General features: G+C 68.6%; 56 protein-coding genes and 3 tRNA genes (2 of these 59 only partly in view). 38 read left to right on the forward strand and 21 right to left on the reverse strand.

The window, feature by feature from the left end; translation table 11 throughout:
* The 3 genes from ABC304_RS07440 to ABC304_RS07450 all read left to right on the forward strand — a co-directional run.
* Positions 1 to 281 carry the 3' portion of an LLM class F420-dependent oxidoreductase gene (locus ABC304_RS07440; protein ID WP_412929906.1) on the forward strand. The gene continues 523 nt to the left of window position 1, outside the view, so 281 of the gene's 804 nt are visible here — the last part of the coding sequence; its start codon lies beyond the left edge, outside the window; the stop codon is at positions 279 to 281.
* Positions 278 to 1225, forward strand: a complete 948-nt coding sequence (locus ABC304_RS07445; RefSeq protein WP_412929908.1) for a 1,4-dihydroxy-2-naphthoyl-CoA synthase — start codon at positions 278 to 280, stop codon at positions 1223 to 1225. Before ABC304_RS07440 ends, ABC304_RS07445 begins: the two co-directional genes overlap by 4 nt.
* Positions 1226 to 1336: 111 nt before the next feature.
* Positions 1337 to 2482 (forward strand): AMP-binding protein, encoded by a 1146-nt coding sequence (locus ABC304_RS07450; RefSeq protein WP_412929910.1) that lies wholly within the window; start codon positions 1337 to 1339, stop codon positions 2480 to 2482.
* A gap of 13 nt (positions 2483 to 2495) precedes the next feature.
* Here the strand turns inward: ABC304_RS07450 and ABC304_RS07455 are convergent, their stop codons facing one another.
* Together ABC304_RS07455 and ABC304_RS07460 are read right to left on the reverse strand one after the other, a co-directional pair.
* The gene (locus ABC304_RS07455; protein ID WP_412929912.1) at positions 2496 to 2891 is read right to left on the reverse strand and encodes a VOC family protein; all 396 of its coding nucleotides are present in this window, start codon (positions 2889 to 2891) and stop codon (positions 2496 to 2498) included.
* A gap of 80 nt (positions 2892 to 2971) precedes the next feature.
* Complete coding sequence (locus ABC304_RS07460) at positions 2972 to 4237, reverse strand: MFS transporter (protein ID WP_412929914.1); 1266 nt, start codon at positions 4235 to 4237, stop codon at positions 2972 to 2974.
* Positions 4238 to 4306: 69 nt separating this feature from the next.
* On the opposite strand from ABC304_RS07460, the gene ABC304_RS07465 reads away from it, so the two are divergent.
* Positions 4307 to 4915, forward strand: coding sequence for a TetR/AcrR family transcriptional regulator (locus ABC304_RS07465; protein WP_412929916.1), 609 nt, complete (start codon positions 4307 to 4309; stop codon positions 4913 to 4915).
* 73 nt (positions 4916 to 4988) lie between these two features.
* The gene (locus ABC304_RS07470) at positions 4989 to 5969 is read left to right on the forward strand and encodes a 1,4-dihydroxy-2-naphthoate polyprenyltransferase (protein WP_412929918.1); all 981 of its coding nucleotides are present in this window, start codon (positions 4989 to 4991) and stop codon (positions 5967 to 5969) included.
* 14 nt (positions 5970 to 5983) lie between these two features.
* Here ABC304_RS07470 and ABC304_RS07475 read toward each other — a convergent pair whose 3' ends face one another.
* Positions 5984 to 6262, reverse strand: a complete 279-nt coding sequence (locus ABC304_RS07475; protein ID WP_412929920.1) for a DUF4229 domain-containing protein — start codon at positions 6260 to 6262, stop codon at positions 5984 to 5986.
* Positions 6263 to 6404: 142 nt separating this feature from the next.
* Between ABC304_RS07475 and ABC304_RS07480 the strand changes: the two genes are divergently transcribed.
* The 3 genes from ABC304_RS07480 (at position 6405) to ABC304_RS07490 (ending at position 9627) form a co-directional block, all read left to right on the forward strand.
* On the forward strand, positions 6405 to 6830 hold the full coding sequence (locus tag ABC304_RS07480) for a PLD nuclease N-terminal domain-containing protein (protein ID WP_412929922.1): 426 nt from the start codon (positions 6405 to 6407) through the stop codon (positions 6828 to 6830).
* A 3-nt stretch (positions 6831 to 6833) separates the two neighbouring features.
* Positions 6834 to 8675, forward strand: coding sequence for a 2-succinyl-5-enolpyruvyl-6-hydroxy-3-cyclohexene-1-carboxylic-acid synthase (gene menD, locus ABC304_RS07485; protein ID WP_412929924.1), 1842 nt, complete (start codon positions 6834 to 6836; stop codon positions 8673 to 8675).
* Between the two features lie 88 nt (positions 8676 to 8763).
* Positions 8764 to 9627 (forward strand): polyphosphate kinase 2 family protein, encoded by an 864-nt coding sequence (locus tag ABC304_RS07490; protein ID WP_412929925.1) that lies wholly within the window; start codon positions 8764 to 8766, stop codon positions 9625 to 9627.
* 18 nt (positions 9628 to 9645) lie between these two features.
* Here ABC304_RS07490 and ABC304_RS07495 read toward each other — a convergent pair whose 3' ends face one another.
* Positions 9646 to 10920 carry an isochorismate synthase gene (locus tag ABC304_RS07495; protein ID WP_412929926.1) on the reverse strand — a complete coding sequence of 425 codons (1275 nt, stop codon included), beginning with the start codon at positions 10918 to 10920 and terminating at the stop codon, positions 9646 to 9648.
* A gap of 23 nt (positions 10921 to 10943) precedes the next feature.
* Between ABC304_RS07495 and ABC304_RS07500 the strand changes: the two genes are divergently transcribed.
* The 7 genes from ABC304_RS07500 (at position 10944) to ABC304_RS07530 (ending at position 18537) form a co-directional block, all read left to right on the forward strand.
* Positions 10944 to 11543, forward strand: coding sequence for a DUF402 domain-containing protein (locus ABC304_RS07500; protein ID WP_412929927.1), 600 nt, complete (start codon positions 10944 to 10946; stop codon positions 11541 to 11543).
* Between the two features lie 9 nt (positions 11544 to 11552).
* The gene (locus ABC304_RS07505; protein WP_412929928.1) at positions 11553 to 12287 is read left to right on the forward strand and encodes a class I SAM-dependent methyltransferase; all 735 of its coding nucleotides are present in this window, start codon (positions 11553 to 11555) and stop codon (positions 12285 to 12287) included.
* Between the two features lie 50 nt (positions 12288 to 12337).
* Complete coding sequence (locus ABC304_RS07510; protein WP_412929929.1) at positions 12338 to 13393, forward strand: polyprenyl synthetase family protein; 1056 nt, start codon at positions 12338 to 12340, stop codon at positions 13391 to 13393.
* A 60-nt stretch (positions 13394 to 13453) separates the two neighbouring features.
* The gene (locus tag ABC304_RS07515; protein WP_412929930.1) at positions 13454 to 14827 is read left to right on the forward strand and encodes an FAD-dependent oxidoreductase; all 1374 of its coding nucleotides are present in this window, start codon (positions 13454 to 13456) and stop codon (positions 14825 to 14827) included.
* Between the two features lie 392 nt (positions 14828 to 15219).
* Positions 15220 to 16536, forward strand: a complete 1317-nt coding sequence (locus ABC304_RS07520; RefSeq protein ID WP_412929931.1) for an FAD-dependent oxidoreductase — start codon at positions 15220 to 15222, stop codon at positions 16534 to 16536.
* Positions 16533 to 17573: an alpha/beta hydrolase gene (locus ABC304_RS07525; RefSeq protein WP_412929932.1), complete on the forward strand. Its 1041-nt coding sequence runs from the start codon at positions 16533 to 16535 to the stop codon at positions 17571 to 17573. The genes ABC304_RS07520 and ABC304_RS07525 overlap by 4 nt, the downstream gene beginning before the upstream one ends.
* Before the next feature lie 88 nt (positions 17574 to 17661).
* Entirely contained in the window at positions 17662 to 18537 is an 876-nt protein-coding gene (locus ABC304_RS07530) for an alpha/beta hydrolase fold domain-containing protein (protein ID WP_412929933.1), read from the forward strand.
* A 9-nt stretch (positions 18538 to 18546) separates the two neighbouring features.
* Here the strand turns inward: ABC304_RS07530 and ABC304_RS07535 are convergent, their stop codons facing one another.
* Positions 18547 to 19035, reverse strand: a complete 489-nt coding sequence (locus tag ABC304_RS07535; RefSeq protein WP_412929934.1) for a YajQ family cyclic di-GMP-binding protein — start codon at positions 19033 to 19035, stop codon at positions 18547 to 18549.
* 132 nt (positions 19036 to 19167) lie between these two features.
* On the opposite strand from ABC304_RS07535, the gene ABC304_RS07540 reads away from it, so the two are divergent.
* The 4 genes from ABC304_RS07540 (at position 19168) to ABC304_RS07555 (ending at position 22027) form a co-directional block, all read left to right on the forward strand.
* Positions 19168 to 19668: an FBP domain-containing protein gene (locus ABC304_RS07540; protein ID WP_412929935.1), complete on the forward strand. Its 501-nt coding sequence runs from the start codon at positions 19168 to 19170 to the stop codon at positions 19666 to 19668.
* The gene (locus ABC304_RS07545) at positions 19665 to 20579 is read left to right on the forward strand and encodes a PfkB family carbohydrate kinase (RefSeq protein WP_412929936.1); all 915 of its coding nucleotides are present in this window, start codon (positions 19665 to 19667) and stop codon (positions 20577 to 20579) included. The genes ABC304_RS07540 and ABC304_RS07545 overlap by 4 nt, the downstream gene beginning before the upstream one ends.
* Before the next feature lie 77 nt (positions 20580 to 20656).
* Positions 20657 to 20738: transfer RNA gene (locus ABC304_RS07550), tRNA-Tyr, on the forward strand.
* Positions 20739 to 20899: 161 nt separating this feature from the next.
* Positions 20900 to 22027 carry an RND transporter family protein gene (locus ABC304_RS07555; RefSeq protein WP_412929937.1) on the forward strand — a complete coding sequence of 376 codons (1128 nt, stop codon included), beginning with the start codon at positions 20900 to 20902 and terminating at the stop codon, positions 22025 to 22027.
* A 123-nt stretch (positions 22028 to 22150) separates the two neighbouring features.
* On the opposite strand, the gene ABC304_RS07560 is transcribed toward ABC304_RS07555, so the two are convergent.
* On the reverse strand, positions 22151 to 23755 hold the full coding sequence (locus ABC304_RS07560) for a phytoene desaturase family protein (protein WP_412929938.1): 1605 nt from the start codon (positions 23753 to 23755) through the stop codon (positions 22151 to 22153).
* 89 nt (positions 23756 to 23844) lie between these two features.
* On the opposite strand from ABC304_RS07560, the gene ABC304_RS07565 reads away from it, so the two are divergent.
* The 4 genes from ABC304_RS07565 to ABC304_RS07580 all read left to right on the forward strand — a co-directional run bounded on the left by ABC304_RS07565 (position 23845) and on the right by ABC304_RS07580 (position 26256).
* Positions 23845 to 24657: an inositol monophosphatase family protein gene (locus tag ABC304_RS07565; RefSeq protein WP_412929940.1), complete on the forward strand. Its 813-nt coding sequence runs from the start codon at positions 23845 to 23847 to the stop codon at positions 24655 to 24657.
* Positions 24658 to 24924: 267 nt separating this feature from the next.
* Complete coding sequence (locus ABC304_RS07570) at positions 24925 to 26016, forward strand: M23 family metallopeptidase (protein WP_412929942.1); 1092 nt, start codon at positions 24925 to 24927, stop codon at positions 26014 to 26016.
* 64 nt (positions 26017 to 26080) lie between these two features.
* Positions 26081 to 26152: transfer RNA gene (locus tag ABC304_RS07575), tRNA-Thr, on the forward strand.
* A gap of 30 nt (positions 26153 to 26182) precedes the next feature.
* Positions 26183 to 26256: transfer RNA gene (locus ABC304_RS07580), tRNA-Met, on the forward strand.
* Between the two features lie 95 nt (positions 26257 to 26351).
* Here the strand turns inward: ABC304_RS07580 and ABC304_RS07585 are convergent.
* Together ABC304_RS07585 and ABC304_RS07590 are read right to left on the reverse strand one after the other, a co-directional pair.
* A complete protein-coding gene (locus ABC304_RS07585; RefSeq protein ID WP_412929944.1) occupies positions 26352 to 27512 on the reverse strand; it encodes a site-specific integrase in 1161 nt (386 codons plus the stop codon).
* A 195-nt stretch (positions 27513 to 27707) separates the two neighbouring features.
* Positions 27708 to 28304, reverse strand: coding sequence for a hypothetical protein (locus ABC304_RS07590; RefSeq protein WP_412929946.1), 597 nt, complete (start codon positions 28302 to 28304; stop codon positions 27708 to 27710).
* Positions 28305 to 28415: 111 nt separating this feature from the next.
* Between ABC304_RS07590 and ABC304_RS07595 the strand changes: the two genes are divergently transcribed.
* Genes ABC304_RS07595 through ABC304_RS07625 form a run of 7 tightly spaced genes read left to right on the forward strand, consistent with a single transcriptional unit; the run spans position 28416 to position 31570 of the window.
* Positions 28416 to 28646, forward strand: a complete 231-nt coding sequence (locus ABC304_RS07595; protein WP_412929949.1) for a DNA-binding protein — start codon at positions 28416 to 28418, stop codon at positions 28644 to 28646.
* A 39-nt stretch (positions 28647 to 28685) separates the two neighbouring features.
* Positions 28686 to 29339: an AAA family ATPase gene (locus tag ABC304_RS07600; protein WP_412929951.1), complete on the forward strand. Its 654-nt coding sequence runs from the start codon at positions 28686 to 28688 to the stop codon at positions 29337 to 29339.
* A gap of 5 nt (positions 29340 to 29344) precedes the next feature.
* Positions 29345 to 29827: a hypothetical protein gene (locus ABC304_RS07605; RefSeq protein WP_412929953.1), complete on the forward strand. Its 483-nt coding sequence runs from the start codon at positions 29345 to 29347 to the stop codon at positions 29825 to 29827.
* Positions 29820 to 30695 (forward strand): hypothetical protein, encoded by an 876-nt coding sequence (locus ABC304_RS07610; protein WP_412929954.1) that lies wholly within the window; start codon positions 29820 to 29822, stop codon positions 30693 to 30695. The genes ABC304_RS07605 and ABC304_RS07610 overlap by 8 nt, the downstream gene beginning before the upstream one ends.
* Positions 30692 to 31009: a hypothetical protein gene (locus ABC304_RS07615; protein ID WP_412929955.1), complete on the forward strand. Its 318-nt coding sequence runs from the start codon at positions 30692 to 30694 to the stop codon at positions 31007 to 31009. Before ABC304_RS07610 ends, ABC304_RS07615 begins: the two co-directional genes overlap by 4 nt.
* A 4-nt stretch (positions 31010 to 31013) precedes the next feature.
* The gene (locus tag ABC304_RS07620; protein WP_412929956.1) at positions 31014 to 31241 is read left to right on the forward strand and encodes a hypothetical protein; all 228 of its coding nucleotides are present in this window, start codon (positions 31014 to 31016) and stop codon (positions 31239 to 31241) included.
* Complete coding sequence (locus tag ABC304_RS07625) at positions 31238 to 31570, forward strand: glutaredoxin family protein (protein ID WP_412929957.1); 333 nt, start codon at positions 31238 to 31240, stop codon at positions 31568 to 31570. The genes ABC304_RS07620 and ABC304_RS07625 overlap by 4 nt, the downstream gene beginning before the upstream one ends.
* A 610-nt stretch (positions 31571 to 32180) precedes the next feature.
* Here ABC304_RS07625 and ABC304_RS07630 read toward each other — a convergent pair.
* Positions 32181 to 33188, reverse strand: a complete 1008-nt coding sequence (locus tag ABC304_RS07630; protein WP_412929958.1) for a zeta toxin family protein — start codon at positions 33186 to 33188, stop codon at positions 32181 to 32183.
* Positions 33185 to 33427 (reverse strand): hypothetical protein, encoded by a 243-nt coding sequence (locus ABC304_RS07635; RefSeq protein WP_412929960.1) that lies wholly within the window; start codon positions 33425 to 33427, stop codon positions 33185 to 33187. Before ABC304_RS07635 ends, ABC304_RS07630 begins: the two co-directional genes overlap by 4 nt.
* A gap of 440 nt (positions 33428 to 33867) precedes the next feature.
* Between ABC304_RS07635 and ABC304_RS07640 the strand changes: the two genes are divergently transcribed.
* The 4 genes from ABC304_RS07640 (at position 33868) to ABC304_RS07655 (ending at position 41636) form a co-directional block, all read left to right on the forward strand.
* Positions 33868 to 34863: a DUF4192 family protein gene (locus tag ABC304_RS07640; RefSeq protein WP_412929962.1), complete on the forward strand. Its 996-nt coding sequence runs from the start codon at positions 33868 to 33870 to the stop codon at positions 34861 to 34863.
* A gap of 460 nt (positions 34864 to 35323) precedes the next feature.
* Complete coding sequence (locus ABC304_RS07645) at positions 35324 to 35776, forward strand: hypothetical protein (RefSeq protein WP_412929964.1); 453 nt, start codon at positions 35324 to 35326, stop codon at positions 35774 to 35776.
* A gap of 1375 nt (positions 35777 to 37151) precedes the next feature.
* Entirely contained in the window at positions 37152 to 39890 is a 2739-nt protein-coding gene (locus ABC304_RS07650; protein WP_412929966.1) for an AAA family ATPase, read from the forward strand.
* A gap of 453 nt (positions 39891 to 40343) precedes the next feature.
* The gene (locus ABC304_RS07655) at positions 40344 to 41636 is read left to right on the forward strand and encodes a hypothetical protein (protein WP_412929968.1); all 1293 of its coding nucleotides are present in this window, start codon (positions 40344 to 40346) and stop codon (positions 41634 to 41636) included.
* Between the two features lie 740 nt (positions 41637 to 42376).
* On the opposite strand, the gene ABC304_RS07660 is transcribed toward ABC304_RS07655, so the two are convergent.
* From ABC304_RS07660 to ABC304_RS07710, 11 genes are all read right to left on the reverse strand, one after another.
* The gene (locus ABC304_RS07660; RefSeq protein ID WP_412929970.1) at positions 42377 to 42823 is read right to left on the reverse strand and encodes a single-stranded DNA-binding protein; all 447 of its coding nucleotides are present in this window, start codon (positions 42821 to 42823) and stop codon (positions 42377 to 42379) included.
* Positions 42820 to 43344: a hypothetical protein gene (locus tag ABC304_RS07665; protein WP_412929972.1), complete on the reverse strand. Its 525-nt coding sequence runs from the start codon at positions 43342 to 43344 to the stop codon at positions 42820 to 42822. The genes ABC304_RS07660 and ABC304_RS07665 overlap by 4 nt, the downstream gene beginning before the upstream one ends.
* Positions 43341 to 43730, reverse strand: a complete 390-nt coding sequence (locus ABC304_RS07670; RefSeq protein ID WP_412929973.1) for a hypothetical protein — start codon at positions 43728 to 43730, stop codon at positions 43341 to 43343. Before ABC304_RS07670 ends, ABC304_RS07665 begins: the two co-directional genes overlap by 4 nt.
* The gene (locus ABC304_RS07675; RefSeq protein ID WP_412929974.1) at positions 43727 to 45538 is read right to left on the reverse strand and encodes a type IV secretory system conjugative DNA transfer family protein; all 1812 of its coding nucleotides are present in this window, start codon (positions 45536 to 45538) and stop codon (positions 43727 to 43729) included. Before ABC304_RS07675 ends, ABC304_RS07670 begins: the two co-directional genes overlap by 4 nt.
* A 23-nt stretch (positions 45539 to 45561) precedes the next feature.
* Positions 45562 to 46842 carry a MinD/ParA family ATP-binding protein gene (locus ABC304_RS07680; RefSeq protein WP_412929976.1) on the reverse strand — a complete coding sequence of 427 codons (1281 nt, stop codon included), beginning with the start codon at positions 46840 to 46842 and terminating at the stop codon, positions 45562 to 45564.
* On the reverse strand, positions 46839 to 48419 hold the full coding sequence (locus tag ABC304_RS07685) for a hypothetical protein (RefSeq protein ID WP_412929978.1): 1581 nt from the start codon (positions 48417 to 48419) through the stop codon (positions 46839 to 46841). The genes ABC304_RS07680 and ABC304_RS07685 overlap by 4 nt, the downstream gene beginning before the upstream one ends.
* On the reverse strand, positions 48416 to 49909 hold the full coding sequence (locus ABC304_RS07690) for an SCO6880 family protein (RefSeq protein ID WP_412929980.1): 1494 nt from the start codon (positions 49907 to 49909) through the stop codon (positions 48416 to 48418). The genes ABC304_RS07685 and ABC304_RS07690 overlap by 4 nt, the downstream gene beginning before the upstream one ends.
* Positions 49906 to 51159: a hypothetical protein gene (locus ABC304_RS07695; protein WP_412929982.1), complete on the reverse strand. Its 1254-nt coding sequence runs from the start codon at positions 51157 to 51159 to the stop codon at positions 49906 to 49908. Before ABC304_RS07695 ends, ABC304_RS07690 begins: the two co-directional genes overlap by 4 nt.
* Before the next feature lie 254 nt (positions 51160 to 51413).
* Positions 51414 to 51713, reverse strand: a complete 300-nt coding sequence (locus ABC304_RS07700; RefSeq protein ID WP_412929984.1) for a hypothetical protein — start codon at positions 51711 to 51713, stop codon at positions 51414 to 51416.
* 15 nt (positions 51714 to 51728) lie between these two features.
* A complete protein-coding gene (locus ABC304_RS07705; protein ID WP_412929986.1) occupies positions 51729 to 52352 on the reverse strand; it encodes a M23 family metallopeptidase in 624 nt (207 codons plus the stop codon).
* A gap of 1 nt (position 52353) precedes the next feature.
* Positions 52354 to 53103: a hypothetical protein gene (locus ABC304_RS07710; RefSeq protein ID WP_412929988.1), complete on the reverse strand. Its 750-nt coding sequence runs from the start codon at positions 53101 to 53103 to the stop codon at positions 52354 to 52356.
* A gap of 372 nt (positions 53104 to 53475) precedes the next feature.
* Here ABC304_RS07710 and ABC304_RS07715 point away from each other — a divergent pair, with 372 nt between their 5' ends.
* From ABC304_RS07715 to ABC304_RS07730, 4 genes are all read left to right on the forward strand, one after another.
* The gene (locus ABC304_RS07715; protein WP_412929990.1) at positions 53476 to 53799 is read left to right on the forward strand and encodes a hypothetical protein; all 324 of its coding nucleotides are present in this window, start codon (positions 53476 to 53478) and stop codon (positions 53797 to 53799) included.
* Positions 53800 to 54122: 323 nt separating this feature from the next.
* Complete coding sequence (locus ABC304_RS07720; protein WP_412929992.1) at positions 54123 to 54599, forward strand: hypothetical protein; 477 nt, start codon at positions 54123 to 54125, stop codon at positions 54597 to 54599.
* A gap of 75 nt (positions 54600 to 54674) precedes the next feature.
* The gene (locus ABC304_RS07725; protein WP_412929994.1) at positions 54675 to 55253 is read left to right on the forward strand and encodes a VanZ family protein; all 579 of its coding nucleotides are present in this window, start codon (positions 54675 to 54677) and stop codon (positions 55251 to 55253) included.
* A 655-nt stretch (positions 55254 to 55908) separates the two neighbouring features.
* A protein-coding gene (locus ABC304_RS07730) for a hypothetical protein (protein ID WP_412929996.1) crosses the window boundary here: on the forward strand, positions 55909 to 56633 show its 5' portion. Its footprint extends 361 nt past the window's final position; only the first 725 of its 1086 coding nucleotides appear in the window; the start codon lies at positions 55909 to 55911; the stop codon falls past the right edge of the window.

The raw sequence follows: 56633 nt of genomic DNA on the forward strand, positions 1-56633 counted from the left end.
TGGTGGCCCGCCACGCCGACATCTGGCACAGCTTCGTGCCGGCCGCCGGACTCGCGCACAAGCTGTCGGTCATCGACCGCTGGGCCGAGCAGGAGCAGCGCGACGTCTCGGGCCTCATCGTCTCCAACGAGCTGAAGAACCGGGATGCCGCGGACGCGGACGCCCTCTACGACGCGGGTGTGCGCCTCTACACGCTCGGCTGGGCGCCCGGCACGCCCGACTTCGATCAGGTGCAGCGCTGGCTCGACTGGCGGGACGCCCGGAACGGCGCCCGCGCGTGACGGTCTCCGACCTGTTCGATCCGGCGGAGTGGGAGCTCGCCCCCGGCGCCGAGGCGTACACCGACATCACCGCGCACGTCTCGCTCGACGGCCGGATCGCCCGCATCGCGTTCGACCGCCCCGAGGTGCGCAACGCCTTCCGCCCGCACACCGTCGACGAGCTCTACCGCGCGCTCGACGACGCGCGGCAGAACCCGCGTATCGGGGTCGTGCTCCTCACCGGCAACGGCCCGAGTCCCAAGGACGGCGGCTGGGCGTTCTGCTCCGGCGGCGACCAGCGCATCCGCGGACGCGACGGCTACACCTACGCCGCCGACGACGCGTCGGCGCCCGACCCGGCTGTGCCTGCTGGGGCTCCGCCCCAGACCCCTGGTTCGCTGGCGCGCCCCACCGGACGCCTCCACATCCTCGAGGTGCAGCGCCTGATCCGCTTCATGCCGAAGGTCGTCATCGCTGTGATCCCCGGGTGGGCTGCCGGCGGCGGGCACTCGCTGCACGTGGTGTGCGACCTGTCGATCGCCTCCGCCGAGCACGGTCGCTTCAAGCAGACCGATGCCGATGTCGGCTCCTTCGACGCCGGCTACGGCTCGGCGTACTTCGCCCGCCAGATCGGCCAGAAGTTCGCCCGCGAGGTCTTCTTCCTCGCCGAGGAGTACTCCGCACAGCGCGCCCACGAGATGGGTGCCGTGAACCGCGTCGTTCCGCACGTCGACCTGGAGCGCGAGGCGCTGGGCATGGCCCGCGGCATCCTCACGAAGTCCCCGACCGCCATCCGCATGCTCAAGTTCGCCTTCAACGCCGTCGACGACGGCCTCGTCGGACAGCAGGTGTTCGCCGGCGAGGCGACGCGCCTCGCCTACGGCACCGACGAGGCGGTCGAGGGGCGCGACGCGTTCCTGGAGAAGCGCGACCCCGACTGGGGTCCCTACCCCTGGCAGTACTGACGTGTTCGTGCGCGCAACTCCACGGAGGCGCGTCCGCGACCAGGGGCGACCCGCGAGACGACCGGATGCTGCGGCTCCCTCTCTCTCGGATGCGTGGAGCTGCGAGCGGCGATGAGGCTCGCAGCGCCGGCGGGTGACGATCCCCGCGACATCCTCGCGGCCGTGAAGTCCGCACTGCACGGTGCCGGTCCGGCCCTCGCGCTCGGGGCCACCGCCGGCAGCTCGCCCGCGGAGGTGCCGGCGGGCACGGCGGTGGTCGTGACGACGTCCGGCTCGACCGGCGTCCCCAAGAGCGTCATCCTGAGCCGGAGCGCCCTGACCGCCTCAGCGATGTCGACGGCGGAGCGCATCGGCAGCGGCGCCTGGCTCCTCGCCCTGCCGCCGACGTACGTCGCGGGTCTGCAGGTGCTCGTCCGCGCCACCGTCGCCGGCCGCGAGCCCGCCGTGCTCAGCGGACGCTTCACCCCTCAGACCTTCTCCTCCGCCGCGCTCATGATGGCCTCGGCGCGCGGGGGAGAGCGCGTGCCGACCTACACCTCCCTCGTGCCGGCGCAGCTGCAGGCGATCCTGGATGCCGCCGCCGACGACGACACGGTGCTGCGGGCGGCGCGCTCCTTCGAGGCCGTGCTCATCGGCGGGCAGGCGCTGCCGGCCTCGGTGCGCGAGCGCGCCGAGGCCGCCGGTGTGCGCATCGTGCGCACCTACGGCTCGACCGAGACGAGCGGCGGCTGCGTGTACGACGGTGTCCCGCTGGACGGCACGCGCATGCGCGTCGTCGACGGCGAGCTGCAGCTGTCGGGCCCGACCCTGGCCGACGGCTACCTCGGCGACCCCGAGCGCACCGCGGCCGCCTTCCCGGTCGACGCCGACGGCACCCGCTGGTACCGCACGGGGGATGAGGCCGAGATCGACGACGGCGTGCTGCGGGTGCAGGGGCGGATCGACAACGTCATCGTCTCCGGGGGCATCAACGTCTCCCTCGACCGCGTCGAACGGGTCGTGCGGGGCATCGCGGGTCTTCACGCCGCCGTGGTGATCGGCGTCGCCGACGATCGGTGGGGCGAGGCATCCGTCATCGTGTCCGACGCACCCGACGCCCACGAGCGGGCCGAGGAGCTGCTGCGCATCGCCCGCGACGCCGTCGGCCGCGAGATCGGCTTGCACGCGCGCCCCTCGCGACTGGTGCCCGTGGAGGCTCTGCCTCAGCTCACGTCCGGCAAGCCCGACCGGGAGCGCCTGCGCCGCAACCTCGCCTGACCCCGGCCGAGCGTCAGGTGCGGCGCTCGCGGCCGCCCGGCTCGAACCAGTCGGGCGCGTCGACCACGCAGAAGCGGTTGCCCTCGGTGTCCTCCATCACGACGAAGTCGGCGTCCGGCGGATAGCCGTCCCACTCGACTCTCGCGGCGCCCAGCCCGCGCAGCCGCTCGACCTCGGCCGCCTGGTCGTCCGCGTAGATGTCGAGGTGCAGGCGCGGCGGGTAGTGCTGGGGGTACCCGGTCTTCGACAGCGCGATGGACGGAGCGGCCCCCTTCCCGGCGGCCGGGTCCAGGATCACCCAGTCGTCGGTCGGCTCCCGCCGGTTGACGTACCCGAGCGCCGCGCGCCAGAAGTCGCCCGCGCGGCCCACATCTTCGACGGTCAGCACCGTCGTGGCGATCTCGATCATGCGGGCCAGTGTGACCCCTGCGCGGCGGCGATCAAGGGAGGAGCGGATGCCGCGGCATCCGCTCCTCCGGTGGAACCACGTCAGCGCAGGACGGGCGTGGGCTCCGGAGCGACCGGCTCCATCGGGCGCTTGGCGGCATCGGCGATGTGCGCGCGGCCGACGACGATCGCCGCGACCACCATGAGTGCGACCCCCAGCGCGTACGGCGCCGCGTGGCCGACACCGACGTAGAGCGCGCCGGCGATCAGCGGGGCGACCGTGCCCATCGCGGCGTTGAGCGACTGCGTGGCTCCGCCGAGCCAGCCCTGCTCGTCGGCTCCGACGGCGTTGGACATCGCACCGTCCATCGCCGCCTGCGACGCCCCCTGTCCGGCGGCCAGCATCAGCGCACCGGCGATGAACAGCCACGGCTGCGCGAACACCGATGCGACGACGGCGAGGCCCGCGAGCCCGACGATCTGCGTCACGATGCCGCTCACGATGACGGCCCGCTCTCCGATGCGGGGGAGGAGGATGCCCAGCAGCACGCCCTGGATGAGGATGTCGATGATGCCCACGGCGGCGGTCGTGAGCCCGATCTGCGTCGGTCCCCACGAGATCGCGTCGAGCGCCAGGACGCTGAAGTTGTTGACGAAGAAGCCGAACGGCAGCGCCAGCAGTGCGAAGCCGATCATCAGTCCGCGCAGCTCGGGGCGGCGGAAGGCGCTGCGGAAGACCGCGAACGGCTGTACGTCGCCCATCCGGATCGCGGCGATGCGGTTCTCCGCGCGGTGGCTCTCGGGAAGGAGGAAGAGACTGAGCACGGCGATCACGAGCGCCAGTCCCGCCGTCACGAAGACCGGCAGTTCGACGCTGATCGCCCCCAGCACGCCGCCCAGGGCGGGGCCGATCATGGTGCCGATGCCCGCCAGTGCGCCCAGCAGTCCGAAGCGCCGCGCGCGCTGGGCGGGCGGGGTGATGTCGGCGAGGTAGGCGAAGAGTGCGGGGAGGTCGCCGGCGGTGAGGCCCTGGATGACGCGGGCCAGCAGGAGCACCCAGATCGAGCCCCCGACACCGAAGAGCGTCATCGACAGCGCGGCGCCGAAGGCGGCGGCGATGATCACCGGGCGCCGCCCGAAGCGGTCGGACAGCCGCCCCAGGAAGGGGGCGACGAGGAAGGCGCAGAGTCCGTTGACGGCCTCGAGCGTGCCGACCCAGAGCGCCAGGTCGTTCTCCTGCGGCACATAGCGCAGCACGACGAACGGGAGCACGGGGAGCACCACGGTCATGCCCGCCGTCGTGAGCATGGTGAGGACGATGAGCATCGTCCAGGCGCGCTTCGGCGCAGGCGAAGAAACTGAAGTCATACCGAAACTGTATCGGTACCAGTATTGGTGTCAAGTCAGTTTCGGTTCGATTCCGGATACAATGCCGTCATGTCCCCACCCAGCCCGGTCGGCCGACGAGAGCGGAAGAAGGCCGCGACGCGGAAGGCCATCTCCGACGTCGCGACGATGATGTTCCTCGAGCGCGGCTTCGACAACGTGAGCATCCGCGAGGTGGCCGACGCGGCCGACGTCTCGCCCACCACCGTGTTCGCGCACTTCCCGCAGAAGGAGGCGCTCGTCTTCGACGAGGACACCGAGCAGCGCGACCGCCTCGTCGCGGCGGTGCACGAGCGTCCGGCGGGCGTGCCGATCCATCGCGCCATCCACGACTTCTACGTGCAGGAGGTCCGCCTCAGCGCGGAGGAGCACGGGCCCGACGTCGCCCGGGTGTTCATCGACTTCATGAATCAGACGCCGGCATTGCGGGAGTACGGCGCCAAGATGTGGCTGCGGCACGAGGACGCCCTCGCCCAGGCGATCGCGGAGGACGTCGGACTCGAGGAGCCGACGGCCGAGATCCGCGTGTACGCCCGCTTCGTCCTGCAGACGCAGATGATGGTGATCGAGAGCGACGACCAGCTCGGCCTCCTGGAGGCCGGTTTCGCGCTGCTGGAGAACGGCTGGGCGCCGATCGAGTCCCGCCTGTCGGGCCGCTGACCGTCCGTCGTCACCGACGGGAGGCGGATGCCGCGGCATCTGCTCCTCGGGCGCCCGTCTAGGATGACCACTCGTGGCAGGAACCCCCAGCAAGAAGCGCAAGCACCCCGGTCCGAAGAGGCAGCCGCCGCGCGGCAATCCCCAGCGCGCGCACGCGTCGCGTGACCCGCGCCGGGTGGAGAAGGCGACGGCCCGCGACTGGATCGGCGCCGCGCGCCTGCGCACCCTCCCGCTCGCCGTCGCACCCGTCGTCGTCGGAACGGGCGCCGCGACCCTCGTCGACGGGCTCTTCCACTGGGCGCTCGCCCTGGCCTGCCTCGTCGTCGCGGTCGCCCTGCAGATCGGCGTGAACTACGCCAACGACTACAGCGACGGCATCCGCGGCACCGATGACGTCCGCGTCGGTCCCGCCCGCCTGACCGCCTCGCGGCGGGCGAAGCCGCGCACGGTGCTCACCGTCGCGCTCATCTTCTTCGCCATCGCCGGCGTGACCGGGCTCGCGCTCACGATTCGCACCCAGCAGTGGTGGTTCCTGCTGGTGGGCGCGGCCTGCCTGGTCGCGGCCTGGTTCTACACCGGCGGCAAGCGGCCCTACGGCTACGCCGGGCTGGGGGAGCTGTTCGTCTTCGTGTTCTTCGGTCTCGTCGCCACCCTAGGCACCACCTGGGTGCAGGTGCGGGAGCTGCCCCAGGAGGCGTGGTTCGGCGCGGTCGCGATCGGCCTGCTGGCCTGCGCCGTGCTGCTGGCCAACAACCTCCGCGACATCGACCAGGACCGCCTCGCGGGCAAGCGCACGCTCTCGGTGCTCGTCGGGCGCCGCGCGACCCAGGTGCTGTTCACCGTCTTCGTGCTCGCGCCGTTCGTGATCGCCGGCTTCCTCGCGCTGTTCTACCCGATCGCGTGGCTGTCGCTGCTCGTGCTGCTGCTGGTGCTGCCGGCGATCCTCATCGTGTGGACCTACCGCGCTCCCAAGGAGCTTGTCATCGCCCTCGCGCTGACGTCGCTCGCCGCGGTGGCGTACGCCGGCTTCCTCTTCTGGGCGTTCGTCGGCTGATCTGCGGCGGCGTCTCAGACGTCGCGCGGCGCGATGTCCTCAGCCGCGGCATCCTCGACGTCCTCGTCGCGCACGACCGTGGACGTGCGGCGGCGGCGCTCGACCTGCTCCGACACCGCCGCCAGGGGCTTGCGGAAGAAGATCACCGACAGGCTCAGGCCGATGAGGGCGGCGAAGATCGCCGCGAGCCAGTAGAGGTCGCGGAAGACCGGGAACAGCATCATGATGCCGAACGGCACGAGGAAGGCCAGCAGCCTCAGAACCGTGAACACGAGCACGGGAGGAAGCTTCACCCCCTCATTCTACGCCGCGCCCCGATGCGGCTGCCGTCCGCGGTGGGGGCCGGGGCGGGGCGTCCGTCGCCCGTCCTGGGTGCTCCCTCACAGTTCGGCCACGAGCCGGTCGGCCCCGGGAACGCGCGCCTAGACTGGGGACGTGGCTCGCGTACTGCTCATCGTGGCGCTGGTGCTGACCGTCTTCTGGGTCTACACCATCGTCGACTGCGCGGTGCAGCCCGCCGATCGCCATCGCGGTGTGAGCAAGCCGATCTGGATCCTCATCGTGCTCTTCATCCCCGTGCTCGGCGGTCTCCTGTGGCTCACGATCGGGCGCGTGCGCGCATCCGTCGTCGCCACCCGTCTGGCCCCCGACGACGACCCCGACTTCTTCACGCGTCGCGCCGCGACGACCGACCAGGACGAGCGCATCCGCCGTCTTGAGGAGGAGCTCGCCCAGCTCGACGCCGAGGGCGACGACCCGCGGTGGAGCCCCGACGGGCAGAAGCCCGCAGCCGACGTCGACCCCACGCCGCCCGCCGACGGCGAAGACGACGGCCGCGGTCAGCGCGGCGCCGTCGGCTGACCGGTGACTGACCTCGACGACGAGCGGACCTCCGCGGCTCCGGCGACGGACGCTGCTGCCGCCCTGCTCGGCGGCCTCGTCGCCGCGGGCGTGCGGCACATCGTGCTGAGCCCGGGTTCGCGCTCGCAGGCCCTCGCCCTCGTCGCGGCGGAGCTGGAGCGGCAGGGCCTCGTCCGGCTGCACGTCCGCATCGATGAGCGGGTCGCGGGCTTCACCGCGCTCGGCATCGGACGGGAGTCGGGTCTGCCCGCGGCGGTGATCTGCACGTCGGGCACCGCCGCCGCCAACCTCCTCCCCGCCGCGCTCGAGGCCCACCACGCCGGCGTGCCGCTGCTGCTGCTCACCGCCGACCGGCCCCCGGAGCTCCGCGGGGTCGGTGCGAACCAGACCACGCGGCAGCCGGGCCTCTTCTCGCCCAGCGTCCGTCTCGAGGCCGACCTGCCGGTGCCCGAGGAGACGGATGCCGCGGGCGACGGTCCGCAGTCGGTGCTCCTGCGCGACATGGCGGCTGCTGCCGTGGCCGCCGCGCTGGGCGAGGGCGTGCGCTCCGCTGGTCCCGTCCACCTCAACGTGCCCTGCCGTGAGCCGCTTGCAGGCGACCTGCCCGACTGGCTCGCGTACGCCGCCGCGCCCTCCTCCGGTCCGGCTCGCGGGGTGGACGCCGCCGCAGACGAGTCCGGCCCGATCGGCGACGCGGAGGACGAGGGCGCCGCGCCCGCCGACGAGCCGTCCGGGGCGCTCTACCAGGGCGGCGGCGGCATCGGCGAGTCCGACCTGCCTCCCGAGGAGGAGGCGCGCCCGCACGTGCTCGCCCGCGGTCCGCGCACGGTCGTCATCGCCGGCGCCGATGCCGGCCCCGACGCCGAGGCGCTCGCCCATGCCGGCGGCTGGCCGCTCATCGCCGAGGTGGTCTCGAGCGCCCGCTTCGGGCGCAACCTCGTGCACGGCTACCGCGGTCTGCTCTCCGACGCAGAGCTCGGCGGGCGCATCGAGCGGGCGGTCGTGCTCGGGCACCCGACGCTCAGCCGCGAGGTGAACCGCCTGCTGTCCGACCCCGAGGTGGAGGTCTTCGCGCTCCGCGGTCCGGGTGAGCCGCTCAACCTCAACGGCGCGACGACCGCGCTCGACACCGTCGCCGTCGAGGCGGGCGAGACCGACCGCGACTGGCTGGGCGCCTGGATCCAGGCCTCCCGCGCGGCATCCGTCGATCTCACGCCCCCCGCTCCCGACGCCGACGGCCTCGCCTCGCTCGATCCGCACGAGCGCCGTGTCGCGCTGGAGGCCGAGATGGCCGCCGTGCGGACCCCCGTCGACCGTGCCTCCCTCGTCGACGCCGTGTGGCGTGCGACGTGGCCGCACGACCGCCTCGTGTTCGGGTCGTCGCGGCTCGTGCGCGTGGCCGACGCGCTGGTCGGGGGCAAGAAGATCCCTGTGCACGCCAACCGAGGCCTCGCCGGCATCGACGGCACCGTCGCCACGGCGACCGGTGTCGCCCTCGCCCGCCCGCAGGCGGCCGGCGTCACGCGCGTGCTGCTCGGCGATCTCACCCTGCTGCACGACGTCGGCGGTCTGCTGCTGCCGCCCGGTGAGACCGAGCCGCGTCTGCAGGTCATCGTCGGCAACGACGGCGGCGGCACGATCTTCGACACCCTCGAGGTGGCGCGCACCGCCCCCGCGGCCGACATGGAGCGCGTGCTCTACACCCCGCACGACGTCCGCCTCGAGGACCTCGCCCTCGCCTACGGCTGGGAGTACCACCGCGTCACGACGCGGTCGGCCCTGGACCAGCTGCTGACGTCCCCGGTGAGCGGGCGTCAGCTGATCGAGGTCCCGCTCGCGCGCTGACCTCGTGCGACGGGATGCCGCGGGCTCCGTCTCGGCGGGATGGTCGTCCGCGGTTGCCGGTGTCGGAACGCGCGGCCATGATGGCGGGATGACTGCCTCGACCTCGCAGAACTGGTCCGCCGACACGTCCGCAGCGCTGCGGGTCGGGCCGGGCTTCCGCCTCGCCGACCTGGATCCGTCGTCGACCCCCGGTTACACGGCGGGCAAGTCGCACGGGCAGAAGGATCTCGCCGCCGGGGTCGTACGTCTCGACCAGCTGCAGGAGCGGCTGTATGCGGAGAGCCGGTCGGAGGCGACGCACGCCAGCGTGCTGCTCGTGCTGCAGGCGATGGACTCCGCCGGCAAGGGCGGCATCATCCGCCACGTCGTCGGCTCCGTCGACCCGCAGGGCGTCGCGCTCACGGCGTTCAAGAAGCCGACGAAGGAAGAGCTCGCGCACGACTTCCTGTGGCGGGTCGAGCGGCGGGTGCCCGAGCCGGGCTTCATCGGGGTGTTCGACCGGTCGCACTACGAGGATGTGCTGATCGGCCGCGTGCGATCACTCGCCCCCGCCGAGGAGATCGAGCGACGCTACGGGGCGATCAACGACTTCGAGAAGCGCCTCGTCGATGGCGGCACGCGCGTGGTCAAGGTCATGCTCCACATCTCCGCCGACGAGCAGAAGGAGCGGCTGGGCGAGCGCCTCGCCCGTCCGGACAAGTACTGGAAGTACAACCCCGGCGACGTCGACGAGCGCGAGCTCTGGCCCGCCTACATGGAGGCGTACGAGATCGCCTTCGAGCGCACGTCGACCGAGGCGGCCCCGTGGCACGTGGTCCCCGCCAACCGCAAGTGGTACGCGCGGCTGGCCGTGCAGGCACTGCTGCTCGATGCCCTCGAGGAGATCGACCCGCAGTGGCCGGAGGCCACCTTCGACGTCGAGGCCGAGCAGAAGCGGCTCGCCGCGACCTGACGCCGGCGGTCGCTCGGGTCAGGCCAGCGCGTCGACGATCGGGCGGAACTTCACGCGCGTCTCCAGCAGCTCCGACTCGGGGTCGCTGTCCACGACGATGCCCGCACCGGCGTGCGCGACGACCGGGATCGTGGGAGCCCCGACGACGGCCGGACCGACCTGCGCGCATCGCAGCGCGACCGCCCATTCGCCGTCGCCCGCGGCATCCGTCCATCCGACCGCGCCCGCGTACCGACCGCGGTCGAAGGGCTCGAGCCGCTGGATCTCCTCGATCGCCACGTCGCGGGGCGTGCCGCCCACCGCAGCGGTCGGGTGCAGGGCCTGCACGAGATCGAGGGCCGATGAGCCGTCGCCGAGCGTGCCCTCCACGTCGGTCGCGAGGTGCCAGACGTTCGGCAGCTTGAGGGTGAACGGCTCGTCCGCCGCCGCCAGCGCGCTGGTGTGCGGGCGGAGGGTGTCGAGCAGGCTCCGGACAGCGAAGCGGTGCTCGTCCTGGTTCTTGCTGCTGGTAGCGAGGGCGAGGGATGCCGCGGCGTCCGCGTCCGCGTCGGCACCGCGGGCGATCGTGCCGGCGAGCACGCGCGCGGTGACCGTGCCGTGCGCGACCGACACGAGGGTCTCGGGGCTCGCGCCGATCGCGCCGTCGACGGCGAAGGTCCAGCAGTCCGGATAGCCGGTCATGAGCTCGCGCACGAGCCGTCGCAGATCGGAGCCCGCGGGGATCGTGCCGACCAGATCGCGGGCGAGCACGACCTTGTCGAGCCGCCGGGCGCGGATCGCCTCGACGGCGTCGGCGACCGCGTTCATGTAGCCCTCGGGTGTCATCGCACCGGGGCCGAGGGTCGCCGACCAGTGCGGGCCGAAGGGGGTGCGCGGGGGAAGCTCGGGCTCGAGGCCCTCCGCGTCGACGTAGCCGATGCGCGTCACCCACGACCGGCCGGCCCGGCGGCCGACGATCGTGTCGGGCACGATCAGCGCGTTGCGCCGCGCCGACCGGGGGTCGAACACGAAGGCGCCGAAGGCGACGAGACCCGATCCGGGCACTCCGACGGGATCGTCGACGGATGCCGCGGCCGACAGCGTGCGCCACGTGGCGGCGATCTGCGCGATGCCCGCGCCCGGCCGCGCCCCGAACGAGAGCACCGAGCCGAAGCCGGCCATCGCGTCACCGCGACGGCTCCAGAAGAGCGGGTCGTAGCCCGGGGTGTAGGACAGGACGTCCTCGACCGCGTCGATCTCGCGGGTGATGGAGCGGAGCCGCGGGGGCGCGGTGTGCGCGGGCCGGGAGCTCATGCTCCCAGCCTAGACTCGGCTCCGTGACCGACGACCGCCTGCCGCAGAGCCCCGTCCGCCCCGCGCCGGGCACGGCGCTGGCGTTCCGCTGGCGGAAGTGGGACGGCGGCGTCCACTGGGTGCACGAGTGCGTCTACCTCGGCCGCGACCAGTGGGGGGAGTGGTTCGGCCAGCCCGCCGGCTGGCGCAGCACCCGCCCCGGACGCGACTTCGCGACCGACCACGCGAGCGTGACGCTGCTGCCGCTGAGCGGCGACTACGCGTACACGCACAACGCGCCGCCGCACCCCACCTCGGTCTACATCGACATCGCGTGGGACGTCCGCTGGGACGAGGGCTCCGACCCCACCGGCATCGACATGGACCTCGACGTCGTGTCGCGCGTCGACCGTGGCATCTACATCGACGACCGCGACGAGTGGGACGAGCACCGGGTGGGCTACGGCTACCCCGCGGAGATCGTCGAGCACCTCGACGCGCTGGCCACGGAGCTCGAGCGCCAGGTGACGGCGGGGCTCACGCCGTTCGACCCGACGACCGCCTCGGCGTGGCTCGCCCGGTTGGCGGAGTACGGTCTCGGGCCCGACGATGCTCCCGGCGCCGGCACAGCGACCCCCGCCTAGACTCGACGGGTGACCCCGGACTCGCACCGCGCCGACCTCGGCAAGGACCCCGCCCGCGTCAGCGGCATGTTCGACGAGGTCGCTCCCGCGTACGACCGCACCAACACCGTCCTCAGCCTCGGCAATGACCGGCTGTGGCGGGTCGCGACCACGCGTGCCGTGGCGCCGCGGGCGGGACAGCGCATCCTCGACCTGGCCGCCGGCACCGGCGCCTCGAGCGTCGCACTGGCGCGCAGCGGCGCCGAGATCGTCGCCGCCGACTTCTCTCCGGGCATGATCGCCGAGGGCGAGCGCCGGTACGGTCCCGGAGCGGTGGGAGGCGGCATCCCGAATCTGCGTTTCGTCGAGGCGAACGCGACCGACCTGCCGTTCGCGGACGACGAGTTCGACACGGTCACGATGTCGTTCGGACTCCGCAACGTGAACGAGCCCAAGAAGGCCCTGCGAGAGCTGCTGCGCGTGACCAAGCCGGGCGGCCGCATCGTCGTGTGCGAGTTCTCGCACCCGCCGTCGAGGGCGTTCGCCGGGCTCTACCGCTTCTACAACGGGCGGATCCTGCCCGCCGTGGCCAAGGCGGTGAGCTCCAACGCCGAGGCGTACGAGTACTTGAACGAGTCGATCAACGACTGGCCCGACCAGCGGACCCTCTCCGGATGGATGCGCGAGGCGGGCTGGACCCGGGTCGCCCACCGCGACCTCTCGTTCGGAATCGTCGCCCTCCACCGGGCTGTGAAGCCCGTCTGATCAGGGCTCGGACGGGGAGGCGGTCCCTCCCGGCCCGGTAGGCTGGGAGCGTGACCCCTTCTGCGCCGGGTTCGCCCCTCGCGGGCAAGCTGGGCTTCACCGACCGGATCTTCGCCGGACCCCGTTCGCGGCGCTTGCTGTCGGAGGTCGAGCAGGGTCTCCAGCGTGTCGAGGAGCACCTCGCCGGCGAGCTCACCGTGACCTATCCGGTGGCCGACGCGGCGAGTCGCTACCTCTACGAGGCCGGCGGCAAGCGCCTCCGTCCCATGCTCGCGCTCCTGACCTCCAAGCTCGGCGACGGCATGACCGACGAGGTCGTCCAGGCCGCCAGCGCCCTGGAGATCACCCACCTCGGCTCGCTGTACCACGACGACGTCATGGACTCCTCCGACCGGCGCCGCGGCGTCCCCGCCGCTCAGACCGTATGGGGCAACAACGTCGCGATCCTCACCGGAGACCTGCTGTTCTCGCGGGCCAGTCAGATCATGGCGCGGCACGGCGAAGAGGCGATCCAGCTCCAGGCCGACACCTTCGAGCGCCTCGTGCTCGGCCAGTTCCACGAGACCGTCGGTCCGCAGGGCGACGAGGATCCCGTCGAGTTCTACCTGCAGGTGCTCTCCGACAAGACCGGCTCGCTGATCGCCGCCGCGGCGCAGGCGGGCATCATCTTCTCGCACGGTCCCGCCGAGCTGGAGGAGCCGATGGTCGTCTTCGGCGAGAAGGCGGGCGTGGCGTTCCAGCTGCTCGACGACGTCATCGACCTCTCCAACGACCCCGAGATCACCGGCAAGGTTCCCGGCACCGACCTCCGTGCCGGCGTGCCGACCATGCCGTACCTGCTGCTTGGTCAGAGGACGGATGCCGCATCCGTCGCCCTGCGGACGCGCATCGACGACGGGGTCGCCCGCATCGCGGACGGCGCCGACCCGGCGATCCTCGACGCCGCGCTCGCCGAGCTGCGTGAGCACGAGGCGACCCAGGCGACCCTCGACCTCGCCCACGCGTGGTCGCGCGAGGCGATCGACGCCCTCGCCCCGGTTCCCGACGGCGCTGTGAAGGAGGCGCTGACGCGCTTCGCGCGCGCCGTCTCGGACCGCTCCAGCTGAACCCCCCTCGTCGGGCGCGCCGTCTCGCCGGCGGCTCGGCGATCGTGTGAAAGGACCCCCATGACCAAGCTCAGGCTGGCCATCGTCGGTGCAGGACCGGCGGGCATCTACGCCGCCGACATCCTCCTGAAGGCCGAGCGCAAGTTCGACGTCTCGATCGATCTCTTCGAGCAGCTCCCCGCTCCCTACGGACTCGTGCGCTACGGCGTCGCCCCCGATCACCCGCGCATCAAGGGCATCGTCAACGCCCTGCGCGACGTGCTCGACAGCGGCGACATCCGCATCTTCGGCAACGTCCGCTTCGGCGAGGATCTGACCCTCGACGACCTGAAGCGGCACTACAACGCCGTCATCTTCGCCACGGGCGCCATCCGCGACACCTCGCTCGACATCCCCGGCATCGACGCCGACGGCTCGTACGGAGCGGCCGACTTCGTCAGCTGGTTCGACGGCCACCCCGACGTGCCGCGCACCTGGCCGCTCGACGCCGCCTCCGTCGCGGTCATCGGCAACGGCAATGTCGCGCTCGACGTGTCGCGCATGCTGGCCAAGCACGCCGAAGACCTGCTGCCGACCGAGATCCCCGAGAACGTGCACGCGGGTCTCGCCGCCAGCGCCGTCACGGACGTCCATGTCTTCGGGCGCCGCGGCCCGGCGCAGGTGAAGTTCACCCCGCTCGAGCTGCGCGAGCTCGGCGAGCTCCGCGACGTCGACATGGTGGTCTACGACGAGGACTTCGACTACGACGACGCGTCCAAGGCCGCCATCGCCAGCAACAAGCAGGTGATGGTCATCGACCGTGTGCTGCAGTCCTGGCGCAAGCGCGACTCGGTCAACAACGCCGGGGGGACGGCCTCCCGCCGCCTGCACCTGCACTTCTGGGCCAAGCCCGTCGAGATCAAGAAGGACGACGCGGGCCGGGTCAGCGCCCTCGTCTACGAGCGCACGCGGCCCGACGGCCAGGGCGGCGTCGTCGGCACGGGCGAGCTGCGCGAGGTGCCGATCCAGGCGCTGTACCGCGCCGTCGGCTACTTCGGGTCGCCGCTCGCGGGCATCCCCTTCGACAAGCGCCACGGCGTGATCCCGAACCACGAGGGCAAGGTGCTGCAGAAGGACTCGAACGAGCGCGTCCCCGGCGTCTACGCGACCGGCTGGATCAAGCGCGGCCCGGTCGGCCTCATCGGCCACACGAAGTCCGACGCCATGGAGACCGTGCGCCACGTCATCAACGACCAGGCGTCGTGGTGGCAGCCCGCCGACCCGTCCGACGAGGCGATCCCGGCCCTGCTGGCCGAGCGCGGTGTCGCCTGGACCGACCTCGACGGCTGGCACCGCCTCGACGAGCACGAGATCGGCCTGGGCGCGCCCCAGGGCCGCGCGCGCGTGAAGGTCGTCGAGCGCGACGAGATGGTGCGGGTCTCCCGCGCGGGATGAGACCGCGGGCGCGTCTGGCGCTCCCGCCGCGCTGATCGTGAGGAGATGTGTCGATCCGGAGGAGGATGCCGCAGCATCCGTCCTCCGGACCGGCACATCTCCTCCGGATCGGTACACCAGACAGGGCCGGGACCCCGGTCGGGCGCGCCCCCAGGTCGCGCCCGGCCGGTCCGGATGCCGTACCCCCACGGCTCCGGTCGTCCCCCCTCAGCCCCGAGCGACTCCCCAGCGTCGCATCCGCGCCGGCATCGCTGCGGGTCCGCGGTTCGGGGTCATGCATGGAGAGAGCGCCCTCGCTCGCGCCTGATACAAGAAGATCGGATGCTGCCCGGGACCGGCGCCCGCCCTGGCCAACGTCGCCGCCCCGATGCATGATCGACAGGGGGTGCGTGATGACGGAAGACGAGAGGCGGACACCGCCGATCGCGGGCTCGTGCGTCATCGCGGGCGGTGGACCGGCGGGCCTCGTCCTGGGCCTGCTGCTCGCCCGGGCCGGCGTGCGGGTGACCGTGCTGGAGAAGCACGCCGACTTCCTCCGCGATTTCCGCGGCGACACGGTGCACCCGACGACGCTGACGCTGCTCGAAGACCTCGGGCTGCTGCCGGCCTTCGACGAGATCCCGCAGTCGCACATCACGCGGGTCGTGTTCCCCGACGCGAACGGCGTCGAGACGACCATCGCCGACTTCGCGCGGCTGCCGGTGCGGCATCCCTACATCGCCATGGTGCCGCAGTGGGACCTCCTCGACCTCCTCGCACAGGCGGCGGCCCGTGAGTCGGGATTCCGCCTGCTCACCCGTCATGAGGTCACCGGGGTGCTGCGCGACGGCGACCGCGTGGTCGGGGTGCAGTACCGCTCGGCGGAGGGCGCCGGCGAGCTGCGCGCCGACCTCACCGTCGCGTGCGACGGGCGCGGGAGCACGATCCGCCGCGAGCTCGCCCTGCCGTCGCGGTCCCTCCCGGTCGGCTTCGACGTGTGGTGGTACCGGGTGACCTCGGCGCACCCCTTCGCGGAGTCGCTGCTCCCGCGGACGGGAGGCGGCCGGGTGTCCATCGCCATCCCACGGAGGGGCTACGTGCAGATCGCCGCACTCGGGCCGAAGGGAACCGACGCGGAGCTGCGACGGCGGGGGATCGAGGCTCTCCGGGCCGACACCGCGGCACTGCTTCCGGCCCTCGCTGACGACGTCGGCTCGGTCGCGTCGATGGACGACGTGAAACACCTCGACGTCCGCGTCGATCGCCTCCGGCGCTGGTACGTGTCGGGTGTGCTGTGCATCGGCGATGCCGCGCACGCCATGTCTCCCGTGGGCGGCGTCGGGATCAACCTGGCCGTGCAGGACGCGGTCGCGGCGGCGCGCATCCTCGCCAATCCGCTGCGCCGCGGCATCCTGCACACGCCCGAGGGGCTCCGCGAGCTCGCGCGCGTGCAGCGGCGCCGCATGCTGCCGGCGGCCGTCATCCAGGCCGTTCAGCGCGGGCTGCACGCGGGGGTGATCATGCCCGCGCTCCGCGGCGAAGCCGGAGGCCCCCCGGGGCCGGTGCTGCGCGTGCTGCGTCGCCTGCCCGCGCTCGCCGTCGTGCCGGCTCTCATCATCGGGGTGGGCCCCCGCCCGGAGCGGGCGCCGGTGTGGGCGAGACGCGCACCCGAGCGCACGAGCGAGCCGCTCCCCGCCGGCCGCCGCGAACGGCGCGGGGTGCATCGGTGACGGCGCGGGAGACGTCGAGCACCGGGAGCGGACCGGCCGCAGACGAGGGCTGGACCGACGACATCCTCGGCGATCCGTTCCAGCAGCGCACAGTCCCACTGGGGGTCGACGACGAGGGGCCGGTGGTCGCGACGCTCGTCCGGCGACTCCCGCACAGACTCACCGCCGCGTTCCGGCCCCTCCACGACGTCGACGTCCTGTACGTGCACGGATGGTCGGACTACTTCTTCCAGGTCGAGCTCGCCCGGTTCTGGACCCACCTCGGCGCCCGCTTCCACGCCCTCGACCTGAGGAAGTACGGCAGATCGCTGCGCGACGGACAGACGCCCGGCTACGTCACCGACCTGGCGGTGTATGACGACGACATCGCGGCGGCCCTGAGGGTGATGGGACACACGGCGGATGAGGGAGCGGATGCTTCGCCCCGCCGCCTCGTGCTGCTCGGGCATTCCACGGGTGGGCTGACCCTGACGCTGTGGGCCGCCCGTCATCCCGGACTGGCATCGGCCGTCGTGCTCAACAGTCCGTGGCTGGAGCTGCAGCTCGGGGCGATCGGACGTCAGGCGGTGACGCCGCTCGTGGAGGTGCGTGCCCGGTGGGATCCCCGCGGCACCCATCCCGCCGTCGACCTCGGCTACTACACGCGCGCGCAGCGGGAGCTCGGCACGCTCCCGCCGGACGATCACGCGGCCTGGCGGCCGGCGCGGGGGTTCCCCACGCATCCCGGCTGGCTGTGGGCGATCATCGAGGGGCATCGCGCCGTCGCGGCGGGAGTCGACGTGGGATGCCCGGCGCTCGTCCTCCTGTCGCGCCGCAGCGCGTCGGCCTTCTCCTGGTCGGAGACCCTGCGCGCGGTCGACTCGGTGCTGGTGGTCGACGACATCGCGCGGGCCGCGACGCGCATCGGATCCCTGGTGACGATCGGCCGTGTCGAAGGGGCGCTGCACGACGTCTTCCTGTCCGCGCCGGTGGCGCGGGAGGACGCGTATCGCGTGCTCCGCGCGTGGGCGGTGGGAGCGCTCGCCGGTCCGGGATGACCGGTGGCTCGGCTGAGACGCCCCGGCTGCGGCGCCCCTCCGCTCTCGCTCCCGGCTGCGCCGCCGCTGGCCCTGACAGGATGGCGGGATGACCGACACCCACGATGTGCCCCTGGGCGCCGCCGACCACGACTTCCGTGTGCGGGTCTATCCGGCCGACGAGCCGCTCGGCTCGACGCTGGTGTGGTTGCACGGCGGCGCATTCATGTTCGGCGGTCTCGACATGGCCGAGGCCGATCAGGTCGGACGCCGGCTGAGCGCCGCCGGCATCACCGTGGTGTCGGTGGACTACACGCTCGCTCCGCTCGACGGCGCCCGGGCGTTCGGGGGAGCGCCGGACGACGTTCCGGCAGACTCCGAACCGGACCTGCCGCGCGCGAGGTTCCCCGTGGCATCCCTCCAGACGGTCGCGGCCTTCGACTGGGCTGTCGAGCACGCGCGGGACTTCGGCGGCGACCCCGAACGCGTGGCGCTGGGCGGAGCGAGCGCCGGTGCGAACCTGTCAGCCGCCGCGACGATGCGCCTGCGCGACCGCGGCACCACCCTGCCGCACGTCCTCGCCCTCGTCTATCCCTCGCCGCACGACGGCATCCTGCCGCCGAACGCTGAACTCGCGGGGCTGCTGGCGCAGATGTCGCCCGAGCACATCTTCACCCCGGAGATCCGCTCCGCCATCAACCGCAACTACCTGCCCGACGCGCACGACCCCGACGGCTATGCCTTCGCGGGCGGGCACGATGTGACCGGCTTCCCCCCGGTGCTGATCGTCAACGCGGAGCTCGACAGCCTGCGCGCCTCCGGTGAGGCCTTCGCCGCGGAACTCGTTGCCGCCAGCGTCGACGTGCGCGTCGAGCGACAGCGCGGAGCCCTGCACGGCTATCTCGACGAGATCGGCCACCCGGCCGCCGAGCGCACGCTGGCGCTGCTCGCCGAGGCGGTCGCGCCTGTCGAGCGCCGGGTCTGAGAGTGCGGGTCAGCGGTAGTTGATGAACTGCAGGTCGACTTCGAGGTCGGCCGCCTTCAGCAGGCGCTGGACCTCCTGGAGGTCGTCTCGGCTCTTCGACTGCACGCGCAGCTCATCGCCCTGGATCTGCGACTTCACGCCCTTGGGGCCCTCGTCGCGGATGATCTTGCCGATCTTCTTCGCGTTCTCCGACGAGATGCCGTCCTTGATCGTCGAGACGATGCGGTACTCCTTGCCGCTGGCGAAGGGCTCACCCGACTCGAGGCTCTTGAGCGAGATGCCGCGCTTGATCAGCTTCGACTGGAACACGTCGAGGACGGCCTTCGCGCGCTCCTCGGAGTTCGCCTTGATGAGGACGGACTCGCCGCTCCACTCGACCGAGGCGCCGGTGCCCTTGAAGTCGTAGCGCTGCTCGATCTCCTTGCGCGCCTGGTTCAGGGCGTTCTCGGCCTCCTGGTGGTCGACCTTGCTCACGATGTCGAAAGAGGAATCAGCCATGCCCGCAGTCTAGCGACGGCCTCGGCGAGCGGACCCGGCAGGGACGGACGAGCGGATGCCGCGGCATCCGCTCATCACTGGACCCCGTGTCCGCTCATCTTCGTAGACTGTCCCGAGACGCGAGGAGGATCCATGCGCCCCATGACCGAGTCCGACGTCCGCGAGTCGCTCGCGAACGCTACCGCCGATGAGCTGAAGATCGTGACGATGCCGCACGACTTCCTGCTCACCGACTGGGACCATCTCGACTTCCTCGCGTGGCGCGACCCGCGGGCCAAGGGCCGCGGGTACGTCATCGCCGAGCTCGACGGTGAGCCCGCCGGAGTGATCGTGCGCGCCGCCGACGGCACCTCGCGCGCGCGCTCGGCGATGTGCAACATCTGCCACACGATGCAGCCCGCCGACCAGGTCGCGCTCTTCACCGCGCGCAAGGCCGGCACCGCGGGGGAGCACGGCGACAGCGTCGGCACCTACATGTGCGCCGACCTGTCCTGCCACGAGAACGTGAGACTGGCGATGCCCCTGGCGCCCAGCGAGATGCGTGCCAGCGTCGACCGGCGGATCGACGGCACACGCCGACGCGCCGAGTCGTTCGTCGACCGCGTGCTCGAGCCGATGCGGTCCGGCGCGTGACCGCCCGCGCCGTGGTGATCGGCGACGCCCTCATCGACGAGCTCCGCGACGACACCGGCCTGCGCGAGTTCGTCGGCGGAGCGGGACTGAACGTCGCCGTCGGCCTTGCGCGCCTGGGCGTGCCCACGGCGCTCATCGCCATGGTCGGCGACGATGATGCCGGCAGTCGCATCCGGACCTTCCTCGCCGACTTCGGCGTGGAGCTGCTGGCGACGCTCGCTCCGCACGGCTCGTCGCGAGCGGTGAGCACCCGCAGCGGCGGGGGCGAGCCGGTCTACGAGTTCAATCAGGCCGCTCAGGAGCGGCGGATCGTGTTCGGCGACGTCGAGCGCGCCGCGATCGCCGCGGCCGACATGGTCGTCGTCAGCTGCTTCCCGTTCGACGACACTGCGCAGACCGAAGACCTGGCGAGCGCGGTCGCCGGCCACGCGGCGTTGGCGATCGACCCGAACCCCCGCACCGGCATGATGCACGACACCGCGGAGTTCGTGCGCGGTTTCGAGGCGCTCGCGGCCGGTGCGGCGCTGGTCAAGGTCGGCGACGACGACGCCGGCATCCTCTACGACCAGCCGCTGGACGCCCTCCGCGCGCGTCTCGTCGATCTCGGCGTGACGGCGGTCCTGGCGACCGAGGGTCCGTCGGGCGCGACCATCGAGGCCGGGCCCATCGTCGTCACCCGCCCCATTTCCGACCTCCCGGGCCGGATCGTCGACACCATGGGAGCCGGCGACGCCGTGCTCGCCGCCACAGCGGCCTCGGTCATCGACGACGCCCCCGCGATGCAGGAGGAATGGGCCACGGTACTCGAGAGGGCGATGGATGTCGCGGCCGCCACGTGCCGCTACGAAGGGGCTCTTCTGCGGCTTCCGGAGTCGCTTCACGGCGAGGACCTCGATCGCATCGGCACCTGATTTCGGGCCGCCCCCGTGTCGGGGTAGGATCGTGAATCGCGCCTCCGGTCGTCTGCCAAAGTCGGGCGGGTGCGTCTGGCGAGTTACCCAAGCGGCCAAAGGGATCTGACTGTAAATCAGCCGTCTTCGACTTCGGGGGTTCGAATCCCTCACTCGCCACCCGACCGAAGGGGGCTCCGCATCGCGGGGCCCCCTTCGTCGTTCCTCCCCACCGACGGTTCGGAGGATGGGCTGCGCCGACTCCCGCGCTTCTCCCGTCGTCGCAGAGCACCGTGCCAGGATGGGCGTGCGGATCCATGCCGCGCAGAGAGGACGACGCCATGACAGCGCATGACCCCCGCCAGGGATCGACCCCGACGGACGTCTCGAGCTCGAAGCTCATCCGGGTCGCGATCTGGGTGGCCATCGGCGCCCTCATCGCCGCCGCGCTGGTCTGCGTCGTGTGGGTGCTCGTCGGGCCGTCGAACGACGTCATCGGCCGGGCGTTCCTGACGATCTTCCTGCTCGCCGCGTTCGCGGGGGTCACGATCCTCGAGGCCCGCCTCGCGCCGCGGCGTCCCGCCTGGTTCGCGCTCACCAGCATGGTCGTCTGGGTCGTCACGCTGATCATCGGCGCGTTCCTGATCTGGCTGCCCTACCGCTACGACGAGTACGGGTACTCCTACGGGGGCGGCGCCGGTCGCTTCCTGTCGTTCCTCCTGATCGTCCTCATCCTGCAGCTGGCCCTGCTGCACGTCCGGCTCTACAGCAAGGCCTACGAGCGTCGCGTCACCACCTTCACCCGCGCTGTCACCTACGTGACGGTGGCCCTCCTCGCGATCCTCTCCGCGATGCTCGTCTTCGCACTGATGCTCAATGAGTTCATCGACTTCGGCGACTGGTACTGGCGTCTCGTCGTCGCGATCGCCATCCTGGCCGCCGTCGGCACGGCGCTGCTGCCGCTCATGAACGTGCTCTTCGCGCCGCGTGCTCCGCGCGCCGCCGGGCAGTCCGAGCTCGCCCCGTGGCCGACCTACGTCGACGGCCACACGCCCCTCCCGATGCTTTCCGACGGCAGCCCCGACTGGAACGCCTACTACACCGGCTATCCGTCACCGGGCGCACAGGTCTTCGCCGCACCGCAGCCGCTGCCCGCGCAGCCGCAGTCGTGGCAGTCTCAGCCGCAGCAGTCGGCACCGCAGGCCGGACAGCAGGCCGAGCAGTGGCCGGCCCCGCAGCCCGAGCAGTGGCCCGCGCGTCAGGCCGAGCAGTGGCCGGCCCCGCACCCGGAGCAGCAGTGGAACGCGCCGCAGCCGGCGCCGCAGCGTCCCGGGCCGCAGTGGCCGGCGATGCAGCCCCCCGCGCCGGCGGCGCCCGCCGGTCAGCCGCAGCCGCAGCATCCGGACCAGCAGGCGGGGGCGCCGTACGAGGGCTTCCCGCCCCCGCCGCCGCTGCCCCCGCAGCGCTGACCGCGCCCGGACCAGTCCACGGATGAGCGCGTGACCGGGCGAGCGCTTCCGGTCGAGCGGAGCCGGCTGAGCGTCGTCGGCTATCGCGACCTGGCTTCGGATCAGGTGTTCGCGGTCGCCCGCTCAGGGGCGGAGGAGCTCCAGTGCGGCCATGGCCGCGTTGTGGCCGCCGATGCCGCTGACCCCGCCGCCGCGGACGGCACCGGATCCGCAGGTGAGGATGCGTGAGTTCGCCGTGTCGACACCCCACCGCCGTGCCGGGGTGTCGGGCACCTCGTCCGGCGTCCACGGCCACGACAGCGGTCCGTGGAAGATGTCGCCGCCGGCCATGCCCAGGGCCACCTCGAGATCCGCTGTGGTGCGCGCCTCGACGCACGGCAGCCCCTCCGGTGTCAGGGCGATGCAGTCGGAGATCGGCTCGGCGAGCACCGAGTCGAGGCTCCGCTGCGCGGCGGCCAGCAGGGCGACGCGGGAGGTCGCAGCATCCGTCCCCTCCACGAGGCGGTGCGGGGCCTGCAGCCCGAAGAGCGTCAGCGTCTGAGCGCCCTGGGCCTGCAGCTCGGGGCCGAGGATCGACGGGTCGGTGAGGGAGTGGCAGTAGATCTCGGCAGGCAGGGGATCGGGGATGCCGCCGGCCAGGGCCTGCACGTGCGCACGGTCCAGCTGCGTCATGGTCTCGTTGACATGGAACGTCCCCGCGAAGGCGGCCTCGGGTGCGACGTGCGGGTCGCGGAGCCGGGGAAGCCGTGTCAGCAGCATGTTGACCTTCAGCTGGGCACCCTCGGGCACGCCGGGTCCGGCGAACAGCGGATTGTCGACGAGGTCGAATCGCTGGTTCGACGCGGCGGCCGCGAGCAGCCGGTCGAGCACCGCGGGCCCGACGCCGCTCAGCACCAGGCGCCCGTGCAGCACCTCCGGGGTGTTGCCGCCGATCCAGACCTCGCCGTCGGGGGTCACCGCGGTCACCTCGGTGTCGATGCGGATCTCCGCACCCGCCTCGCGCGCGGCCCGCTCCAGTTCGCCGGACACGCGCCCCATGCCGCCGACCGGGACGTCCCAGTCGCCCGTGCCGCCGCCCATGACGTGGTACAGGAAGCAGCGGTTCTGGGTGAGCGACTGGTCGTCGGCCGCGGCGAAGGTGCCGATGAGGCCGTCGGTCAGGGCGATGCCGCGCGCGAGGTCGTTCTGCAGGTCGGCGCGCAGCATCGTGCCCAGGGGACGCTCGACGACGTCCTCCCACAGCGCGTCGTCACCCAATCGCGCCTTCATCTCCGCCTTCGTCGGCAGCGGCTGGGTCATGGTGGGGAAGATCGCCGGGCCGAGAGCGCCGATGCGCTCCGAGAACGCCGCGAAGCGCGCCGCCTCTGCCCCGTCGCCGGTCGCCCGGGCGAAGGAGTCGGCGGTGGCCGCGGCATCCCCCCGATCCACGAGGATGCCGCGCGTCGGGTCCGCGGGATCCGGCGTGTACGACGAGTACCGGCGGCGCTTCAGCTCCAGCCGCAGTCCGAGATCGCGGATGATCTCGGCGGGCAGCAGGGAGACCAGGTAGGAGTATCGCGAGAGACGCGCGTCGACTCCCGCCCACGGGCGCTCGGAGACGGCGGCCCCGCCGACGTGGGGGAGGCGTTCGAGCACGATCACACTCACTCCGGCGCGCGCGAGGTAGGCCGCGGCGACGAGCGCGTTGTGCCCGCCTCCGACGATGACGACGTCGTGGGTTCGGGTCATGCGGGCCACGGTACCGGCCGCGGACGGGTCGTGCAGGGTGGTTGCGCCGAGCGTCATCGGGCTCCGTGACGCGGAGATAACGTGGAGTCATGCCCCTGGAAGAGGATCTCCGCGCCCTCGCAATGGACATCGCCCGTGAAGCCGGCGGCCTGGCCCTGCGCCGCCGCAGCGAAGGCGTCGCGATCGCCGCGACCAAGTCCGCGGTGGCCGACATCGTGACCGAGGCCGACCGCGAGGTCGAAGCCCTCATCCGCGAGCGGCTGAAGGCGGAGCGGCCGGGTGACGGCTTCCTCGGCGAGGAGACGGGCGCCGACCGCGGATCGACCGGGGTCACGTGGGTCGTCGACCCGATCGACGGGACGGTCAACTACGCCTACGGGATCCCCGCCTGGGCCGTCAGCATCGCCGCGGTGACGGGGGAGCCCGACGCCCGCCTCTGGCGGGCCGAAGCGGCGGCGATCTACGCCCCGCCCACCGACGAGATGTTCTCCGCCGCGCGCGGAGGCGGAGCCTGGCTCGGCGGATCGCGGCTGTCCGTGAACACCGAGCGCGGTGTCGCCGGTGCGCTGCTGGCGACGGGCTTCGGGTACGACCCTGCGACGCACGCCGGAGACCTCAAGCGCGTCGCCCGCGTGATGCCCCTGGCACGCGACCTGCGCCGCATCGGCGCGGCGTCGCTCGACCTCGCCTACGTCGCGGCCGGACGGCTCGACGGCTACTTCGAGCGGGGGCTCAACCCTTGGGACCACGCGGCGGGCGCGCTGCTGGTGACGGAGGCGGGGGGACGGATCGGGGGCTCCCCGGCGGGCCGTCCGGGCGTGGAGATGACCATCGCCTGCGCCGACTCCCTTTTCGACGATTTGTCGTTCGCGGCATTCGGCGACCACGATCCGAATGCGTGACATCGACGCGCCTGATCGCCGGCACACCGCACTCCCAGGCTCAGCAGGGTAGTGTTTACCCGATCGTTATCTTTTGTCCCCCGGCATTGACAAACGATCCCAAGCCTGTTCCATCTTGTCGATGCGCCTGCGCGACGTGATCCGAGAGACCCACCGAGCTTGTCTTCGAATTCCCCTACGGCTGAGCCCGCGGCAACGCGACGGTCTCGCCGACCTCTTTCCGCGCGGCCCGATGCGCACCAGGAAAGCCCCGTTTCCCCCGCTCCCGTGATCGAGCAGATGGATGCCGCACCGGCCGTCCTCGGTTCGATCGCCGTCGCCGCGGCCGCGGTCGCCGCCGACTCCGTCGCATCGGGTGAGACCTCGCCCGCCGCTGCTCCGCTGAGCCGTCGTGCGCGCCGCGCGCAGGCGCCGGTCGTCGTGCCCGAGCCGACGACCACCGCAGAGCCCGTCGCGGTCTCGGTGCCCCCGACGTCGACCGCCGACGCGATCGAGGACGACGCCTTCGCAGCAGCCGCCCGCGCCCTCTCCTTCACCGGCGAGACCGCGATCATCGCGCCGGTCGTCACCGAGCCCGCGCCGCTCACCGCTCCGGTCCACGTCGCCCCGCGACGGGTCCGGCGCTCGACGAAGCGACTGACCGCAGCATCCTTCTCCGTCGGCGTCATGGGCATCGTCGGACTGCTGGCGGTCGGCATGACGACCCCTGTGTCGGCGGTCGCCGCCGCGACGGGTTCGAGCGACGTCGCCTCCACTTCGTACCAGGCACCCGCCGGTGACGTGGTCTCGGCTGCCGGCGCCGGTGAGATCCAGGCCTACGTCGCACCCGCGCAGTACCAGAACACGACGATCGACCGTCCCGGCAGCTACGACACCGCCCGCCTGGTCGACCTCGCCGGCGTCGAGGGCATCTCGAACTACTCGAACTCGGTCTTCACCAACAACCCAGCCTGCCCCATCCAGTGGCCGTTCGCCACCGGTGTGACGATGAGCTACGGCTTCGGCATGCGCGACGGCACCATGCACGAGGGTGTGGACTTCACCCCCGGCGACGGCGCGTACATCCAGGCGATCTCCGCCGGCACCGTGCGCATCTCCACCGACAGCGGCGGAGCCTTCGGCGTGACGATCGTCATCGACCACATCGTCGACGGGCAGCTGGTCTCCAGCCGATACGGGCACATGCAGTACGGCTCGCGCCAGGTCGAGGTCGGCGACACCGTCGAGGTGGGGGAGTACATCGGCCGCACCGGTGACACGGGCCGCTCCTTCGGCGCCCACACCCACGTCGAGATCCTCGCGGGCGGCACCACGCCGATCGATCCTCTCCCGTGGTTCCAGCAGCACGCCACCTGCTGACGCGTGCAAAGAGGAGGCCCGGCCTCTGGTATTCTCGTTGAGTTGCCCGGAGAGATCCGAGCACGCCCCGATAGCTCAGTGGTAGAGCACTTCCATGGTAAGGAAGGGGTCGACAGTTCAATCCTGTCTCGGGGCTCGCAGCATCCGGATCCGTCCGGTTCCACCCGGCGGGGTAGCTCAGTTGGTGAGAGCGCACGACTCATAATCGTGAGGTCGCGGGTTCAAGCCCCGCTCCCGCTACAGTGAAAAAGCCCCGGTCAGCCGGGGCTTTTCTATTTCGGCGTGACGGGCTCAGGTGGCCAGAAGTCCGGGTTTGCCCACATTTTGCCCACACTTCATCGAGATTCGTCCTCGATAACGTTTCGCAGCGAGTGCGTTACGTGTGCGATGTTCGTCCAGTCATGAGCAGCAAAGCGCGCGGCAGCTTGCCGGTCGAGAGCAGCGCTCACTTGGCTGAGGTCCTCGTCGAAGAGGTCGGCGTAAACGTCGAGTGTCATCGCCGCCGACGCGTGCCCGAGCATCCTCTGAACTGCCTTGACGTTGGCGCCGGCTGACACGGCGAGGCTCGCTGCGGTGTGTCGAAGGTCGTGAAGTGTTACGACAGGGAAGGTGGGCTGTCGCTCGCGCAGAACTGCCAGTGCTGGGTCGAACACTCTTTGCCGGAAGTTGTTGTTGCGGAGAGTCATGCCTTGGTCGGAGGCGAAGACGAAGTCCTGCCCTCGCTTGTCTGACAGTCGGAGGGTGATGGGCTCCTCGAGGAAGGCTGGAAATGTGACCACTCTGGAGTGCCCGCTCTTGGGAGTGCCGAACGCGAGGGTTCCTCCGATTTCGCTCACGCTTTCGATGATGTGGAGCCGGTGATTGGCGACGTCAACGCTGCGGACGCGTAGGGCTGCCAGTTCGCCCCAGCGGATGCCCGTGTAGGCGAGGAGCGCGATAGCGTCCCCCCAAGTACCAACGGCAGAGACCAGCTGGGCGACCTGATCGTGGTTGAGGTACCCACGTCGTCGCTTGATGATTCGGGGCAGGTTGACGTTCTCCGCCGGGTTGCGTGAGAGCTTGCGGTCTCGAACGGCGAACTTGAGCATGCTCGCCAGCACGTGGAAGATCTGGCGAACGGTGGAGGGTGCGAGTGTCACTGCAAGGTCGCTGACCCATGCCTGTACCTGCGCGTGTGAGATCTCGCTCAGTCGCTGGTCACCCCAGCGGGGCAGAACATGCCTGCGCAGGGTGTAGTCGTACCCGGAGCGGGTGGTGGGTTTGAGGTTCACGAGCGAGCTCTGCCAGACCGGCGCCCAATCCCGGAGAAGGGTGCGGGAGTCTGTGGCGGTGACAAAGTCCCCTTTCGACTTTGCGCTCTCGACCGATGTGAGGAACTCCTCAGCGTCGCGCTTCGTGCGGAACCCGCGCTTGTCTGTCTGACGATGGTTGGGTGTTCGATATCGCACCCGGTAGCGCTTGCCGCTGGCCGTGTCGTATGGCTCGATAGTGCCCATCAGCACCGGCCCTCGTCATCGAATGCACGCCGGTTCGTGAGTTGAATGCTTGCCGTCCCACGGCGCACGCTCCCCGCCGAGTGGGCAGCGGGGACAGCTGACACCTGTTCAAAGCAATGATGAGCGCGTGAGCTAACAAGCACGGACGCCGCTCGACGTGCGGCCGACGTCCTAGTGATAACACCGCCGAAGAAGCTACTGCGCCGCACCCGCCGGTCGACCGATGGTGGAGGTCATGCCTTCGAGCCGTCCCGCCGCGCGGGCTCGTTTGACCCAGTCCGATGCGGTGCGTTCGGGGATGTCGAGTTCGACTGAGATCAGCTTTACGGGTGGAAGTCCCGCGAGCGCTGCGGCACCGTAGAGGATCTCGATGACGTCCCACCGTTCATCTCGTACTCCGCGCTTGACGACGGCGGCTGCCATCCAGTCGGGGATGATTTTGCTGTCGCCGGCGGTGAGGTCCGACACCGATGACCATTTCGCATTCGGTTCGTCGTCGACGCGCACGGTGATGCAGTGCGGTATCGCGGCTTGCAGGATGGCCTGGGTGGCGGTGTGCCGGAGGCGTTCTTCGTTGAACTCGTCGCTGGTGCTGCGGTTGACGATGACGGTGGGGATGTAGCGTCCCTTCTCGGCGTTGTAGTGCGCCTCGATGGTGGTCTCGATACCAGCGTCGTCGTCGCGGGCTGTGGCGATGAAGCCGGGGGCTATGCGGAGCGCGGCCCCGACGGGTGTTTGGGCTGCGTGCCCGGTCATCTTCTTGCCGTCGAGAGTTTTCACGTCGACCTTCACCTCCTCAGTGTGTCGTACCGCGCGGACGTTCTGCAGATAACCCTTGACCAACCATACACATTAGATGTGTACTGCTGTCAAACATGATTCTGATTCAACAAAGGAGTGAACATGTCGACAGGAGTAGATCCGGACCGACCGGTACTCGGGGAGAAGCTGCTGACCCCCACGGACGTCGCGGCGCTGATCCCCGGGCTGAGCCCGAAATTGCTCGCACAGTGGCGGTACGAGAGACGTGGGCCCGTGTATTACAAGGCCGGGCGCATCGTCCTGTATCCGTTCGCGTCCCTGGAGAAGTGGTTCGAGGGTCTCGTGCAGTTGGAGGATCCCGATGCCCACTGAAATCACTGCATCTACTCCTCGACGGGGCAGGTGAGCGGGGTGGAAATCATCGCCGTCGCCAATCAGAAAGGTGGCGTGGGGAAGACCACGGTGACCATGCAGCTCGCTGCGGCTCTTGCCCGTCGAGCGGCCGTGCTGGTCGTGGACGTGGATCGGCAGCAGTCGACGGTGTGGTGGGCAGAGAATGCCGCCGTGGCGTTGCCGTTCGACTTCGCCGGCAACCAGAACCCGAAGATGCTGCGACGACTCAAGGACCTCCGGACGACCTACGACTACGTTTTGGTGGACACTCCCGGCAGCCTTGAGGACACCGACGTCCTCGGCTCTGTCCTGGACGCCGCGGACTTCGTGGTGGTGCCGCTGACCCCGGAACCACTCGCGGTCGAGCCCACGATGCGGACGCTGGGTCGGCTGATCGAGCCGCGACACCTGCGGTACGCGGTGCTCCTCAACCGAATCGATCCACGCATCCCCTCCCAGCCTCCGGTGTGGGAGGAGTTGTTGGACACCACCTTCGGTGTTCCTCGGTTCGCCAGCCATTTGCGTCAGTACCGCGCTCACGCCGAAGCCCCTGTCCTCGGAAGCCTGGTGACGACGATGACCCGCACCCGGCGGTCCCGCAACATGGTCGATGACATCACCCACGTCAGCGACGAACTCGCCGCACACCTCGCTCCTGCCCTGGTCAGGTGACGGCCATGCCGAAAGTTGACCTGGGACAGCAGCTCTCTGACACGCGGGCTCGCCTCGGTGAGAGCGACCCGTCGTTCGCAGGCGACGGGCCGATGTACGCGACCCTCGTTCGCAAGGACGTGCGTCTCCGTGCTGACCAGACCGTCGCTCTCACCGCGCTGATGCGGGGGCTCATGCGGCGGCGGACCACGAGAACCGAGCGGATCACCGAGAACACTCTCATTCGTGTCGCCATCGACGCTCTCCTGCACTCGATGGACACCCTGCAGGGGTCCACCGAAGACGAGCTCCGACGATGCGCGCTGACCGCGCGCTCATCCCGAACTCCGCAACTTCCGCGCTCCGGTACTCCCGAAGCTCCGGACTCCGGAGTAACGGAAGTTCTGGACTCGGGCGCAGCAGCATTCCGCACACCGATTCCCCATGAGCGAACGGTTCCGGCGGGAGTCACCATGTCGGAGCCCGGAAAAGGTGCGCGCGATGACTGACGATGACGATCTGGCCGCGCGTATCGCGGCGGCGAAGAAGCTGATTAATGAAGCGCGGGCTGTGCTTCGAGAAGATGATCGCGCCCAGAAGGCGGCTCGCAAACGGTGGGCGCGTACCCACTACCAGAACAACCGTGACGAGATCCTGGACCGACAGCGCACCCAGCGGGCAGAACAGAAAGCGCAAGACCCCGACGGTTTCCGAGAGCGCGCACGAACCAGGAATCAGCGGTGGCGAGACAACCACAAAGACGAGATCAACGAGAAGCAGCGAGAGCAGTACTGGGCCAACAGAGAGCGGGAACGAGAACGCCGGACGACGTTCTACGCCGCCAACGCCGAGCGGCTCCGACAGAAGCGACGTGAACACCACCTCGCACATCAGGACGCCGACAACGCAGCCGGCCGCACCTGGCGTGAGCGGGAAACGCGCCGCCGACGCGCAGGACTCCCCACCCGGCGCATCCACCGCACCACCGCCGACGAACGCCGAACCCACGCGGCCGCGGCCAACGACTTCTTCTCCCGAGACAGGACAGCGCAGGAGATCGATGCCGCCAAGGCCAGCGCCGCCACACCCGCCGACCTGTGGGCGGCGTGGCAAAAAGACTGCCTCCGCGCTCGCGCCACCCACCACCTCGCCGAACAAACCCTCGAGCTTGCTCGACTAAACCTCGCCCTCACCACACGGCCCGCGCCGACGCGAGGCGACGTGTCTGAGCAGGAGAACGCTCGGCTTGATGCAATAGCCAAGGTCATCAACGACCAACTCCGCCACCCGGGTCCCACCCGCCGGCGCCCCGCCGATGACCCGACTGCACCCCACCGGCTTCCTTCGTCGCCGACCTCGAACGGACTGACCAGATGACTCACCCCCTTCCCATCCCCCCGACCGCGACGCCCGACCGCTCCGACACGGAAGCCGTCCTGTACCGGGTGGCGATCTGCGCCTTCCTCTACGACCCGTCCTCGGGCGGGTCGGCGGGCACCGTCGATGACGACGTCGCCTGGTGCCTCGCCCCTGTCGCCCACTCCATGCCCACCGTGATCGGCACCCTTCGACGCACCGTCAGAGAGCAAATCATTAACCGGACAGCGGACCACCAAGCCTTCATCCGGCAACTCTCCGCTCTCCACGAGATCCGCCCCGAGCGCGCGACCAACCTCGATCAAGAGAGGTAGAACCATGGCCACATACGCGTCTTCTCTAGCGATTCTCGCCGGCGTGCTCACCGCCTCCGCCACGCTCCTAGTCGCCGGAGCCGCGTGGCGTCTGGCCACCGGTCAATTGCGCGCCGCGGTCACGAGCGTCGCCGTCGCCATCGTCCTCGTCCTCAGCGCGGCAGCCACGACCGGCGCCCTCGGCGCGCTGTGTGACGCACCCTCGATCAGCTCCTGCGCAGGGTCATCGTGACCACTGGAACCGCGGAGGCGGACCCTCGAGTTTCGGGCGGCGTGGTGGCGGACACCTGGGGCGTGACCGTCTACACCACGGGCCCATCATGTGCCCGATGCAACCTCACCAAGAGGGTCCTGGCCCTGAAGGGGATCCCCTTCATGGAGGTCAACATACGTGACGACGCCAACGCCCGTCGCTACGTCGTCGAAGATCTGGGCTACGCCGAAGCGCCCGTGGTCGTCGTCACGGACGAGGACCACGGGAGTGGCTTCCGCCCCGACCACATCGATCGCATCGCGACCTTCATCGGCCAGCTCCTCGACTGCGGGTCACATGGGGGTTGAGGAAACCAGTTGTCCCGTGCTTCGCCCGACCTCGATGCGAGCTTCCAGCCGCGACCGACACGTCATCTGGTGCGAACGCCTCCCGCAACGCGGCCACAAGAAGAGCGCGGTCGGGGCTGTCGTAGAACCCGATCCACCTCCCCACCGCGGCGGATACGGCAGGCGCATCCGCGAGCTCCTGCAGTTCCTGGATCGCGGCGGTGGGGGAGCGGGTGAACTGGTGACGTGAGCAGAGGGCGGCGACACTGATGTCGAGGCGAATGTCCGGGTGCACGGCAGGCTCCATGAGTTGATGACGATGGATGATCCCGGCCGAGGGTGTCAGGCTACGCCTCCCGCACCGACACTCCACCTTCGACGACGGGTCCGGCCTAGCCTCCGTGAATGCTGGGGCCATCAAATATCGGCGGCATCGCGGCAGGTCCAGGCTTGACCACCACGTCACAGGCAAGGCAATGCCACCCGCCGCGAAAGTCCCGCATCACTGTCCCGCATCTGGGACACGAGGGCTGCGCGGCGTCATCCAACGGGTCATACACACCGCGACCGTATGCCAACAACCGCCGGTAAGGAAGACGACTCATTCGGTCGCAGGTATCGGCAGAGCGACTCAACGGCCGAGGCCGGCCCCCGGCTGTTCCACGGTCGGCGGTGGGATAGCCGGTCTCGTTGCATCGCCGGCCAGGCCTGTGAGGGTGAGTCTCCGACGCAATTCGGCCGCGTCAGCAGCATGGCTTCGCAGCTGGCGCGTTACTAGATCGGCGTCCTTCCGGACGTTCAGCTCGGGAATGATCTGCGTTGCGGCGAGGTCATGCAACTCGACGAGCGCGGATACGACGGGGCGTGCCGGTCGATCCTGCGACTGCACGAATTCCGTGCAGCGGTGCAGCTCACTCAACCACAGCGCAGAACGCACCGTCCCCAGTGGAACGCGCTGGGCTTGGTCATATGCCGCCAGGCTCCCGCCTGTCTCCCCAGCAATGGTGTCGCGATCAGTGTCATGCGCGGTGACGCCCGAGCGGTGGAGAATACTGACCCGCTCGATGCCGCTGGTCAGGCTTTCTTCGACGACCACGCGTGTCGCTGCGAGAGCCTTGTCGTGGGCGGTCACGTCTAACGGAGGAACCGCCTGCGGGGTGCGGCTGGCGCGCAGGTGCCCAGACACGGTGGCAAGAAGGCTCTCCGCGCGTCGCGCCGCCGTCACGACCACCCGGGACCGGAACCCGTCTGCTCGGAACCGTGCCGCTGTCTGGAACACCACCGCCGGGTCGGTGAAGGCGGCGTCCAAGATCAAGGAGTGCTTCGCCTCGCGGGCGTGACGAAGACATGCTTGCAACCACCCGACGGTGGCTCGGTCAACCTCACCCGCCACATCACGAGCTCGAGCATCTCCCGCCAGCGGATGCAGCGCAGCAAGGTCTTCTGATCTCACCACCGCGAGACCGGGAGACTCGACCAGGAGGCGGGCCGTCGCGCGCGAACGCCCAGAGCCTGACGCGCCGAGAACGAAAACGACCTCCGAGACGGTGCCGTCCGGCTCGGAAGAGAAGACCAAGGAGAGCACGTCGGCTGTCGACGGCAGCTCCGCACTCCTCGGCGTTGCAGCAGCATCGGTCATGGCGTCTCCTCGCGGAGAACAGCAAGCTCGTGGGTCATTCTTGCAAGCGCCAGGTCAACCGCCTGGCGGTCGAACCCGTCAACCTCCAGCACGCGCTGACGGACTCGTGCGGCCTCGACGATCGCCGCAGCCCGATCGGGACGCTGTCTCGAGACCAGCAACGACACCACTGCTGCGCTGGCCGTGCGGAGTTCGTCGTAAGCGACGGCATCATCCGCGCGCCACGCGCTGTCACCCATCGCCACGAACCGCCTCCCGGCCCGAGTCTACCGAGCCACCGCACACCGACCCGGAGAGGTGCAGCCCTCACGGAACTGCAGAACCGCGCACCTGCCGCACTCCGAAAGTACGAAGTGCGGAAGTGCCGAAGCTATTCATCTTTCAGGACCCGGTCACGCCGAGTCAACGCTGTGTGGTCCGGCCGGTGGCCGGGCTGTGGTCGCCCTGCGGACTGGTGTGTTTGCCGTGAAGCCTTCGGCAGCATACGGGCGCCCGGGTTCCGTGCAAGCGGCTGCGCCGCCGGCTCCATCCGACAAGTGCGGCACGCGGTCGCTGCGCTCCCTCACATCGCACCGAACTTCTCTCCCCCACCGCCCATCCGGGTTGCGCTGCACCCGTCCTCCCTCCGCGGCGACTCTGTCGCCTTCACGGCAACACACCGATTGAGAGGGAAGAGACCATGACCGTTATCCGTTCCACCACCCCCGCCCAGTTCCTTACCCTGGTACCGCGCCTGCTCGGCTACACCCCCACCCGCTCCCTCGTCGTCATCCCCTTCACCGGAACACGCAGCACCGGAGCCATGCGTGTCGACCTGCCCGCACACCCGGACCAGCACCGGCACGCCGCACACGTGCTCGCCGGACTCCTCTGCCGCATCCCCGACGCCGACGGACTCGTCGCCGTCATCTACGACACCCGCTCCAGCGACGAGCACTCAGCTTTGATGGGCGAGATCGAGCGACAGGCTCACGCATGCGGGCTCACCGTCCTCGACCGGCTATCCGTGACGGACGACGGGTACGGGCGGGTGGGGGAGACCCGTCAGCCCCTCACCGACCTCACCCCTGTAACCGTTGCCGGGAAGACACCGAACGAGGCGGATCAGCACTCCGCCAGCGGCCTGCCCGCCCCGGAACCGGACCTCCTCGCCGCCGCGCTCCGTGTCGACATCGCTCCCGTCTTCCACGACCGGGACGCGTTCACCGCCATGGTGGAACGGGTCGCCACCGGCGACGACCTCGACGCATACCTCTTCGCGTTCGTCATGACGGCATGCGAGCGACCCTCGCACCGTGACATCCTCCTCGTCGGCATTCTGGGCGGACCGGACCAGACTCACCGGGCGTGGGACGCGCAAGCCGCATGGGAGAACGGCGCGGACTATCCCGCCGACATCGCCCGCGTCATGTGGGGCGAAGGACCCCGACCCCGCGTCGCCCGACTCTGCAACCTCGACCAGACCCTCCGACGCGTCGCCGCCACTGCCGACCGGACGCTCCCCGGAGCGCTAGCAACACTGGGCTGGGTGGCATGGGCACTCGGCCACTCCACCGCAGCAGCAGACTTCACCGCCGCCAGCCTCACCGCCCAGCCCGGCCACGGGTTGGCTGAGATCGTCGACACATTCGTGAACGCAGGGCACCTACCGGACTGGGCGTTCATCAAGAACTAAGACGTGATGGGGCTCGGCCGCAGTCGAGCCCCAACTACCCGGGCGGCAAGCGGACGCCCGCAAGCGGGCGGCTCCACCTTGTAGTTCGGGCCGTGCGTTCGCTCGGACCTGGCGTTCCCTGGCAGCACCGCGCAGACGAGCGGGCGAAGGTCAGAGACAAACGGAAGCAGAATCATGGTCAGCAGCCGCCGCAGCTTGACGCTAGGGGGATTCAGAACGCGCAGAAAGCGGCGGCGGCAGCCGGGCGACACAAGGCGACCAAGGGATCCCGCGACTAGGGAACTTGCGAGCGCGATCAGGACCCTCTCGTTTGGGGTGCAACAGATCGCTATGGCGCTCACGGATGAGAATCGCGAGGGCGATCTGTCGATTCAGCGCTCAAGATAGCGGGACTTCGGTACTCGGCCCGAGCCTTTGCCCGCCCATTTCGGATCAGGGAATGGGATGCGATGCTTGCGGCATGGCGGCGGCTGAAGATCGGGCAGAACAGATCGAGGTTCTCCTCGCGGAGATGGAAGCCCGGCTGACCGATCTTCGGGTGCGTGCTGAGAATTTGTCGTCGCGCGCTGGCGTATTGGTTGCGTCTGCGTCCATCACGACATCGCTTCTTGACGTGTCCGCTTCACGCCAAGTAGTCATGGGAGCCGCGGTCTTCGGTCTGCTGGCGGCAGCGCTCGGCGTCTACGCTCTCTTCCCCGGACGGTCTCAGTATGCGAACCTGCTGGACCTCCGGACTGACATCCTGAAGTCGAGCAAAGCCTCCGCGACTCTTCTGGTGGCCGACGACAAGATCCGCTTCTACCTAGCTGCTGGCAAGCGCTTGCAAGCGCGGGGCTGGGCCGTGCGGTTGGGTTTCCTCTGTTTGGCACTATCCGTCGGCACCGCGGTACTTGGATTCATTGGAGGGGGGTGAGCATATTGGGTAAAGACGATGAGATCGAAGCTTCGGACGTTCCACCATTCCGCCCTCCCGCGACTAGCCAGTCAGAGTTCAGCGAGAACGAGAGCGATGACAAGAAGTTCAAACTGGACTAGGCGCAAAGGCTTAGCGCAAGGTTGGCTTTCCTCGCGTGCCGCACGCGTGGCGTGCGGCACGCGAGGAAGCATCGAGACCTAGGCGAGATCTCTATCTCGTCGATGAAATGGTCGCGAAGGCCACAATCTCGCAGTGCCGGTAGACGTAGCCCTGCCCGCCCGCGTTGTGGGGCACGGTCCACCAGGAGTCAGACGCTCGGATCGATCGCCGAGCAACTAATTGGCCACGTCGTGCCCGAACTGGTCCGTAGGGCGCTGACGAGCTTGATATCGCCTGGACTGTACGACAACCCGTACGGCGGATACGGCGGCGGAGAGAACTGCGCACTCAGCACCTTCGGGATAGCGGTGCGCGATGGCACCGTCGCCGCATGTCACCAGCGCACAGACGATTGACAGTAAGAACATTGAGCGAGCTCTCACGCCGGCCTCAATCGCTACCATTCAGCCCGACCTCAGGCGAAAGGAAATGCCGCCGCCCTCGCCCGCGGAGAATCAAGGCCAGAATCGCGCCGCATCTCTTATGACGACGTCCATCTCAGGCTGAAAACCGGCGTGAATCGCGATGATTCTCTGCGGGGAGGCGCCGTCGGTCTCGTAAAGCACCCACCTCACGCGCGTACCGGGGCGAGGCGGCTCCGCGCCAAACCAGTACTTCGGTTCGATCTCGTACACAATGACAGCGTTCCATCTCCACGGGTGAGGAAACCGTCGGTGATTGCCTGCTGCAGGACTAAGCCCGAGGTCCGTCAAAGTGGCCCCGACCCGAATGTTGCCCAAGGTGGACACAGACGGAAGGTATGCGGAAGCGCCGACCACAACTAGGTCTTCCGCCACGAGCAGCTCGAGTCCGGGAAAGACAACGCTCCTCAGCAGGCTTCCGATGAACACAGGCTCAGCGACGCGGGGTTGTGGCCAAGGCGCCTCTCCGAGTGCCTCGAACGCTACCGACGGCGCGGGCTGCGTGACCCAGCGATCTCCCCACAAGGCATACGTCGCATCGCTATCAGACCATCCGTAGGCAGTGAGATATGGAATCGCGCCCGGCATATTGACCCTCCCCGCATCGACCAGCAGACCACCGAACAAGGCGATGCCGCAAGAGACCCAAGTCAGAGGGTCGCCCGCTCGGGAAACGAATCGCGATGCCCCCTAACCCGCGGGCCTTCGATCGTTCTTCAAAACTGCAATGCACGCAGGCACCAATGTGAAATGCTGTAGCGATTCCGCAAGAGTAGGCGTAGCGTGTGGACATGCGGGGTGGGCTGGAGCGGTGGAAGCGGGGGACCGAGTCCCGCGGGCTGCGCCAGGCTGTCGCTTACGCGATGGATGGCGTGTGTGACGCTCACCTGCAGCAGACGCCCACCGGTGTGACCGCCGCGGACGAATACTCCGCCGTCGCGGGCACTTCCGTTGAGCGATTTATCGTCGAGGACGGGTCGGTCACGTCGGACAGGCTCTCGGCTGACGCGTTGCGGGTGTGGTTGGCGGGGCATGACCCGGTCACGGGGGAGGAGCGGGGGCGACCGCACCTGCGGGCGGAGTCGGACCTCCTGCTGGACGCGACGCTGAACCACCCGAAGTCGTACAGCATCGCCGCCCTGCTGCACCCGGAGCTCGCGATCGCGTTCGAGGCGTTGCAGGACCGCATCCGGGACCGCACCCTCGTGCTGTGGCAACAGGAGCTGAATGCCCGCCGCGGGCACGGTGGTTTCATCCGTGAGGACATCGCCCGGCTGGAGGTGGTGGAGTTGCAGCACCGTCGCTCCCGCGCTCTCGACCCGCACATTCACCGCCACCTGTGGCTGAACGTGAAAGTCCGGGGTCTGGACGGTCAGTGGACGAACGTCGACTCCCGGGTGGCAATGAAGTTCCACACCCTCGTCAACGCCGAGGGCGAGCTCGCTGCCCGCACGGACCCGGAGTGGGTCGCTGCCCTTGCCCGCCACGGGTACACGATCGGTCCGGACGGGGAGATCGCGGAGCTTGCGGCGGTGGTGGCTCCGTTGTCACGGCGGTCGGCGCAGATCGAAGCCAACCGTGCCCGACTCATCGCTGACTGGCGCAACGCGCACGGCAGCACCGCGCCCAGCGTGACGGTGCTGCAGCAGATTGACCGACGCGCATGGGCTCTTGCCCGCCCGAACAAGCCACCCCTATTGGATGAAGCATCGTGGGAGCACGCGGTCCGGGACGAGCTCCGCACCGTCCACCCGACCGTCGACCGGGCTCGCCCCGCGGCAGCTATCAACTCCTGTCCTGTCGAGGAGCTGGATATTGAGTTGTTAGCGGCGTCTGCAGTGGTCGACGCGGATGACCGGTCGCGGTCCTCGAGCGGACGGTTCAGCTACTACGACGTCCGTGCCGGTGCCCTGCGCGCTCTGTCCCGCGCGGGGGCGATCTCCGACCGGGCCGCGCTCGACCCGCTCGTTCACGACATCGTGTCCCGCGCCTTTGCTTTGATCGTGCGGCTCACCGATGAGCAGGATGTGCCGGGACATGTGAAGCAGTACATAGCCAGCGAAACCATGCGCACCAAAGTCCGCCTTGCCCACACCCTCGACGGGATCGCTGCCCCTGGCCTTTCGGCACGCCCCGACCAGCTCCTGGCCGCCGACTCTCCCCACGGACGCGGGGAGCTGGACACGTCGCAGGTCGACGCGGCCTGCGCGATCGCAGGCAAAGCCGGTCTTGTCACAGTGACCGGTCCTGCTGGTGCCGGCAAGACCACAATGCTCCGCATCGCCCACGTCGCGTTGCGCGCGCAACGACGGAGGATGCTCGTTGTCGCGCCCACCAGGAAAGCCGCGTCCGTCGCCGCACGCGAGATCGGCGCGCCCGCGTCGAGCATTCATGCGCTCCTCCACGACCACGGATTCCGGTGGGGCCACGACACGGCAGGCGCCGAGGTATGGACGCGGCTGACGCCCGGCGACATCGACCCAGCCACCGCCTCCCGCTACGGCGGCCCGGTCCATCACCGGCTGCGGGCGAGGGACCGGATCGTGGTAGACGAGGCCGGAATGATGGACCTGCACACCGCCCTCGCCCTCGCCACGCTCGCCCTTGCAACCCGCACTACGGTCGCGCTCGTCGGCGACCCGCACCAAGCGACCCCCGTCGGACACACGGGAGCCATGGCCATGGCGATTCGAGCGACCTCGACCGCGATCGAACTTGACACGGTCCACCGGTTCCGGGACCCCACCTACGCCGCCCTCACCCTCCAACTCCGCAACCCCCGCGACCACGACCACGCCCGACAGATCGCCCAGACACTGCTCGGACGCGGGCACGTCACCCGCGTCGACAGCACCGACGACGCACGCGCCGCCATGGTCGACGGATACTTCCACGCCCGCTCCCACGGACACAGCGTCGCAGTGGTGTGCGGGACGAACAGCGAAGCCGACACCCTCAACACCCTCATACAACAACGACGCACTACCGCCGGAGAACTGGACCCGCGGACGCTGGCGTGGGGTCGCGGCGAGCAACGGCTCATGGAGGGGGACACTGTCCAGACCCGGCGCAACGACCGGGCGTCCGGGGTGGAGAACCGGGCGACCTGGATCATCCACCGCATCCACCCCGACCGCATCGACCTCATCTCACCCACCGACGCCGGCGAACACCGGTGGATCACCCACGACTACGCGAGCAACCACCTCCACCTTGCCTACGCATCCACCGTCCACGGCATCCAAGGCGACACCACCCACACCTCCATCGTCGGACCCGACGTCACCGCGGCCGGCCTTTACGTCGGGCTCACCCGCGGACGCCACCACAACACCGCGGTCGTCATCGCCCACACCAACACAGCCGCCACCGACACCCTCGCCGCCACCATGACACGCGGCACCACGGAGACATCGATCGATCAGTCGACCAACGCAGTAGACGCCGAACTCAGACGCGCCGCGCGAGGTCGAACTGATCCGACCGTCATGAATGAGACAAGGGGCATAGCGCGCTCGGTAAGCCGGTGAGTGTGGATAAAAAAGCGCCCCGTCATCGGACATACGTCCGGGCGGGATGAACGGGCACTGATTGCCCTGCCCAACTGAGCCCCGCTCCAGCCGAGGAGAACGAATCTTCACAACGCGCGGGACTTTCCCTGAGCAGCGTCCAGGTTACCTCCTCACTTGGAACATCAGCGGGCCCCGTGCCTCCCGCATGGTGAGCGGTTAGGGGTAGGCTGTGCGACCGAATTTGTCTTGCCGGTGGACCCGTTTGCGTGCAGCCATCGTCTGAGGGATGGCTGCCGATTGGCGCGGAACACGGCGTAAGCGATTCTGAATAGGGCGATTCAGTCGCATGTTTTAGAACCGTTCCGGCAATCTCCAGTCGGCTGTGGCAGGTGGACGGCCTGCATAGTTGCCAGAGGCGCGCCGCCAAGCGATGTCGGATGCCGCTCGTAGCATGTTCAGCGGGAGGTCAGCATGCTGAGGTCAGATTTCGACAGTCACGCATTGTGGGGTGTGCTCGACAGGATCGACGATCAACTCACCGCAATCGCCCAGGAGCACCAGCCTCCGGAGTTACCCTTCGTGGAGCGCATTAGGGCGCAGATGACGTATGTGCGTAGCTTCGACGTCGTGGCATCAACACGCGCTGCCTTCTTTCATCCCCAGATGCTCTCGCCAGTTCAAGCGGTCTGGGAATCCGTTGAGAGCTCGTTGTCCACCCGGGTCGGCAATGGCATCGACTACACGAACTATCTTCAGCAGGCTGCGGATCAAGCGGAGACGGGCCTACTCCAGATGGCCGCGTGGCCACGCCCGTACGGCAAGGGCGGTGAAATCAAACAAATGAATACTTTGTTCGAACAGCTCCTTGAGGCGCAGCGAGTCAGCATCGACGCCCTCGGCGTAGAGCATGAGAAGTTGCGAGACGAAATCGTTTCGTACGACGGGCAAGTGGAGTCGAAGCGCGACGAGGTAAGCGCGGAATTGCTGGAGGCTCAAGCCAAGCTCGCGACCCTGGAGGCGACCATAGAAGGCCAGAAGGTTGAGCTTTCCGCCGCGGTCGCGGAAGCGGAGGCGTCCGTCGAAGCTTTGAGCGAGAAGAATTCCAGGGCATACAAGGAGTGGCGCGCCGCACGCGAAGCGGAGTTCAATGAGGACTTCCAGCCGTTGAGAGATGGGGCAGCAGAGCGCCTTGCGGCCGCGAACGCTGAATACGACGAGCTGATTGGTGCCAAGGAGAAGTACACCAAGCTCGTTAGCGCAATCGCTGCAGACGAGGTTGCGTCCCAATTCGAGACGGAAGCGGACTGGGGTCGACGCGTAGGAAACCGCTTCTATCTCCTCGGCTTTGCCCTTTTGCTCATTGCGACAGTGCCGCTCATATGGCTGATCTTCGAAGGCAGTAGTGTCGGCGACGGCGCCGTGAATTGGACCGCAATCATCACACGCGTGGCTATAGGAATCCTCGCCGGATCCGCCGCAACGGTCGCCATCAGACTTGGGAGTCGACTGATCAACAATGCAAATGCGATCAAGCGGATGGAGCTAGAGCTACGTGCGATCGGCCCCTTCCTGGCCAACGTGTCCGAGAAGCCCAAGGTAGATGACGCCTTCATCGAGCTCGTCGGCAAAGCCTTCGGCAATACCTACGCGGAAACAACGTCCACTGGCGGCAGGGAGTCAACGGACGACAAAGCTTCAGCCACGACGCTGGCCCAGCTCCTGGAGCTCATCGATAGGGCGCGGAAGACCCTGCCCCCGGGTTAAAGCACAACTTGAATGGGTTCTGCTGACGGGCAGTGCCGGTAGGCGGATTGGCTATCCTGCGCCGGGGATGCTCAGGCAACCATCTGGCGCAGGGTGCGAAGGCCGGCTGCGTTGAGTGATTCCGCCATGACGTTCGCATCGGCGCGGGTGAGGCGCAAGCCGGCGACGTCGCTCGAGAAATTGGCGCATTCTGTCCAGGTCGCTTGCCTGAGCGGCGAATTTCATCTATCCGATCGCCGCTGGTAGGGCGCTGCTGGTATTCGGCGAGCGCGTCGTCCGCGTTGATTTAGGGAACCGAAGGGATTGAGCTGTCCGGTCGAAGCGATAGCACTTCACCGGGCTGGGTCGTCCGAGTGTGGTTCAGTACCGCGGTCGTCAGCGCATCCGCGATTCATAACCGATCCTCGATGGCGTACAGAGAGTCCCCGGGCGTAACCGGGGGATTCGAGGACGTCGGTGGCGCAGTCGATACCGCTCCGCGCGGGCTCTAGGTGCTGCACTGCAAACTATGGCGGTCGCCGCGATCATGATCAGGCCTACACCCGTCAGGACGCCAGTGGCTTGATTGGTCCTAATCGGCGGCTGCCGATCGCTGTCGTGCACAACATGCCGCGCGCAAGGAGATTCCATACGGGTGCTTCAGGGCGCTCCGTCAGGGTGATATCAGTCGGGAGTGGACTGCGGACAGCAAGGCGGGGCGAGAGTACAGTGACTCTCGCCCCGCCTCTTGCTTGTTCAGATCAGCGGGTCATCCCGGTGCCGGCGTACGAGGCCGGTGCAGCTGCCGGGCCCGGAGCGTGTGCTGCGGGCCCGTCAGCTTTTGGGGTGCGCGCCCGTTCGACTCCTTGGTACTTCAAGGAGGCGCCGACGTTGTTGGCGACGACGTCGCGGGTCTCCCTGGTCTGCCCGGTTTCCTTGTCGGTGTAAGTGCCGAAGCGGAGGTCGCCGGCGATGAGGACGGTGTCTCCTTTCTTGAGGGAGTCGGCGACGTGGCGGGCTTGCTGGTTGAAGACCACTACGCGGTGGAAGACGGCGCCTCCGTCTTCCCAGGTGTTGGTGGTTTCGTTGAGACGGCGGTCGTTGACGGCGACGGAGAAGCGGGCCCATTCGGTGCCGGTGTCGCTGCCGCCGTATTCGGGGTCGCCGGTGAGGTTTCCCTCGATGGTGACCGGGATGCGGGTGGTCATGTTGTGTTCCTTTCGTTGGTGGACACCGGGGTGTCCGGGTGGGCGTGGGCCTGGGCGGTCCACGCGGTCCAGTCGTCTGTGTCGGTGGTGAGGGTGCGGGGGCGGGGTGTGGTGTGTCCGCGGGTGCAGCCGCCGGCGTAGGCGCGGGTGAGGCGGGGGTGGGCGAGGCTGAGGCGTTCTTGCCAGCCGATGGGTCCGAGGCCGCTGTCTGTGGTGTGGAATGAGACGTCGTGCGCGATGTGGAGGGCGGAGAGCTCTTCGACGAGCGCGGGGTGCTTGTACCAGCAGTCTGGAATCGTCGAGATGGGGACGTCGTAGCGGTTGACGAACCAGGCCACCCACGCGTGCAGTCGTTCCCACTCGATCGGTGATTCTTGGTCCGTGAGGGTGCGCCAGTTGAAGGTGTGGGCGCCGATGGGGTCCGACGGTCCGTCGCGGTCCTCGGGGTTGTGGCCGAGCATCTGGTGGGACATCGCCTCGTCGGAGTCCGGCGGTTGAGGTGGCGGTTCCATCCGGCTCATGACGCCTCCTCGGTGTTTCGGAGGACGGGGGTAAGCCGCTCGAGCGCGAGGCGAGTGGCTTCCCGCCTGGTGCGGCCGCGGGACAGGACGGGGTCACGGTCGATGAGACGATGCAGGAGGTCGTGGCAGTACGGGTGTAGCGGGATGAGATCGTCGTGGGCTTCGCGGGCGATCCACCGGTCTTGTTTGAGGATGAGCCCGCCGTAGTCGAGGTGGTGCAGCTCCAGCTGCTGCTTCCCCGCTGCCCGTCCGCAGCCGACGCACACGAGCTCGCGCCCGTGCCCTGTCTCTTCGGCGAACCAGCGGTCGCGGCGGGCGAACCAGACACGGGAGCGAAGGAACTCTGCGCGGTACAGGCTCAGGAGGTTGCGTCGTCGGTTGCTCATCCCTCGGTCACCCCTTCGATGGTCTCGGCGGGCTGCGGGGTGGGGGTGGTGTCGCGGCGATGGGTGGCGAAGACATCGTGCTGTTCCTGCTCGAGGTCGTGTTTGCCGGTGCGGATGGTTCGGGCGTCGCGGCGTTCGTCCCATCCGGCGAGGTCGAGGAGTACGCCGCGGCGGTTGCGGTAAGCGAGGAGTCCGGTGGTTTGCGGCATGCGGCGGATCTCGTCGACGGACATGAGCGGGAGGCGCTCGTGGCGTTCGCTGGTGTTGTGGCCGGTCTCGCGGGTGGACCAGGACTTCTGGGTGCGCTGGGTTTCGCGAGTGCCGAGGAGGGCCTCGATGTCGCGGAGGTGGTCGACGTGGCTGGCACCGCCGAGGAGAACTTTGGCGGTCGCGGCGGCCCAGATGGTGTCCGCTTCCGCGCGGGACCAGGACGTCTCAGCTTGGGAGAGGGCTTGGAGGACGACGAAGGTGCAGATGCCGCGGCCACCGCCGTCGGCCATGATGCGGGGCAGGTTCCCCCACCGGAACATGTTGGCGATCTCGTCCAGGATCAGCCCAAGCGGGAGGGTGAGGCGAGAGCCGGGGGTGGCGAGGGCTTTCGTGCGTGCGACTTCGACGACGTCGTCGAGGAGTGCGCCGAGAAACCCGCCCATGGCGGACGCGCCGGAGGACGACCCGACCAAGTACAGGGTGTTGGGGCCTTGAAGGAAAGTGTCGGGGTCGAAGAGGGGGTCGCCGGGGCGGGGCATAAGGCTGTCCCGGATCTGCGGGACGGCGAGGGGTGCGACGGCGCCTTGGACGCCGAACCAGATGGAGGAGACAAGTTTGTCGTCGCCAGCGACGGTGGCTTCGAGGGAGTCACCCCACCCGGGTGCCCCATCGGCGCGGAGGATGGCGACGGCTTCGCGGGCTTGGGCGGGACTGGTGCCCCAGTCGTAGAGGTCGGCGATGGTCTTGTTCCCGACGGCGGCGGCGTGCAGGAGCCGGCCGAGGACGATACCTGAGGCTTGTGCCCATTCGCCGTTGGTGGTTGAGGTGCCGAGGGCGGTGCCGGTGATGATGGCGGTGCCGCGTTGCATGGCGACGAGGGGGTCGGTGCAGCCGGCGATGGGGCTGATGCGGGCGGGGTGGCGGATCCCGGAGAGGCCTTGGGGGTCGAAGACGTGCACGTCTCCGCGGGTTTGCCTTACCCGCATGGTGGCGGTGAGGTTGTCGTTCGTGGTGGAGGTGGTGACGAGGGGGCCTGACCAGTCGACGATGGCGGAGATGAGGACTCGGTAGCCCTTGCCGGAGCGGGGTGGACCTTCGAGGGCGACGGAGTCTTCGATGGAGACGTAGACGTCGTGTCCGCGGGACGCGCCGACCCGCCAGCCGACATCGGTCGCGGCGGGATGGGTCAAGTCGGGACGCAGCTGCCGAGCCCGTCGGAGCACGGCCTTTGCGGAGAGGTGTTCGCGGATCTCGGATGCGGGCGCGAATCCGGGCCGGGTGCGGAGGTCGGCGATGAAGGACCGGTCTGACTGCCGGTAGGTCTGCACAGCCCGGATCACGAGGACCAGCAGCGCGATGACGGCGAGGAGGGCGATCGCGTCGGCGACGCGGATCTGCCAGACCGGCAGCTCGCACCCTTCCGCTGTCGTGTAGGCGGCCGGGTTACCGGTGACGGCGAGGACGAGGCCGGAGAAGAGGCTGGTCGCGCTCGGGCGGGTGCCGCAGATCAGCGTGGTGACGGCTTCGGCGAGGAACGTCGCGGCAAGCCCGAGCACAAGCACGCCGGCGATCGCGGCGGCGAGGATCTTCTCGAGCATCCCAGTACGCATGTCCGGTGCCCTCAGAGCGAGTCGGCGGCTTGGGCGGCGGCAGTGACCCAGGCGTCTCTGGTGCGGGGGCCGAGGTGGTCGAAGCGGAGCGGCCCGGACTTGAGCGCCGGGTCAAACGGAATGATCTCGACGGCGCGGACGTGTCCTTCGAACCCGTCCGCGATGCGGCGCAGTGTGGCGGTGGGGGTGGGTTCGGCTTGAGTGAGGATGACGACGGCGTTGGCGGCGAGAGCGGCGGAGTGTTCGTCGCGGTTGCGGAGCGCGTCGAGGAGGAGGGCGGCGGTTTCGGCGGAGTCGGTGGTGGGGAGGGTGGGGATGACGAGCTGCCAGGCGGAGTCCACCATCCGCAGCCACCGGTCGGCGGATTCGTCGTTGCCGGAGTCGAAGATCACGAGCCGGTAGTAGTGGGCGGCGACGCGCATCAGCTGGTCGAACTGGTCGGTGCTGATGCGTTGGGTGGCGGCGAGGAGTTCGGGGTTGGAGCGGAGCACGTCGTACCGGTCTCCGGTTTGATGGTGCACGTACCGGGCGATGTCGGAGACGGTCGCGTCCGGTCCCAAGAGGCTCGTGGTTTGGGGGAGGAGGTCGCGGACGGTGGTGTCGTAGGTGCCGGTTTCGGTGCGCCATCCGAGGGTGCCGCGGGTGTCGTTGTTGTCCCACGCCAGCACAGTCCCGCCCCCGTAACGGGCGTACACGGCGGCGAGCATCGCGGTGGTCATCGTCTTGCCGACCCCGCCTTTGCCGTTGGCGACGGCGATGGTCCGGCATCCCGCCCACTGTCGTGACACCGCCTGCTCCCGGGCCGCGCGCTTCTCCGCTCGTTCGGCTGCCTTTCTTGACGGCAGGAAGAAGCGCCACCTTGACGTCGATGGCGCAGTGTCGTGAACAGTGTCGCCAGTGAGGAAAGTGGCGCGTTCCGTGACAGCGCTGTCCGAGGCGGTGGCGGCCGGTTCAGTTGAGTCGCTCTCGGAGGGCTGCTCGCTCTTGGGCTCTGGTTCTGAGGTGGGTGTGGGGCGGCGGCGGGTGAGTGGGGCTGCCTCGTTGGTGGTGAGGGGGGTGAGGTGGCCGGTGGGGTCGATGAGGAGGCGGTGGTCGCCGCGGTCTCCGGAGGTGTGCAGTTCGATGGGGGTGCCGGCGCGTTGGGCAAGGTCGGTGGCTCGGCGGACGATGGCTTGGCGGATGTCTTCGCCGGTGGTGGGTGTGAGGGGTTCGGTGTGTCCGTCGGGGGCGGTGAGGGTGGCGGTGCTGCCGGTGACGGTGGCGTAGATGCGGGGGTGCAGGACGATGCTCATGACAGCTCGCTTTCCGGGGTGAGCCACCCCTCCACGCCGGTGTCGTCCGGGGTGGGCCAGTATTCGTCGAGGTCGGTGATATTCAGGACGGTGTCGTCGTGGTCGCCGGGGTGGACGGCGTGGTCGGTGTCGAAGAGTTGTCGTTCCCAGTCGGTGGAGGTGGCGAAGCAGTCCACGAGGTAGGCGTATTGGCCGACGTAGCCGATGAAAACGCCTTTGCTGAGCTGACGGGCCATGTCGACGTGGGTGGCGGGCATGTTCAGTCGCTGTCGGAGGGAGGCTTGTTCTTGGTGGTTGACACGGAAGATGAACTTGTTCTCGATGTCTCCGACGATCGAGTAGGCGAGGGACCGTTCGAGGGAGTCGGCGTCGCCGACCGCGTCCAGGTCGCCCATTTTGTGGAGGAGGACGATGTTGCTGATGCCGTAGTGGCGGGACAGTTTCAGCCACTGCTGGTACATCTGCAGTGACGCCAGTGAGGTCATGTCGCGCCAGCCTTCTTCGCGGATCACGTAGCGGGTGCGGTGTGCGCCGCGGTCTGAGACGACGGCTTGGATCCAGGAGGTGGTGCACACCTGGGTGAGTTGGGCGACGAGTTCCCCGCGGGCGAAGAGCTCGGACGTGTCGACGACGACGAGGGGAGCGTCGGCGTCGAATTTGACGGTGGATTCGTCTTCGAACAGGCCGGAGAGGTCGCCGTCCACGAACCGGCGCAGCACGAACCGGGGTTGGACGGCGGCTTCGGCGAGCCGGTCATCGTCGGCGCGGGAGCTGATGGCGCCGAGTTGTTCGTAGACGCCGCGGAGGGTGGGGTGGTCGTCGGTGGCGGTGATGCACTGTTGCAGCGCCTGGTGGATGGCGGCGTGCTCCACGGCGTTGAGCCGGACCCCGCCGAGTGCCATTTCCACGAGGGAGAGGAGGGTGGCGATGCGGCGTTGCTTGACCATCTGCTCGTGCTGCTCGTCGGACGCGTCCGAGCGGCGCGGGCCGCGGTCCAGAGGGTTGAGACGGGCGGACAGGCCACCGCCGAGGCGGATGACCTTCCCACCGGGGATGGCATGAGCGACGACCACCCATTCGCCTTTCGCGTCGGAGGGGACGACGGCTTGGTGCCCGAAGGCGAGGGAGCGGGTGACGAGCGTTTTGATGGTGGCGGATTTCCCGGATCGGTACGCGCCGAGGACGAGGACGTTGGTGGAGAACGTGCCCCGGTCGGTGGAGTCGACGTACGCCTCCCAGGGGGAGAAGTGCCAGAGCGCGTCCGCGTTCAGGTCGACCCCGACGATGGGTCCGCGGTGGCCGAGGCCCGCGTCGGCGACGAACGGGTAGATCCCGGCGATGTGCTGGGACGTCGCTTGGTGAGCGGGGATGGACGCGTTCGCGAGGTTCCAGTACCCGCCTGTGATGAGGCCGGGCCCGAACGGCCCGGCGATGGCGGGCTCGGGAAGGGCCCGGTCTTTCCTGCTCGTGCGGACGGGTCGGTCCGCGCGGGCAGCGTCCGCGGTGGTGCGGTGGAGGGCGCGACGTTCGGCGCGGGTGAGGTTGCCGGGTTCGAAGGTGAGGGCGCGGCGGGTCATTTCATCCCCAGCCCGAGGGGGAGCGCGTTGACCATGAGCGCTTCGGCTTGCTGGCAGTACAGGATCTGCGCTTCCATACCTGCCCGTGACAGCGCGTTGCGGGATCCGGCGATGGCCTGGTCGAGGGCTTCCTCGTCGGGGGCGGTGATGGTGAGGTACGCGCCGTACCGAAACTCACCGTGCCCAGCGACGATCTCCTGCTCCTGCTTTTCCAGCGCGTCCCAGTCCGCGAGGTCCGCAGCGGACCCGTCCGCGCCCCGCTTGGCACGGAGCTTCTCATTGCCGCGCCACACCTTCTTCTCATCGCGGATGCGGCGGAGTGCTTTGGAGACGGGGACGGGGGTGAGGACGAGGGAGAAGATGTGGGTGACGGCGTCACCGCTGTGGGGGTGGCGGGCGAACACCAGCGGGGCGACGAACCCGACCGGGGCGTCGGAGCGCGGCCACTCATGGATCCACATGGTCGTGTGGACGCCGGAGTCGGTGATGACGATGCCGTTGCGTCCGCGTGGTTCTTCGAGGTACATAGGTCCGATGGCGACCGGGTCCACCCCGGCGGTGGTGTCGTCCCGGTTTTGGATGGTGCCGGCGAAGGCAGGGTCGAACGCGGTGCGGCCCAGGGCAGCGATATCGCGGGAGGCGAGCCACTTCCGGACGGTGATGTGCGCGGCGTGGAGCGCGTCGGAGAGGTTGCCGGCTTCGATGCGGGCCAGCGCGGTGATGGCGTCTTTTCCTCCGCCGAGGGATTTGAGCTGGGCGCCGAGGGCGACGAGGTCGAGGGTGAAGGTGAGGTAGTTGCGGTGCGCGACCGCGAACCGCTCGGATCCGTCCATGACCTGCTCGTAGTTGGCCGCGACCGGGGAAGTGGTGTCGAGGTGGCGGCGGTGGGCGACGGTGTCGTAGTGGTCGCGGGCGGCTCGAATGGTGGTGGGCAGGGTGCGCTCCTGCAGCGTGACTCGTTTGATGCCCGGCCGCTGAGTGAAAGACGCCAGAACCTGCGCCCACTGCTGGGAGAGGTCGTACCGCTCGGGAGTGTCCTGCATGAGGAAGCCCTGCACCTCGAGCTCCGCCGTGACGGACACGGTGCGGTCGTGCGGGTTGTAGACCGGCCCGACCCCGTCGACGTCCCACAGCTGCACGGACGCGCGCACACCGGGGAGGTTCAGCGTCCCCGCGAGCCGGGCCTGCTCGGGCCGGTATGCCTGGATGGTGGCGCCTGCCGCATGCCGGGCTTGCTTCATCAGCCACATCCCCGCCATCCGCGGCGCGGACACCCCGTGGAGGGTGGTGAGGGCGGTGATGCCGAGGAGGAGGTATAGAGGGGCTCCCCACAGCAGTCCCAGTGGGCCGAACCGGTTGACGAAGATCAGCAGGATTGCGGCGGCTGCGGCGATGAAACCGAGCTGCCATCCGTCCATTCCCATCACCACGCCCTGCCGTGACCGGCGAGGCAGGCGAACGGGTCGTGCGTAGTCCGGCATCGAGCTCATGAGGATGTCCTTTCAGCCGCGACCGGCCGATTTGATGAAGACGGTGGCGGAGCAGACGTGGTCGCCGAGGTGGCAGCGGGGGGCGTAGCCGTGTTGGTCGCAGTGCCGGCAGAGCTGCGAGTCGACGTGCGACCTGCTGCGGGGGTGGCCGGCGTGGGCGGTCGCTGGCCCGGGCGGGCGTGGGATGCGGTGGACGGGCCGGTCGCTCGCGAGCCAGAGCCGCGCTGTCCCGCGGGAGCGCGTGAGGAGCCGGAGCGGCTGGTCGGCATGCCGGAGGGGGTCCCGCCCAGGCGGGAGGGGACGCGCAGAGCGGAGCGACCCGCCGCTTGCGCGGCGCGTGCGCCGCCGGAGCCCAAACGTGAACCGAGCCCATCGGCGGCGGCGGCGCCGACAAAGCTGAACAGCCCGAAGATCGCGAAAGGTGCGAACGCGATCAGCGCGAGCCCGATGAGCAGCGGCCAGGACTGCGGGTTCCAGATCGTCTTCACCGAGGCCAGCCCGTTGATGATGAGCGTCATGAACCCGACGGTGAGCGGCCCGGTCAGCAAGAGAACAACGACTGCGGACACGTACCGCACCACCCACTGGGGACCGACGGATCGGACGGGAAACATCATCCAGGCGATGGGGCCGACAGCGATCAGCGCGGCGAGGGCGATGTTGCGGAATGCGAAGACCACCATGAGGAGGACGAGTGCGATCATGAGCAGCCCGTGGATGAGGAAAGCGAAGAAGTAGTTTGCCTGACCGCCGGCCCACATCACGCCCTGCAGGGTCACGAACATCCCGATGGCGTCGTCACGAGTCAGGACGTACCACGTCAGCTTGTCCACGGAGTTGAGGAGGTTCCCGGTCACCCAGAGGGTCAGGGGCACGGCGGGGACGGCGATGAAGGACCGAACGAGCGCGCCCACGAGCTCGCTTCTGTCTCCGGAGACGATCGCGGCCGCGATCGCCCACACCATCGCCCCGAACAGAACGACCAGGATCGCCCACTGCCAGAACGACCACTCCGTCGTCGCGGCAGTCCACAGAACGGACCCCGTGTCGAAGCTCGCGTTATCCGAGACCACGAACATCATCGCTGTCGCCGAAATCGCGAGCCCGCGGCCAGCGTTCTCGAACGTCACACACACGACGTCTCCGATGCTGCACCCGTAGCCGACCGTCGCCAGCGTGCCGCCTGAAGCCTGCAGGGCTTGACCATGAGCCTTGTAGGTCGTGCAGACGGTGGTGTTGGCGCCATTCACGAGAACCCAGAGATAACAGTCTTGCGCAACGACATCTGCGGGGCTGTCCGGGGTGCAGATGATCTGAGCGCCTGACTGCTGACAGTCGACGGGGTAGGCGGGAGCCGACCACGGTTGGCCGCTGACAGGTAAGGCGGCGGGTCGTGTACCGGTCTCGGCTGGTCCGCCGCCGCTGGCCTGCGCGGGTGTCAAGGTGAGCAGTGCGAGCAGCACCCCGGTGGTGATGCCGAGCAGCGATGCTCGGGCGGTACGCCTCAGAAGCCGAAGTCGAAGTTGATGAACCATTGGAAAAGTCCGCTGGCGGCGCCGAGCACGGCGGCGGCGATGAAGATCCAGAGGATGTTCTCTCCGGCCCAGGTGCGGGTGCGGTCGGAGGCGAGCCCACGGAAGGCGAGGGCAGCGCCGGCGAGGATGAGCATGATCAGGACGACCAGCATCGCGGCGGCCAGGATGTAGGACGCGATGACTTGCAGTCCTTGAAAGAAGGGTGCGCTGAAGTCGGGCTGGATGTCGGGAACGTTCACGTCCGTCCAGGCGATATCGGTTAAGGTCACGGTGGGTCTCCTTAGTTACTTGAGGGGGAGGCCGCGTGCGGCCATGAAAGGTTCAGCGTCGATCGGGGTGTCATAGATGCGGATCTCGAAGTGGAGGTGGCAGCCGAAGGAGTTGCCGGTGTTTCCTTCCGCGCCGAGCGGGGTGCCGGCGGTGATGACTTGCCCTTCACCGACGCGAAGGGATCCCCATTGCATGTGCCCGTAGATGGTGATGAGGCCATCGCCGTGGTCAAGGAGGACAGCGTTGCCGTACCCCTGGTAGGCGCTGGCGATGACGACCGTTCCGGGGCCGGCGGCGTAGATGGTGGCGCCGCATTCCTGGGCCATGTCATAGCCCTCGTGATCGCTCGAGCAGTAGCTGCAGCCGTCGATCGGGTGCCAGCCGAAGCCGCGTCCTTTTGAGTAGTCCCCCGCGAGTGGGTAGGCCCACGTCCCGACTACAGCTGGCCCGCCTCCGATCGGGGCAGCCGCGCTGGCCGGGGGAACACCCTGACCGGCGAGCGCGAGAGGGATGGTGGCGAGGGGTGCGACAACGAGAAGTAGCCCTAGGGCGGACAGCGCAACGACGGCGGCGATGACCCGCTGTCCGGTCTTGGATCGGGCAGCGGCGGCACCGGCGATGGCGGCGGGAGTGGGCACGTCACGGCTCGATGGGCTCGGCGAAGTAGCGCACCACGCGGCAGTCGCCTGGCGACTGGGACGTGTCCGGCACGGGAACGGAACCAGGACCGCACAGGACCTGCACACTCACCCGCGTCGACTCCTCATACGTCGTTTCCGTCCCTGTGTTGTCTTGCCGGGTGTAGGTCAGGAGGACGTCAGCTGTCCCGATAGACATGTCACCCGAGGCGTCTTCAGGGACCGTCGACCAGCTGATATCTGTCGTCACCGTCGCGGCTACCCGTCCTCGCTCGTTCGCCAGCGAAGTCCACTGTTGATCGGGTAGCACGACAGCTTGCCGAAGCTCGAGTTGCGCAGCCGCTAGACGCTTTTGGCGATCGGCTTCTGAGGTGTAGCGGGTGTCGGGTGTGAACCAGGTGTCGAGGTAGTCCAGCCACTCGGCTCGGGAAGATTTCTGGGTGTCGAAGGTCGCTGCCGCTTCCAATGCCGCCTGGACATAGACCGCACGGCCGGCAGTGATCGGCTCCGGCACCCATCCGCGGCTGCGGACAGACTCGTCAACCACGCGAGAGCCTGTTGACGGCGTGGTGCTCGGCCCAAAGCTGGGAGTGACGTCGGGTCCGGTCGGCGACGCCGCAGGCGAGGCCGTCGGGGCGGGTGCGGCTGAGATTGCTCCGACAACGATCGCGACGACTCCGGCAACGAGGACGAGCGCACCGATGACCGCCCAGGTGAGCGCGCGACGCTGCGGCTGCTTCATGGCCATCATTGGCCCTCCTGATCCTTCAGGACGGCTCCACCGGGCGTTCGTCTCAGCGCACCCGACGGTCGCCGTGCACGAAGCATAGGCTTCGCCCACCGACCAGCGGAATGGTTCCTCGAGATGCTGTGGATAAGCCGGTCCCGTCGTGTGCAGGAACGTCGAGGGTAGTTCGCAACTCCTGACCCCGTATCGGTCTCGTAACCACGAGCGATGATGCGGACGCGGGGCCGAGGGAGGTCCGTGCAGCGTGTCCAGTGGTCTTCAAGACCGCTCCGATGCTGGCGCATGACCACACGTTATATCCGTATGGTTTGAAAGTAAACACCTAAGTCGCCTAGATGGCGTGACGCATCCAGCGGTACCAGGCACACTAGGCACGTGCCGAAATACGTTCAGCCTGCCGGCTCCGACGACGCCCACGAGCCCATCGCCCTGCTCGGCAACCTCGTCAAGACCTCGATCCTGCGGTACCTGCGGGCAAACCCGGGAAGCCTTATCGGACCGATTTGCACAACGCTCGAACTCGGCACCAGCACGGTCGTCCCACACCTCAACGAGCTCGTCCGCGCCGGGTTGGTTCTCGCCGACCCTCCCATGACCGAAGGTGAAACACGCCGCGGCGTGTGGGTGCGCTATACCGTCAATAATGAGGTCGTCACCGAGCTATACCTTCGACTCGGGCTTGCGCTCGGGGAGTTCTGAACTCACGCTGACGGCAGCGCCAGAAGGTCATCGGTCACGAACGGGACGCATCGTTCGGGGACCCAATGGGGGAGTGGTCTACCGACACGCGATCGACGCCACGGACATCGGACCGGACCTACGGCACGCTAACGGTGCGCGGTCGCGCCGTTCGTCAGCTTCTGGAGTTAAGTCTGCCGACCGGCGCTCCTGCCTCGAACTTCGATGAGGACCGGACCGTACGAGTCCCTTTAGTGGATCCCTTTCCGGGCAGGATAGGCGGCGGGCGGCGGCGGCTATAGAGAGATACTTCTTGGATGGTACGGGCGCGAGGGGGTCGTCACATGGGCGGGAAGCGATGGCTACCAGTAATTATTGGAGCGCCAGTGTTGGCGCTCTGTGCCGGTATCGCGTTGTTCGCTTGGAGCCAGTCCTCAGCGATGGCGGACCACTTTGTAGATGAGGGGCCGGGAGATCAGTTTGTCTACCCCGTGGTTTATACGCCAAGGTACGACTCGACGTCCGCCCCCGAACAATCTCAGATCGTGCTCAGCGAGGGCGGCGACGCCACTCTCACCAACGTCCTAGTAGGAACAGTTTCGAAGGACAACAATCGACGATGGTGTCTTGACACACTGCAGCTCTTCTCTGGCTCCGCCTCGTGGTACGCGAATCAGACGGAGGTACACATCGAGAGCGAGATGGGTGTCACTGTACTGATTTCTGAGGTCGAACGGATGGCCATCGACTGGGACTTCGCTCATCAGCTTTCCTGCAATGGAGCCGATAACGTCTACGCATCCCTGTCCGAATACAAGTAGGAACTTGTTGCAAGTGAGCTGGTAGCGTCGACCACTCTAAGCGTCCAGTTCATGCTTCTGAGAGGCCGATGATCAATGCTGGCTTCGATCGTTGACCGCTTTGGCATCGTCATCGGGGTCACGGTGCTTGTTGGGGTGCCGCTGGGCATCACCGTGGCCATCATCTTGGCCCGCCGCCGTGTCGCCGCAGGTTGGCCACGCGTGTGGGCACAACGGTCTGCCCTGGCGGAGGTAGGTATGGTCGTCGGGACCGTTCCGTGGGTGTGGATGATTATGACTCCCACCGGCGGGGCGGGCGGCGTCCGTCTCGTCCCCTTCCGAGACCTGGCAAATGTCATCGCCGGCGGGGACGCGATCGTCCAGCTCATAGGAAATCTTCTCGTCTTCTCGGCAATCGGATTTCTACTACCGATCCGATTTCGACTGGGCTCCACCTGGACAGTGGTGCCGGAAGTAGTGATCCTGGCTGCGATCCTCTCCGCCACCCTCGAAGTCCTCCAGCTCGTATTGAGTCTCGGACGTGTTACCTCGCTGGACGACGTGTTAATCAACACGTTCGGCGCCGCGATCGCGTCGCTCATATCTCTTCCCTGGTGGCGCGCGCGAATCGAGCGGTTCCCGGAAGCCAATCCCACGAACGACCGGTCCGCATAGGGATCGTTCACCGGTCCACTGAGTGCCATGTTCAACTCGCGGTCCGCGCCTGGTCGAAGCCCGAGTTCGCTCCTGGCGGGTTGCTGCCGGGCGGGCGAAGATGGGCTCATGGCTACGGGTTTCGGCTTCTTCGGTGGTGTTCCTTCGCTGCCGGAGGGGCGCTCGGCTGATTGGATCGCAGTCCACGGAACTCACAACTAGCGCTGGCATGTCGCGGGCGACGACTCGCTCGAGCTGACGAACGAGAGCATCAAGGCCCTCGTGGACTCCGGCGACGAAGTACTCGCCGGCTCCCTTCTGAGCCTATAGACGCTGACCCGGGATCAGGTCGCCCTGATCGGTGACCAGTACCCGCAGCTCGATGCGATCGCGCAGCTGCACGACCACGCTCCAGCGGCACTGAAGCTGCGTGCTGAGCTGTGGAAGTTGCTGGGGTTCTCCCTTCTCGCCTTCTTAGACGAGGTGGACGCGACCGCCGCGGAGCGAACAGCGCTCTTTGAGGCGCGCGACGGAATCATCGGTCCGAACTCAACGATGCTCTCAGAGGTGTGGGGAGAGATCCGCGGCGAAGAAAGCTAGGCGTCGTCGCGTATGGGGATCCTCTTCCGGACGATTGGGCGCGCGTGCGCTGGCGGTTGTCGGGTATACAAGGCTCATGAGCGGAGACGACGGGTCGGCGCGGCCAGACCGGCAGCCACAGGACATATTCGTGAACGTGGGCGCCGATGGAACCCCGGACCTGTCGGAGTTTGATCAGACGGTGTCTGACTACGCGGACGCTTATGCAGAGGCGTTGGCAAGTGAAGACTTCCGAGCCCGGACGGCGGCGTCTTGGGGACTTGTCGCCCGCGGCAAAGAGTCTTTGTCCTGGGTTCGCGCCGGGTTGACGAGCTCGAACATGGATTGGGTGGAGGATGCCGGTGGCGTGCTCAGCTGGATAGGGGCCACTCGAGCTGATCTTCGTGTCCTTCGCCCCCTTCTCCGCTCATTGCCCGATGGTGAGGCGCGTGATGTGGTGGCGATGGTCATCGACGTGATCCAGGGCCCCGAGCCGGGGGTGCAGCCCCCACCGCCATCGCAACTTCTCTTGGATGGCGAGTTCGACAGATTTACCGAGGCCATCTGGTACGTCAACGCGCCCTTCGACGTTGTCGCTCAGGAAATGACCGCATGGCTGACCGACCTCGGAAACCGCACCTTCACCCCAATCCACCTTGATCTGCCCAACGCTCTTGACCAGCTCGAGCCGTGGAGGCCGTCAGGAGGAAAGCAGCTGCTCGTTCAAACCGACTCGAACTGGACAGCAATCTTCAGCCAGAGCGGTGACGGGCTGGAGTCGTATGAGTATGTGGGAGGACGGCTCGGCGTCAGCCGCGTCAG

The organism is Microbacterium jepli, from assembly GCF_047237905.1.
GTDB lineage: Bacteria > Actinomycetota > Actinomycetes > Actinomycetales > Microbacteriaceae > Microbacterium.

Coding starts and splice junctions, on each gene's coding strand:
- ABC304_RS07690 (WP_412929980.1), bottom strand. CDS start 49,909: ATGAGCTCGATGCCGGACTACGCACGACCCGTTCGCCTGCCTCGCCGG.
- ABC304_RS07455 (WP_412929912.1), bottom strand. CDS start 2,891: ATGATCGAGATCGCCACGACGGTGCTGACCGTCGAAGATGTGGGCCGC.
- ABC304_RS07595 (WP_412929949.1), top strand. CDS start 28,416: ATGTCGACAGGAGTAGATCCGGACCGACCGGTACTCGGGGAGAAGCTG.
- ABC304_RS07585 (WP_412929944.1), bottom strand. CDS start 27,512: ATGGGCACTATCGAGCCATACGACACGGCCAGCGGCAAGCGCTACCGG.
- ABC304_RS07560 (WP_412929938.1), bottom strand. CDS start 23,755: ATGACCCGAACCCACGACGTCGTCATCGTCGGAGGCGGGCACAACGCG.
- ABC304_RS07495 (WP_412929926.1), bottom strand. CDS start 10,920: ATGAGCTCCCGGCCCGCGCACACCGCGCCCCCGCGGCTCCGCTCCATC.
- ABC304_RS07680 (WP_412929976.1), bottom strand. CDS start 46,842: ATGAGCATCGTCCTGCACCCCCGCATCTACGCCACCGTCACCGGCAGC.
- ABC304_RS07725 (WP_412929994.1), top strand. CDS start 54,675: ATGCTGGCTTCGATCGTTGACCGCTTTGGCATCGTCATCGGGGTCACG.
- ABC304_RS07460 (WP_412929914.1), bottom strand. CDS start 4,237: ATGACTTCAGTTTCTTCGCCTGCGCCGAAGCGCGCCTGGACGATGCTC.
- ABC304_RS07670 (WP_412929973.1), bottom strand. CDS start 43,730: ATGAGCAACCGACGACGCAACCTCCTGAGCCTGTACCGCGCAGAGTTC.
- ABC304_RS07630 (WP_412929958.1), bottom strand. CDS start 33,188: ATGACCGATGCTGCTGCAACGCCGAGGAGTGCGGAGCTGCCGTCGACA.
- ABC304_RS07665 (WP_412929972.1), bottom strand. CDS start 43,344: ATGAGCCGGATGGAACCGCCACCTCAACCGCCGGACTCCGACGAGGCG.
- ABC304_RS07610 (WP_412929954.1), top strand. CDS start 29,820: ATGACTGACGATGACGATCTGGCCGCGCGTATCGCGGCGGCGAAGAAG.
- ABC304_RS07660 (WP_412929970.1), bottom strand. CDS start 42,823: ATGACCACCCGCATCCCGGTCACCATCGAGGGAAACCTCACCGGCGAC.
- ABC304_RS07490 (WP_412929925.1), top strand. CDS start 8,764: ATGACTGCCTCGACCTCGCAGAACTGGTCCGCCGACACGTCCGCAGCG.
- ABC304_RS07540 (WP_412929935.1), top strand. CDS start 19,168: ATGCGCCCCATGACCGAGTCCGACGTCCGCGAGTCGCTCGCGAACGCT.
- ABC304_RS07565 (WP_412929940.1), top strand. CDS start 23,845: ATGCCCCTGGAAGAGGATCTCCGCGCCCTCGCAATGGACATCGCCCGT.
- ABC304_RS07685 (WP_412929978.1), bottom strand. CDS start 48,419: ATGACCCGCCGCGCCCTCACCTTCGAACCCGGCAACCTCACCCGCGCC.
- ABC304_RS07620 (WP_412929956.1), top strand. CDS start 31,014: ATGGCCACATACGCGTCTTCTCTAGCGATTCTCGCCGGCGTGCTCACC.
- ABC304_RS07535 (WP_412929934.1), bottom strand. CDS start 19,035: ATGGCTGATTCCTCTTTCGACATCGTGAGCAAGGTCGACCACCAGGAG.
- ABC304_RS07650 (WP_412929966.1), top strand. CDS start 37,152: ATGCGGGGTGGGCTGGAGCGGTGGAAGCGGGGGACCGAGTCCCGCGGG.
- ABC304_RS07615 (WP_412929955.1), top strand. CDS start 30,692: ATGACTCACCCCCTTCCCATCCCCCCGACCGCGACGCCCGACCGCTCC.
- ABC304_RS07605 (WP_412929953.1), top strand. CDS start 29,345: ATGCCGAAAGTTGACCTGGGACAGCAGCTCTCTGACACGCGGGCTCGC.
- ABC304_RS07640 (WP_412929962.1), top strand. CDS start 33,868: ATGACCGTTATCCGTTCCACCACCCCCGCCCAGTTCCTTACCCTGGTA.
- ABC304_RS07450 (WP_412929910.1), top strand. CDS start 1,337: ATGAGGCTCGCAGCGCCGGCGGGTGACGATCCCCGCGACATCCTCGCG.
- ABC304_RS07645 (WP_412929964.1), top strand. CDS start 35,324: ATGGCGGCGGCTGAAGATCGGGCAGAACAGATCGAGGTTCTCCTCGCG.
- ABC304_RS07655 (WP_412929968.1), top strand. CDS start 40,344: ATGCTGAGGTCAGATTTCGACAGTCACGCATTGTGGGGTGTGCTCGAC.
- ABC304_RS07710 (WP_412929988.1), bottom strand. CDS start 53,103: ATGATGGCCATGAAGCAGCCGCAGCGTCGCGCGCTCACCTGGGCGGTC.
- ABC304_RS07720 (WP_412929992.1), top strand. CDS start 54,123: ATGGGCGGGAAGCGATGGCTACCAGTAATTATTGGAGCGCCAGTGTTG.
- ABC304_RS07530 (WP_412929933.1), top strand. CDS start 17,662: ATGACCGACACCCACGATGTGCCCCTGGGCGCCGCCGACCACGACTTC.
- ABC304_RS07555 (WP_412929937.1), top strand. CDS start 20,900: ATGACAGCGCATGACCCCCGCCAGGGATCGACCCCGACGGACGTCTCG.
- ABC304_RS07635 (WP_412929960.1), bottom strand. CDS start 33,427: ATGGGTGACAGCGCGTGGCGCGCGGATGATGCCGTCGCTTACGACGAA.
- ABC304_RS07465 (WP_412929916.1), top strand. CDS start 4,307: ATGTCCCCACCCAGCCCGGTCGGCCGACGAGAGCGGAAGAAGGCCGCG.
- ABC304_RS07520 (WP_412929931.1), top strand. CDS start 15,220: ATGACGGAAGACGAGAGGCGGACACCGCCGATCGCGGGCTCGTGCGTC.
- ABC304_RS07675 (WP_412929974.1), bottom strand. CDS start 45,538: ATGCTCGAGAAGATCCTCGCCGCCGCGATCGCCGGCGTGCTTGTGCTC.
- ABC304_RS07515 (WP_412929930.1), top strand. CDS start 13,454: ATGACCAAGCTCAGGCTGGCCATCGTCGGTGCAGGACCGGCGGGCATC.